At 54.2% G+C, this 56,840-nt stretch carries 53 protein-coding genes, 2 tRNA genes and 4 rRNA genes (2 of these 59 running past the window's edge); 33 read left to right on the forward strand and 26 right to left on the reverse strand.

Going from position 1 to position 56,840, the window contains the following annotated elements:
• The 4 genes in view from trkA to def are tightly spaced (at most 52 nt apart) and all read right to left on the reverse strand, a layout consistent with a single transcriptional unit that may run on beyond the window.
• Positions 1 to 233, reverse strand: the 5' portion of a protein-coding gene (gene trkA, locus LRS40_RS09090) for a Trk system potassium transporter TrkA (RefSeq protein WP_231313554.1). It extends 1,144 nt beyond the left edge of the window; only the first 233 of its 1,377 coding nucleotides appear in the window; it begins with the start codon at positions 231 to 233; its stop codon lies off the left edge, out of view.
• Positions 234 to 255: 22 nt separating this feature from the next.
• A complete protein-coding gene (rsmB, locus tag LRS40_RS09095) occupies positions 256 to 1,542 on the reverse strand; it encodes a 16S rRNA (cytosine(967)-C(5))-methyltransferase RsmB (protein WP_156264758.1) in 1,287 nt (428 codons plus the stop codon).
• Between the two features lie 52 nt (positions 1,543 to 1,594).
• Positions 1,595 to 2,542 carry a methionyl-tRNA formyltransferase gene (gene fmt, locus LRS40_RS09100; RefSeq protein ID WP_142487323.1) on the reverse strand — a complete coding sequence of 316 codons (948 nt, stop codon included), beginning with the start codon at positions 2,540 to 2,542 and terminating at the stop codon, positions 1,595 to 1,597.
• A gap of 25 nt (positions 2,543 to 2,567) precedes the next feature.
• Complete coding sequence (gene def / locus LRS40_RS09105; RefSeq protein WP_142487322.1) at positions 2,568 to 3,077, reverse strand: peptide deformylase; 510 nt, start codon at positions 3,075 to 3,077, stop codon at positions 2,568 to 2,570.
• A gap of 127 nt (positions 3,078 to 3,204) precedes the next feature.
• Between def and dprA the strand changes: the two genes are divergently transcribed.
• From dprA to LRS40_RS09135, 6 genes are read left to right on the forward strand one after another with little or no spacing between them, the layout of a single operon-like run.
• On the forward strand, positions 3,205 to 4,329 hold the full coding sequence (gene dprA / locus LRS40_RS09110; RefSeq protein WP_231313555.1) for a DNA-protecting protein DprA: 1,125 nt from the start codon (positions 3,205 to 3,207) through the stop codon (positions 4,327 to 4,329).
• Positions 4,301 to 4,774: a DUF494 family protein Smg gene (gene smg, locus LRS40_RS09115; RefSeq protein ID WP_142487320.1), complete on the forward strand. Its 474-nt coding sequence runs from the start codon at positions 4,301 to 4,303 to the stop codon at positions 4,772 to 4,774. Before dprA ends, smg begins: the two co-directional genes overlap by 29 nt.
• Positions 4,775 to 4,800: 26 nt before the next feature.
• Positions 4,801 to 5,355 (forward strand): type I DNA topoisomerase, encoded by a 555-nt coding sequence (locus LRS40_RS09120; protein WP_142487319.1) that lies wholly within the window; start codon positions 4,801 to 4,803, stop codon positions 5,353 to 5,355.
• Positions 5,348 to 5,920 (forward strand): L-threonylcarbamoyladenylate synthase type 1 TsaC, encoded by a 573-nt coding sequence (gene tsaC / locus LRS40_RS09125; protein ID WP_231313556.1) that lies wholly within the window; start codon positions 5,348 to 5,350, stop codon positions 5,918 to 5,920. The genes LRS40_RS09120 and tsaC overlap by 8 nt, the downstream gene beginning before the upstream one ends.
• A 4-nt stretch (positions 5,921 to 5,924) precedes the next feature.
• Positions 5,925 to 6,743 carry a shikimate dehydrogenase gene (gene aroE / locus LRS40_RS09130; protein WP_231313557.1) on the forward strand — a complete coding sequence of 273 codons (819 nt, stop codon included), beginning with the start codon at positions 5,925 to 5,927 and terminating at the stop codon, positions 6,741 to 6,743.
• Complete coding sequence (locus tag LRS40_RS09135; protein ID WP_142487316.1) at positions 6,740 to 6,988, forward strand: DUF1488 domain-containing protein; 249 nt, start codon at positions 6,740 to 6,742, stop codon at positions 6,986 to 6,988. Before aroE ends, LRS40_RS09135 begins: the two co-directional genes overlap by 4 nt.
• Here LRS40_RS09135 and LRS40_RS09140 read toward each other — a convergent pair.
• A complete protein-coding gene (locus LRS40_RS09140; protein ID WP_231313558.1) occupies positions 6,964 to 7,518 on the reverse strand; it encodes a gamma carbonic anhydrase family protein in 555 nt (184 codons plus the stop codon). The two genes, LRS40_RS09135 and LRS40_RS09140, sit on opposite strands and share 25 nt — an antisense overlap.
• A gap of 472 nt (positions 7,519 to 7,990) precedes the next feature.
• Here LRS40_RS09140 and LRS40_RS09145 point away from each other — a divergent pair.
• From LRS40_RS09145 to rrf (LRS40_RS09170), 6 genes are all read left to right on the forward strand, one after another.
• Positions 7,991 to 9,531, forward strand: a 16S ribosomal RNA gene (locus LRS40_RS09145).
• A gap of 87 nt (positions 9,532 to 9,618) precedes the next feature.
• A tRNA-Glu gene (locus LRS40_RS09150) sits at positions 9,619 to 9,693 on the forward strand.
• 219 nt (positions 9,694 to 9,912) lie between these two features.
• Positions 9,913 to 12,822, forward strand: a 23S ribosomal RNA gene (locus tag LRS40_RS09155).
• Positions 12,823 to 12,914: 92 nt separating this feature from the next.
• A 5S ribosomal RNA gene (gene rrf, locus LRS40_RS09160) occupies positions 12,915 to 13,030 on the forward strand.
• 14 nt (positions 13,031 to 13,044) lie between these two features.
• A tRNA-Thr gene (locus tag LRS40_RS09165) sits at positions 13,045 to 13,120 on the forward strand.
• Positions 13,121 to 13,158: 38 nt separating this feature from the next.
• Positions 13,159 to 13,274: ribosomal RNA gene (gene rrf, locus LRS40_RS09170) — 5S ribosomal RNA — on the forward strand.
• The 16S, 23S and 5S rRNA genes sit together here with 2 tRNA genes alongside, the layout of an rRNA operon.
• Positions 13,275 to 13,374: 100 nt before the next feature.
• On the opposite strand, the gene LRS40_RS09175 is transcribed toward rrf (LRS40_RS09170), so the two are convergent.
• The 7 genes from LRS40_RS09175 to LRS40_RS09205 form a co-directional block, all read right to left on the reverse strand.
• Complete coding sequence (locus LRS40_RS09175) at positions 13,375 to 14,133, reverse strand: amino acid ABC transporter ATP-binding protein (protein WP_231313559.1); 759 nt, start codon at positions 14,131 to 14,133, stop codon at positions 13,375 to 13,377.
• 7 nt (positions 14,134 to 14,140) lie between these two features.
• Positions 14,141 to 15,244, reverse strand: a complete 1,104-nt coding sequence (locus LRS40_RS09180; protein ID WP_231313560.1) for an amino acid ABC transporter permease — start codon at positions 15,242 to 15,244, stop codon at positions 14,141 to 14,143.
• A 9-nt stretch (positions 15,245 to 15,253) separates the two neighbouring features.
• Complete coding sequence (locus tag LRS40_RS09185; protein ID WP_231313561.1) at positions 15,254 to 16,435, reverse strand: amino acid ABC transporter permease; 1,182 nt, start codon at positions 16,433 to 16,435, stop codon at positions 15,254 to 15,256.
• A gap of 68 nt (positions 16,436 to 16,503) precedes the next feature.
• Positions 16,504 to 17,529 (reverse strand): amino acid ABC transporter substrate-binding protein, encoded by a 1,026-nt coding sequence (locus LRS40_RS09190; protein ID WP_142487311.1) that lies wholly within the window; start codon positions 17,527 to 17,529, stop codon positions 16,504 to 16,506.
• A 418-nt stretch (positions 17,530 to 17,947) separates the two neighbouring features.
• Positions 17,948 to 18,169 carry a lipoprotein gene (locus LRS40_RS09195; protein ID WP_142487310.1) on the reverse strand — a complete coding sequence of 74 codons (222 nt, stop codon included), beginning with the start codon at positions 18,167 to 18,169 and terminating at the stop codon, positions 17,948 to 17,950.
• A gap of 318 nt (positions 18,170 to 18,487) precedes the next feature.
• Positions 18,488 to 21,601 carry an efflux RND transporter permease subunit gene (locus LRS40_RS09200; protein ID WP_231313562.1) on the reverse strand — a complete coding sequence of 1,038 codons (3,114 nt, stop codon included), beginning with the start codon at positions 21,599 to 21,601 and terminating at the stop codon, positions 18,488 to 18,490.
• 10 nt (positions 21,602 to 21,611) lie between these two features.
• Positions 21,612 to 22,751: an efflux RND transporter periplasmic adaptor subunit gene (locus LRS40_RS09205; protein WP_231313563.1), complete on the reverse strand. Its 1,140-nt coding sequence runs from the start codon at positions 22,749 to 22,751 to the stop codon at positions 21,612 to 21,614.
• Between the two features lie 394 nt (positions 22,752 to 23,145).
• Here LRS40_RS09205 and envR point away from each other — a divergent pair, with 394 nt between their 5' ends.
• Entirely contained in the window at positions 23,146 to 23,793 is a 648-nt protein-coding gene (envR, locus tag LRS40_RS09210; protein WP_231313564.1) for an acrEF/envCD operon transcriptional regulator, read from the forward strand.
• A 14-nt stretch (positions 23,794 to 23,807) separates the two neighbouring features.
• Here the strand turns inward: envR and LRS40_RS09215 are convergent, their stop codons facing one another.
• Both LRS40_RS09215 and LRS40_RS09220 read right to left on the reverse strand, forming a co-directional pair.
• Complete coding sequence (locus LRS40_RS09215; RefSeq protein WP_231313565.1) at positions 23,808 to 25,889, reverse strand: bifunctional diguanylate cyclase/phosphodiesterase; 2,082 nt, start codon at positions 25,887 to 25,889, stop codon at positions 23,808 to 23,810.
• 127 nt (positions 25,890 to 26,016) lie between these two features.
• Positions 26,017 to 26,181, reverse strand: a complete 165-nt coding sequence (locus LRS40_RS09220; RefSeq protein ID WP_142487305.1) for a DUF2556 family protein — start codon at positions 26,179 to 26,181, stop codon at positions 26,017 to 26,019.
• Between the two features lie 402 nt (positions 26,182 to 26,583).
• On the opposite strand from LRS40_RS09220, the gene LRS40_RS09225 reads away from it, so the two are divergent.
• From LRS40_RS09225 to LRS40_RS09235, 3 genes are all read left to right on the forward strand, one after another.
• On the forward strand, positions 26,584 to 27,804 hold the full coding sequence (locus LRS40_RS09225; protein ID WP_231313566.1) for a site-specific integrase: 1,221 nt from the start codon (positions 26,584 to 26,586) through the stop codon (positions 27,802 to 27,804).
• Positions 27,801 to 28,829 carry a DUF6387 family protein gene (locus LRS40_RS09230; protein WP_231313567.1) on the forward strand — a complete coding sequence of 343 codons (1,029 nt, stop codon included), beginning with the start codon at positions 27,801 to 27,803 and terminating at the stop codon, positions 28,827 to 28,829. The genes LRS40_RS09225 and LRS40_RS09230 overlap by 4 nt, the downstream gene beginning before the upstream one ends.
• Before the next feature lie 99 nt (positions 28,830 to 28,928).
• On the forward strand, positions 28,929 to 29,129 hold the full coding sequence (locus tag LRS40_RS09235; protein ID WP_231313568.1) for an AlpA family transcriptional regulator: 201 nt from the start codon (positions 28,929 to 28,931) through the stop codon (positions 29,127 to 29,129).
• Positions 29,130 to 29,249: 120 nt separating this feature from the next.
• Here LRS40_RS09235 and LRS40_RS09240 read toward each other — a convergent pair whose 3' ends face one another.
• The gene (locus tag LRS40_RS09240; RefSeq protein WP_231313569.1) at positions 29,250 to 29,429 is read right to left on the reverse strand and encodes a hypothetical protein; all 180 of its coding nucleotides are present in this window, start codon (positions 29,427 to 29,429) and stop codon (positions 29,250 to 29,252) included.
• 127 nt (positions 29,430 to 29,556) lie between these two features.
• Here LRS40_RS09240 and LRS40_RS09245 point away from each other — a divergent pair, with 127 nt between their 5' ends.
• The 10 genes from LRS40_RS09245 (at position 29,557) to LRS40_RS09290 (ending at position 37,166) form a co-directional block, all read left to right on the forward strand.
• A complete protein-coding gene (locus LRS40_RS09245) occupies positions 29,557 to 29,808 on the forward strand; it encodes a host cell division inhibitor Icd-like protein (RefSeq protein WP_231313570.1) in 252 nt (83 codons plus the stop codon).
• Positions 29,801 to 30,019, forward strand: a complete 219-nt coding sequence (locus LRS40_RS09250) for a hypothetical protein (RefSeq protein ID WP_231313571.1) — start codon at positions 29,801 to 29,803, stop codon at positions 30,017 to 30,019. The genes LRS40_RS09245 and LRS40_RS09250 overlap by 8 nt, the downstream gene beginning before the upstream one ends.
• On the forward strand, positions 30,012 to 30,212 hold the full coding sequence (locus LRS40_RS09255; RefSeq protein WP_231313572.1) for a hypothetical protein: 201 nt from the start codon (positions 30,012 to 30,014) through the stop codon (positions 30,210 to 30,212). Before LRS40_RS09250 ends, LRS40_RS09255 begins: the two co-directional genes overlap by 8 nt.
• Positions 30,213 to 30,216: 4 nt before the next feature.
• Positions 30,217 to 30,516, forward strand: a complete 300-nt coding sequence (locus tag LRS40_RS09260; RefSeq protein ID WP_231313573.1) for a DUF4222 domain-containing protein — start codon at positions 30,217 to 30,219, stop codon at positions 30,514 to 30,516.
• On the forward strand, positions 30,513 to 32,624 hold the full coding sequence (locus tag LRS40_RS09265; RefSeq protein WP_231313574.1) for a DUF927 domain-containing protein: 2,112 nt from the start codon (positions 30,513 to 30,515) through the stop codon (positions 32,622 to 32,624). The genes LRS40_RS09260 and LRS40_RS09265 overlap by 4 nt, the downstream gene beginning before the upstream one ends.
• A 629-nt stretch (positions 32,625 to 33,253) precedes the next feature.
• On the forward strand, positions 33,254 to 33,466 hold the full coding sequence (locus tag LRS40_RS09270; RefSeq protein ID WP_231313575.1) for a hypothetical protein: 213 nt from the start codon (positions 33,254 to 33,256) through the stop codon (positions 33,464 to 33,466).
• Positions 33,463 to 35,391 carry a ClpP-like prohead protease/major capsid protein fusion protein gene (locus LRS40_RS09275; RefSeq protein ID WP_231313576.1) on the forward strand — a complete coding sequence of 643 codons (1,929 nt, stop codon included), beginning with the start codon at positions 33,463 to 33,465 and terminating at the stop codon, positions 35,389 to 35,391. Before LRS40_RS09270 ends, LRS40_RS09275 begins: the two co-directional genes overlap by 4 nt.
• Before the next feature lie 224 nt (positions 35,392 to 35,615).
• On the forward strand, positions 35,616 to 35,804 hold the full coding sequence (locus LRS40_RS09280) for a DUF1441 family protein (protein WP_231313577.1): 189 nt from the start codon (positions 35,616 to 35,618) through the stop codon (positions 35,802 to 35,804).
• The gene (locus LRS40_RS09285; RefSeq protein ID WP_231313578.1) at positions 35,791 to 36,405 is read left to right on the forward strand and encodes a tail assembly protein; all 615 of its coding nucleotides are present in this window, start codon (positions 35,791 to 35,793) and stop codon (positions 36,403 to 36,405) included. Before LRS40_RS09280 ends, LRS40_RS09285 begins: the two co-directional genes overlap by 14 nt.
• A gap of 74 nt (positions 36,406 to 36,479) precedes the next feature.
• Complete coding sequence (locus LRS40_RS09290) at positions 36,480 to 37,166, forward strand: hypothetical protein (RefSeq protein ID WP_231313579.1); 687 nt, start codon at positions 36,480 to 36,482, stop codon at positions 37,164 to 37,166.
• A gap of 173 nt (positions 37,167 to 37,339) precedes the next feature.
• On the opposite strand, the gene fis is transcribed toward LRS40_RS09290, so the two are convergent.
• From fis to LRS40_RS09345, 11 genes are all read right to left on the reverse strand, one after another.
• Entirely contained in the window at positions 37,340 to 37,636 is a 297-nt protein-coding gene (fis, locus tag LRS40_RS09295) for a DNA-binding transcriptional regulator Fis (protein ID WP_000462905.1), read from the reverse strand.
• Between the two features lie 23 nt (positions 37,637 to 37,659).
• Positions 37,660 to 38,625, reverse strand: a complete 966-nt coding sequence (gene dusB / locus LRS40_RS09300; protein WP_231313580.1) for a tRNA dihydrouridine synthase DusB — start codon at positions 38,623 to 38,625, stop codon at positions 37,660 to 37,662.
• A gap of 377 nt (positions 38,626 to 39,002) precedes the next feature.
• Positions 39,003 to 39,884, reverse strand: coding sequence for a 50S ribosomal protein L11 methyltransferase (gene prmA, locus LRS40_RS09305; protein ID WP_156264748.1), 882 nt, complete (start codon positions 39,882 to 39,884; stop codon positions 39,003 to 39,005).
• Between the two features lie 11 nt (positions 39,885 to 39,895).
• The gene (gene panF, locus LRS40_RS09310) at positions 39,896 to 41,347 is read right to left on the reverse strand and encodes a sodium/pantothenate symporter (RefSeq protein WP_231313581.1); all 1,452 of its coding nucleotides are present in this window, start codon (positions 41,345 to 41,347) and stop codon (positions 39,896 to 39,898) included.
• Positions 41,337 to 41,582, reverse strand: coding sequence for a YhdT family protein (locus tag LRS40_RS09315; protein ID WP_142487301.1), 246 nt, complete (start codon positions 41,580 to 41,582; stop codon positions 41,337 to 41,339). Before LRS40_RS09315 ends, panF begins: the two co-directional genes overlap by 11 nt.
• Before the next feature lie 108 nt (positions 41,583 to 41,690).
• A complete protein-coding gene (gene accC, locus LRS40_RS09320) occupies positions 41,691 to 43,040 on the reverse strand; it encodes an acetyl-CoA carboxylase biotin carboxylase subunit (RefSeq protein ID WP_142487300.1) in 1,350 nt (449 codons plus the stop codon).
• A 10-nt stretch (positions 43,041 to 43,050) separates the two neighbouring features.
• A complete protein-coding gene (gene accB, locus LRS40_RS09325; protein ID WP_142487299.1) occupies positions 43,051 to 43,521 on the reverse strand; it encodes an acetyl-CoA carboxylase biotin carboxyl carrier protein in 471 nt (156 codons plus the stop codon).
• Between the two features lie 22 nt (positions 43,522 to 43,543).
• Entirely contained in the window at positions 43,544 to 43,996 is a 453-nt protein-coding gene (gene aroQ / locus LRS40_RS09330) for a type II 3-dehydroquinate dehydratase (RefSeq protein ID WP_231313582.1), read from the reverse strand.
• A 233-nt stretch (positions 43,997 to 44,229) separates the two neighbouring features.
• Positions 44,230 to 44,829 carry a protein-methionine-sulfoxide reductase heme-binding subunit MsrQ gene (gene msrQ / locus LRS40_RS09335; RefSeq protein ID WP_156264745.1) on the reverse strand — a complete coding sequence of 200 codons (600 nt, stop codon included), beginning with the start codon at positions 44,827 to 44,829 and terminating at the stop codon, positions 44,230 to 44,232.
• Positions 44,830 to 45,831 (reverse strand): protein-methionine-sulfoxide reductase catalytic subunit MsrP, encoded by a 1,002-nt coding sequence (gene msrP / locus LRS40_RS09340; protein ID WP_231313583.1) that lies wholly within the window; start codon positions 45,829 to 45,831, stop codon positions 44,830 to 44,832.
• Between the two features lie 77 nt (positions 45,832 to 45,908).
• Complete coding sequence (locus LRS40_RS09345; RefSeq protein ID WP_231313584.1) at positions 45,909 to 46,883, reverse strand: MDR family oxidoreductase; 975 nt, start codon at positions 46,881 to 46,883, stop codon at positions 45,909 to 45,911.
• Positions 46,884 to 47,067: 184 nt separating this feature from the next.
• Between LRS40_RS09345 and csrD the strand changes: the two genes are divergently transcribed.
• The 7 genes from csrD to yhdP all read left to right on the forward strand — a co-directional run.
• Entirely contained in the window at positions 47,068 to 49,008 is a 1,941-nt protein-coding gene (gene csrD, locus LRS40_RS09350) for an RNase E specificity factor CsrD (protein ID WP_156264742.1), read from the forward strand.
• Positions 49,009 to 49,287: 279 nt separating this feature from the next.
• Entirely contained in the window at positions 49,288 to 50,331 is a 1,044-nt protein-coding gene (gene mreB, locus LRS40_RS09355) for a rod shape-determining protein MreB (protein ID WP_000913396.1), read from the forward strand.
• 62 nt (positions 50,332 to 50,393) lie between these two features.
• Positions 50,394 to 51,410, forward strand: a complete 1,017-nt coding sequence (mreC, locus tag LRS40_RS09360) for a rod shape-determining protein MreC (RefSeq protein WP_142487293.1) — start codon at positions 50,394 to 50,396, stop codon at positions 51,408 to 51,410.
• A complete protein-coding gene (gene mreD, locus LRS40_RS09365; protein ID WP_032614566.1) occupies positions 51,410 to 51,898 on the forward strand; it encodes a rod shape-determining protein MreD in 489 nt (162 codons plus the stop codon). The genes mreC and mreD overlap by 1 nt, the downstream gene beginning before the upstream one ends.
• A 9-nt stretch (positions 51,899 to 51,907) precedes the next feature.
• The gene (locus LRS40_RS09370; RefSeq protein WP_142487292.1) at positions 51,908 to 52,501 is read left to right on the forward strand and encodes a nucleoside triphosphate pyrophosphatase; all 594 of its coding nucleotides are present in this window, start codon (positions 51,908 to 51,910) and stop codon (positions 52,499 to 52,501) included.
• A complete protein-coding gene (gene rng, locus LRS40_RS09375) occupies positions 52,491 to 53,960 on the forward strand; it encodes a ribonuclease G (RefSeq protein WP_142487291.1) in 1,470 nt (489 codons plus the stop codon). The genes LRS40_RS09370 and rng overlap by 11 nt, the downstream gene beginning before the upstream one ends.
• 44 nt (positions 53,961 to 54,004) lie before the next feature.
• Positions 54,005 to 56,840, forward strand: the 5' portion of a protein-coding gene (gene yhdP, locus LRS40_RS09380) for an AsmA2 domain-containing protein YhdP (RefSeq protein ID WP_231313585.1). Its footprint extends 962 nt past the window's final position; 2,836 of the gene's 3,798 nt are visible here — the first part of the coding sequence; its start codon is at positions 54,005 to 54,007; its stop codon lies beyond the right edge, outside the window.

The following is a 56,840-nucleotide window of genomic DNA, read 5'->3' on the forward strand; positions in this document are numbered from 1 at the left end:
GTTTCATCTGAACTGGTAACAGCAACCAGCATGTCGGCATCATCAGCACCGGCTTCACGTAACACCCGCGGATGAGAGCCATGCCCCTGAACCACGCGCAGATCGAATTTATCCTGCAGGCCGCGCAGACGATCGCCATTGGTATCAACGATAGTGATGTCGTTATTCTCACCGACCAGGTTTTCTGCCAGCGTTCCGCCCACCTGCCCCGCGCCCAGAATGATTATCTTCATATCTTGTGACCCGTTATCAACATCACTCTTTGATTAGCTTAGCGTAAAAGAAGCCGTCGCCTTCTTCTGCCCCAGGCAGGTTTTGTTTGCCGGGCTGCTCTGGTGTACCGGTCAGATGCAGACGGGCATCAGGCGTACGCTTCAGGAACGCCGCGATCTGCTGACAGTTTTCCTCTGGCAGTACGGAACAGGTAGCATAAACCAGCGTGCCACCTGTTTTCAGATGTGGCCAGATGGCGTCCAGGATCTCTGACTGCAGCTGCGCCAGCTCATTGATATCCCGGTCACGGCGTAACCATTTAATATCCGGATGACGGCGGATCACTCCGGTAGCGGAACAAGGCGCATCCAGTAAAATACGGTCGAACTGCTCATCTGCGCACCACTGAGCAGGCGTCCGTCCGTCGCCCTGCTTAACCTCGGCCTTCATGCCCAGACGTTTGAGATTCTCATAAACACGGGAAAGACGCTGTTCGTCAACGTCGACGGCCATAACGCTTGCCTGCGGTGCGACTTCAAGGATATGCGTGGTCTTGCCGCCTGGTGCGGCGCACAGATCGAGAATACGCTCGCCATTTTGCGGTTCAAGCCAGGTCATACAACCCTGGGCGGAGGCATCCTGAACGGTAACCCAGCCTTGTTCAAATCCAGGAAGAGCATGCACCGGCGCCGGTGCGGCCAGACGAACCGCATCGCTATAATCCGGATGCGGGAATCCGCTCATCCCGGCTTCTTCCAGCAGTGCCAACCAGGCATCGCGAGAGTGGTGGTTGCGGTTGACGCGTAGCCACATTGGCGGCCGCTGGTTATTGGCCTCAATCAGCGTTTCCCACTGCTGCGGATAGGCTTTTTGCAGACGCTTTAATAACCAGTCAGGATGCAGGAAGCGTTTTTCCGAGCGGGCAAATTCAGCCAGCAACTCATCCTGTTGGCGCTGGAACTGACGTAACACGCCGTTAACCAGTCCTTTAAGCTGCGGGCGCTTTACCGCAACCGCACCTTCTACTGTCTCGGCCAGTGCAGCATGAGGCGGAATACGGGTATGCAGTAACTGATAGAAACCGACCATGATCAGATAGTGAAGCACGCGCTGTTTACCCGCCATCGGGCGTGCCATCAGTTTGCCGATCAGCCACTCCAGCTGGGGCAGCGTGCGCAGGACGCCAAAGCACAACTCCTGAAGCAGTGCCTTGTCTTTATCGGAAACTTTTTGCTGGAACGGTGGCAGGACATTGCTCAGTGATTGGCCCTGTTCGACCACTTGCTCAATCGCCTGTGCTGCAAGGCTGCGTAAATTTTGTTTTTTCATAAGTGCAAAAATAAAAATGCCCGGAAACACCGGGCCTTAAATGGAGATGATCTCAGGCGAGACTATTGCCAGGCGTAAACCATTCACGGCGTGAGTTCAGAAGGTCCTGCGCGCTCATGGCTTTTTTACCTGCAGGTTGTAAGGATTCCAGATTCAGGATCCCTTCAACAGTTGCGACCTGAATACCCTGCTTGCTGGCTTCAATAATCGTGCCGGGAGCGGCGCTTGCCTGTCCGGCAATTACGGAGGCCTGCCAGACTTTCACCGGCTGCCCGTCTATCTCCAGCCAACTCATTGGCCAGGGATTAAATGCGCGGATGCAACGTTCAAGCTGAGCAGCGGAAAGTGACCAGTCGAGGCGAGCCTCTTCTTTGCTGAGCTTTTCGGCATAGGTCACCAGGGCTTCGTCCTGGACTTCAGGCTGAGTACGGTTATCTGCCAGCTGTTGCAGCGTCTCAATTAGACCTTTTGGCCCAAGCTCCGCCAGTTTGTCATACAGCGTAGCGCTGGTGTCTTCGGCAGTAATCGGGCAAGACAGCTTATAAAGCATGTCGCCAGTATCCAGACCCACGTCCATCTGCATGATCGTCACACCTGTATCGGCATCCCCTGCCCACAACGAACGTTGTATTGGTGCCGCACCGCGCCAGCGCGGAAGCAGTGAGCCGTGGACATTAATGCAACCCAGGCGCGGCATATCCAGTACCGCTTTTGGCAGGATGAGGCCATATGCCACAACCACCATGACATCCGCATTTAAATCAGCGACCAGCTGCTGGTTTTCCTGCGGCCGTAACGAAGCAGGCTGAAACACCGGTAAGCCGTGTTCTTCTGCCAGCACCTTAACCGGGCTCGGCATCAATTTTTTACCGCGGCCTGCCGGGCGATCGGGCTGAGTAAAAACGCCAACAACCTGATGGCCAGACGACAACAGCGCGTCCAGATGACGCGCTGCGAAGTCAGGTGTTCCTGCGAAGATGATACGTAGTGATGTAGACACGTTATTCCTTGTATCCGGGGTCACGTTATGCGCGAGCGCGCATGCGATCCAGTTTCTCTACTTTCTGACGAATGCGTTGCTGTTTCAGTGGAGAGAGGTAATCGATAAACAGTTTACCAACCAGATGATCCATCTCGTGCTGAATGCAGATGGCCAGCAGATCGTCCGCTTCCAGTTCGAATGGCTTACCGTCGCGATCGAGCGCGCGGATTTTGACTTTCTCTGCACGAGGAACCAGCGCTCTCTGCTCAGGAATAGAGAGGCAGCCTTCTTCGATACCGGTTTCGCCGCTTTTTTCCAGTAATTCCGGGTTAATTAATACCAGGCGTCCTTCACGGTTTTCGGAGACATCAATCACGATGATGCGCTGATGAATATCAACCTGCGTAGCCGCAAGACCGATGCCTTCTTCGGCATACATTGTATCGAACATATCATCGACGATACGTTGAATTTCTGCATTCACTTCTTTAACCGGCTCGGCGACTTTGCGAAGGCGCTCGTCCGGGATATGTAACACTTGCAAAACTGCCATATTTTTCCAGAGTCGTGTTCAGGAGTTGATAAGAATATACCCTCTATTCTAGACAAAACCCCCTCTGATTGACAGCATCAGTGACCAATCGCAAAGATTGCTATAGCGGCTTGTGGCAGGGGAAAGGATGACATCCACAGAGATATGGTTACGCCTCATAAGCATTGGGGATTTGTACGGCGATAAGATGGTGGCAATAGCGCAGCAGCTGCAGCGCGAGACCCATATTGACGACGCTGTGCTGGCAGGAATGGGGCTGACCCAAAAGCAAAAGACGCGGTTTTTTTCATTTTCGCCGCGTGAAATTGAGCGCAGCATGCAGTGGTTGGCTGAGCCGGGTCATCATCTGATATGTGCAGATAGCGTCCTGTACCCAGCCCAGCTACGCGCAATTGCGGACTATCCGGGTGCACTTTTCGTCAGGGGGAACGTGCAGGCGCTGTCGAGCCTGCAGCTGGCTGTCGTTGGCAGTCGTTCCCACTCCTGGTACGGGGAGCGCTGGGGAACGATTCTTTGCGAACAGCTAGCCCAGGCGGGCCTTACGATTACCAGTGGTCTGGCATGCGGGATTGATGGAGTCGCGCATCGTGCCGCACTCACCGTTAAGGGGAAAAGCGTGGCGGTTTTGGGGAATGGCTTATCAGAGGTCTATCCACGCCGGCATACTTCGCTGGCCACGCGCCTTGCTGACAGCGGTGGCGCCGTAGTTTCGGAGTTTCCCCTTGCTACATCCCCCTGGCCCGGTAATTTCCCCCGGCGCAATCGCATCATTAGCGGCCTCAGTCAGGGGGTATTCGTCATAGAAGCCCAGATAAGAAGCGGTTCACTCGTTACCGCGAAATGCGCACTTGAACAGGGACGTGAAGTCTTTGCGATGCCGGGCGCGATAGGAAATCCCGGATGTGAAGGTCCTCACTGGCTAATAAAACAAGGCGCCACGCCAGTGACGGAGGCAGCCGATATTCTGGAAAGTTTGCGACATGGCCTTAACTGGTTGCCTGAGGATCCCGAAAACTGGCTTTATTCATCAGATCAGGACCAAGTAGCATTGCCATTTCCTGAGCTCCTGGCTAACGTAGGAGATGAGGTAACACCTGTTGACGTTGTCGCTGAACGTGCCGGCCAACCTGTGCCAGTAACGGTAGCACAGCTACTCGAACTGGAGTTAGCAGGATGGATCGCAGCTGTACCCGGCGGCTATGTCCGATTAAGGAGGGCAAGCCATGTTCGACGTACTCATGTATTTGTTTGAGACTTACATCCATAACGAAGCTGAAGCACGCGTGGATCAGGACAAACTTACACGCGATCTTACCGATGCAGGTTTCGAACGGGAAGATATTTACAACGCGTTAATATGGCTGGAAAAATTGGCTGATTATCAGGAAGGCCTTGCCGAACCGATGCAGTTGATTTCCGACCCGCTGTCTGTACGCATCTATACGGCTGAAGAGTGTGAAAGGCTGGATGCCAGTTGCCGGGGATTTATCTTATTCCTTGAGCAGATTCAGGTGCTGAACCTCGAAACGCGAGAAATGGTGATAGAGCGTGTCATGGCGCTGGATACGGCAGAATTTGAGCTGGAAGATCTGAAATGGGTCATCCTGATGGTTCTGTTCAACATTCCAGGCTGTGAAAATGCCTATCAGCAAATGGAAGAATTACTCTTTGAAGTGAATGAAGGTATGCTGCATTAATTCACGATGCAGCACCAAGAGTTGTTATGGCCAAATCAGCACTATTTACGGTGCATAAAAACGAGCCCTGCCCGCAGTGCGGGGCAGAGCTTGTTATCCGGTCCGGTAAGCACGGGCCGTTTCTCGGTTGTTCACATTATCCAGACTGTGATTATGTCCGTCCCCTGAAAAGCCAGGCGGATGGGCATATTGTTAAAGTTCTGGAGGGACAGGCATGCCCGCAATGTGGCGGCGATCTGGCGCTACGTCAGGGCCGTTTTGGCATGTTTATCGGCTGCAGCCGCTATCCTGAATGCGATCACACTGAACAAATTGATAAACCCGATGAAACAGCGTTAGCCTGTCCGCAATGCGACAGCGGCCATCTTGTTCAACGGCGTTCACGTTATGGTAAGACATTCTACTCCTGCAATCGGTACCCTGAATGTCAGTTCGTTACCAATTTCAAACCGGTGGCGGGGAGTTGTCCTGAGTGCCACTACCCGCTACTTATCGAGAAGAAAACGGCGCAAGGCACGAAGCTTTTTTGCGCCAGTAAACAATGTGGAAAGCCGGTTTCGGCGGATCAAAAAAGTGAATAATAACCTGCAATCAGGCTCCATTGCGCATGCGGTGGACGTACTGAATAACGAAGACGTCATCGCTTATCCAACAGAAGCTGTTTTTGGGGTGGGATGCGATCCCGACAGCGAAATTGCCGTAACGCGCCTGTTAACACTCAAGCAGAGACCGGTTGAAAAAGGGCTGATTCTCATCGCCGCCTGTTTCGAACAGCTTAAACCTTATATTGATGATTCCACGTTGACGTCAGCGCAGCGTGAGACCATTTTTGCGGCCTGGCCGGGTCCTGTGACCTTTGTATTCCCGGCTCTGCCAGCAACGCCGCATTGGCTGACGGGACGGTTTGATTCACTCGCCGTTCGCGTGACAGACCATCCATTGGTGATCGAACTCTGTAATCGTTTTGGTAAACCGCTGGTCTCTACCAGCGCCAATCTGACGGGCTTGCCTCCTTGCCGCACTACAGAAGAGGTGTTGGCGCAGTTTGGTGACGATTTCCCTGTGGTTATCGGTGAAACCGGTGGCCGCCTGAATCCGTCAGAAATCCGTGATGCTTTGACCGGCGAACGTTTTCGCCAGGGGTAATCAGATGGAAGCATACGCCGTATTTGGTAATCCAATCGCTCACAGCAAGTCACCGTTTATTCATCAGCAGTTTGCGCAGCAGCTGCGGATCGAGCACCCGTATGGTCGTGTGCTTGCGCCTGTTGATGCCTTTGTGACGACGCTGGATAGCTTCTTTGCTGGTGGCGGAAAAGGGGCCAATGTCACCGTGCCTTTTAAAGAGGAGGCATTCGAGCGCGCCGATGAGTTAACGGAGCGCGCGTCCCTGGCAGGCGCTGTGAATACCCTTAAGCGGCTTGAAGATGGTCGGATTCTGGGGGACAACACGGACGGTATTGGCTTACTGAGCGATCTGGAACGCCTGTCATTTATCAAACCTGGCGCACGTATTCTGCTGATCGGTGCGGGTGGTGCTTCGCGTGGGGTGATCCTCCCGCTGCTCTCGCTGGATTGCGCAGTGACCATTACCAATCGTACTTATTCCCGTGCGGTAGAGCTGGCCACCCTGTTTGCCCATACCGGCAGTATTCACGCAGTAGCCATGGACGACCTGAGCGGGCATGAATTTGATCTGATCATTAATGCAACCTCAAGCGGTATTGCTGGCGACGTTCCCGCCATTCCCTCTTCATTAGTTAACGCGCAGGTTCACTGCTATGACATGTTCTACCAAAAGGGCAAAACGCCTTTTCTGAACTGGTGTGAACAGCAAGGCGCAAAACATCTCGCTGATGGGCTGGGGATGCTGGTGGGGCAGGCCGCACATGCCATAATGCTGTGGCACGGTGTATTGCCTGCAGTAGATCCGGTTATTGAAAAGCTTAAACAGGAACTGTCAGTATGAATCAGGCGATCCAGTTTCCGGATCGGGAAACGTGGGACGATGAAAAGCTGGCCGTCTGTTTTCCCGCTCTGGTGCATGGCATGCAAATGATGTGTGCTATTGAAGGGGCAACGCTGGTGCGTCGTTTTGGCGACGGTCTTCCACTGGATCTTTTTCGCGAACATCGCTGGGATCTGGAAGAAGAAGCCAGCGATGTGATTCGCGCGGGCGAAGAAGACGATCAGGGATGGTTCTGGCTCTGCTGATCCAGATAGTCATTCTTCCATTTAACATAGTTATTGGCTGAATACTTCAGACCTTCCTTTTCCGCTTCCGTCAGGGGGCGGATCTGTTTTACCGGACTGCCTAAATAGAGAAAGCCACTTTCCAGCCGTTTGTTTTGCGGCACCAGACTCCCGGCACCAATCATCACCTCATCTTCTACTACTACCCCATCCAACAAAATCGATCCCATACCCACCAGAACGCGATTGCCAATCGTGCAGCCGTGCAACATCACTTTGTGGCCGACAGTTACTTCTTCGCCAACGATCAGTGGATTGCCTTCGGGGTTATAAGAGGATTTATGGGCGACATGCAGTACGCTGCCATCCTGAATATTGGTGCGTGCGCCAATAGAGACGTAGTTAACATCGCCGCGTATAGCGACCAGGGGCCAGATACTGACGTCATCGTCCATTCGGACATCGCCAATGACCACGCTACTGCTGTCGATCATGACGCGATCGCCTTGTTTAGGGAAAAGATCTTTATAGGGACGGAGTACTGCGGACATATCAACCTCTACTAATGAGCACTATATAGAAGACTGTGATCCTATTATTCGGCTTGATCAAGGGAGAATTGCGTCATTATTTGAGCAGATCGCGTGGGATTTCGGCGAAAAGAACGAAAAAAGAACAGTCGGCAGAAAAGATCGAAAAAATGCTTGTGCTAAAAACTGGGATCCCTATAATGCGCCTCCATCGACACGGCAGATGTGAATCACTTCACACAAACAGCCGGGTCGGTTGAAGAGAAAAGCGAAAATAAACGCTTGACTCTGAAAGAGGAAAGCGTAATATACGCCACCTCGCAACGGTGAGCGAAAGCCGCGTTGCACTGCTCTTTAACAATTTATCAGACAATCTGTGTGGGCACTCAAAGTGACATGGATTCTTAATGTCTTCGGACAATAAATGAATACCAAAGTCTCTGAGTGAACATACGTAATTCATTACGAAGTTTAATTCACGAGCATCAAACTTAAATTGAAGAGTTTGATCATGGCTCAGATTGAACGCTGGCGGCAGGCCTAACACATGCAAGTCGAGCGGTAGCACAGGGAGCTTGCTCCTGGGTGACGAGCGGCGGACGGGTGAGTAATGTCTGGGAAACTGCCTGATGGAGGGGGATAACTACTGGAAACGGTAGCTAATACCGCATAATGTCGCAAGACCAAAGAGGGGGACCTTCGGGCCTCTTGCCATCAGATGTGCCCAGATGGGATTAGCTAGTAGGTGGGGTAACGGCTCACCTAGGCGACGATCCCTAGCTGGTCTGAGAGGATGACCAGCCACACTGGAACTGAGACACGGTCCAGACTCCTACGGGAGGCAGCAGTGGGGAATATTGCACAATGGGCGCAAGCCTGATGCAGCCATGCCGCGTGTATGAAGAAGGCCTTCGGGTTGTAAAAAGTACTTTCAGCGAGGAGGAAGGTGTTGCGGTTAATAACCGCAGCAATTGACGTTACTCGCAGAAGAAGCACCGGCTAACTCCGTGCCAGCAGCCGCGGTAATACGGAGGGTGCAAGCGTTAATCGGAATTACTGGGCGTAAAGCGCACGCAGGCGGTCTGTCAAGTCGGATGTGAAATCCCCCGGGCTCAACCTGGGAACTGCATTCGAAACTGGCAGGCTAGAGTCTTGTAGAGGGGGTAGAATTCCGGGTGTAGCGGTGAAATGCGTAGAGATCTGGAGGAATACCGGTGGCGAAGGCGGCCCCTGGACAAAGACTGACGCTCAGGTGCGAAAGCGTGGGGAGCAAACAGGATTAGATACCCTGGTAGTCCACGCCGTAAACGATGTCGACTTGGAGGTTGTTCCCTTGAGGAGTGGCTTCCGGAGCTAACGCGTTAAGTCGACCGCCTGGGGAGTACGGCCGCAAGGTTAAAACTCAAATGAATTGACGGGGGCCCGCACAAGCGGTGGAGCATGTGGTTTAATTCGATGCAACGCGAAGAACCTTACCTACTCTTGACATCCAGAGAACTTAGCAGAGATGCTTTGGTGCCTTCGGGAACTCTGAGACAGGTGCTGCATGGCTGTCGTCAGCTCGTGTTGTGAAATGTTGGGTTAAGTCCCGCAACGAGCGCAACCCTTATCCTTTGTTGCCAGCGGTTAGGCCGGGAACTCAAAGGAGACTGCCAGTGATAAACTGGAGGAAGGTGGGGATGACGTCAAGTCATCATGGCCCTTACGAGTAGGGCTACACACGTGCTACAATGGCGCATACAAAGAGAAGCGACCTCGCGAGAGCAAGCGGACCTCATAAAGTGCGTCGTAGTCCGGATTGGAGTCTGCAACTCGACTCCATGAAGTCGGAATCGCTAGTAATCGTAGATCAGAATGCTACGGTGAATACGTTCCCGGGCCTTGTACACACCGCCCGTCACACCATGGGAGTGGGTTGCAAAAGAAGTAGGTAGCTTAACCTTCGGGAGGGCGCTTACCACTTTGTGATTCATGACTGGGGTGAAGTCGTAACAAGGTAACCGTAGGGGAACCTGCGGTTGGATCACCTCCTTACCTTAAAGAACCTGCCTTTGCAGTGTCCACACAGATTGTCTGATGAAAAGTAACGAGCAAGACGGCTGCGAAGTCGCGACACATCGTGTCCCCTTCGTCTAGCGGTTAGGACTCCGCCCTTTCACGGCGGCAACAGGGGTTCGAATCCCCTAGGGGACGCCACTTGCTGGGTGTGAGTGAAAGGCACAACCAATCAGTATCTCAAAACTGACTGTTAAGTCATGTTTGAGATATTTGCTCTTTAAAAATCTGGATCAAGCTGAAAATTGAAACGACACGCCGTGTCTGTTCTCCGTAATAAGAGCAGATGAGCGGTGTGTCAGAGTCTCTCAAATTTTCGCAAGTCGATGATGAATCGAAAGAAACATCTTCGGGTTGTGAGGTTAAGCGACCAAGCGTACACGGTGGATGCCTAGGCAGTCAGAGGCGATGAAGGACGTGCTAATCTGCGATAAGCGTCGGTAAGGTGATATGAACCGTTATAACCGACGATTTCCGAATGGGGAAACCCAGTGTGACTCGTCACACTATCGTTAAGTGAATACATAGCTTAACGAAGCGAACCAGGGAACTGAAACATCTAAGTACCCTGAGGAAAAGAAATCAACCGAGATTCCCCCAGTAGCGGCGAGCGAACGGGGAGCAGCCCGGAGTCTGAATCAGCATGTGTGTCAGTGGAAGCGTCTGGAAAGTCGCAGGGTACAGGGTGATACTCCCGTACACGAAGATACACTTGCTGTGAACTCGAAGAGTAGGGCGGGACACGTGGTATCCTGTCTGAATATGGGGGGACCATCCTCCAAGGCTAAATACTCCTGACTGACCGATAGTGAACCAGTACCGTGAGGGAAAGGCGAAAAGAACCCCGGCGAGGGGAGTGAAAAAAAGAACCTGAAACCGTGTACGTACAAGCAGTGGGAGCACCCTTGTGGTGTGACTGCGTACCTTTGTATAATGGGTCAGCGACTTATATTCTGTAGCAAGGTTAACCGTATAGGGGAGCCGAAGGGAAACCGAGTCTTAACTGGGCGTTAAGTTGCAGGGTATAGACCCGAAACCCGGTGATCTAGCCATGGGCAGGTTGAAGGTTGGGTAACACTAACTGGAGGACCGAACCGACTAATGTTGAAAAAAATTAGCGGATGACCTGTGGCTGGGGGTGAAAGGCCAATCAAACCGGGAGATAGCTGGTTCTCCCCGAAAGCTATTTAGGTAGCGCCTCGTGAATTCATCTCCGGGGGTAGAGCACTGTTTCGGCTAGGGGGCCATCCCGGCTTACCAACCCGATGCAAACTGCGAATACCGGAGAATGTTATCACGGGAGACACACGGCGGGTGCTAACGTCCGTCGTGAAGAGGGAAACAACCCAGACCGCCAGCTAAGGTCCCAAAGTCATGGTTAAGTGGGAAACGATGTGGGAAGGCACAGACAGCCAGGATGTTGGCTTAGAAGCAGCCATCATTTAAAGAAAGCGTAATAGCTCACTGGTCGAGTCGGCCTGCGCGGAAGATGTAACGGGGCTAAACCATGCACCGAAGCTGCGGCAGCGACACTATGTGTTGTTGGGTAGGGGAGCGTTCTGTAAGCCGTTGAAGGTGTGCTGTGAGGCATGCTGGAGGTATCAGAAGTGCGAATGCTGACATAAGTAACGATAAAGCGGGTGAAAAACCCGCTCGCCGGAAGACCAAGGGTTCCTGTCCAACGTTAATCGGGGCAGGGTGAGTCGACCCCTAAGGCGAGGCCGAAAGGCGTAGTCGATGGGAAACAGGTTAATATTCCTGTACTCGGTGTTACTGCGAAGGGGGGACGGAGAAGGCTATGTTGGCCGGGCGACGGTTGTCCCGGTTTAAGCATGTAGGCGGAGGTTCCAGGTAAATCCGGAGCCTTGTTAACGCTGAGGTGTGATGACGAGGCACTACGGTGCTGAAGCAACAAATGCCCTGCTTCCAGGAAAAGCCTCTAAGCATCAGGTAACATCAAATCGTACCCCAAACCGACACAGGTGGTCAGGTAGAGAATACCAAGGCGCTTGAGAGAACTCGGGTGAAGGAACTAGGCAAAATGGTGCCGTAACTTCGGGAGAAGGCACGCTGATGTGTAGGTGAAGCCCCTGCGGGTGGAGCTGAAATCAGTCGAAGATACCAGCTGGCTGCAACTGTTTATTAAAAACACACAGCACTGTGCAAACACGAAAGTGGACGTATACGGTGTGACGCCTGCCCGGTGCCGGAAGGTTAATTGATGGGGTTAGCGGCAACGCGAAGCTCTTGATCGAAGCCCCGGTAAACGGCGGCCGTAACTATAACGGTCCTAAGGTAGCGAAATTCCTTGTCGGGTAAGTTCCGACCTGCACGAATGGCGTAATGATGGCCAGGCTGTCTCCACCCGAGACTCAGTGAAATTGAAATCGCTGTGAAGATGCAGTGTACCCGCGGCAAGACGGAAAGACCCCGTGAACCTTTACTATAGCTTGACACTGAACACTGGTCCTTGATGTGTAGGATAGGTGGGAGGCTTTGAAGCGTGGACGCCAGTCTGCGTGGAGCCATCCTTGAAATACCACCCTTTAATGGCTGGTGTTCTAACGTAGACCCGTAATCCGGGTTGCGGACAGTGTCTGGTGGGTAGTTTGACTGGGGCGGTCTCCTCCTAAAGAGTAACGGAGGAGCACGAAGGTTAGCTAATCCTGGTCGGACATCAGGAGGTTAGTGCAATGGCATAAGCTAGCTTGACTGCGAGAGTGACGGCTCGAGCAGGTGCGAAAGCAGGTCATAGTGATCCGGTGGTTCTGTATGGAAGGGCCATCGCTCAACGGATAAAAGGTACTCCGGGGATAACAGGCTGATACCGCCCAAGAGTTCATATCGACGGCGGTGTTTGGCACCTCGATGTCGGCTCATCACATCCTGGGGCTGAAGTAGGTCCCAAGGGTACGGCTGTTCGCCGTTTAAAGTGGTACGCGAGCTGGGTTTAGAACGTCGTGAGACAGTTCGGTCCCCTATCTGCCGTGGGCGCTGGAGAATTGAGGGGGCTGCTCCTAGTACGAGAGGACCGGAGTGGACGCATCACTGGTGTTCGGGTTGTCATGCCAATGGCACTGCCCGGTAGCTAAATGCGGAAGAGATAAGTGCTGAAAGCATCTAAGCACGAAACTTGCCCCGAGATGAGTTCTCCCTGAGCCTTTAAGGCTCCTGAAGGAACGTTGAAGACGACGACGTTGATAGGTCGGGTGTGTAAGCGCAGCGATGCGTTGAGCTAACCGATACTAATGAACCGTGAGGCTTAACCTTACAACGCCGAAGCTGTTTCGGCGGATTTGAGAGATTTTCAGCTGATACAGATTAGTCACTGCGCCTGCGGGCGGGGTGAACAACAGAATTTGCCTGGCGGCTGTAGCGCGGTGGTCCCACCTGACCCCATGCCGAACTCAGAAGTGAAACGCCGTAGCGCCGATGGTAGTGTGGGGCCTCCCCATGCGAGAGTAGGGAACTGCCAGGCATCAAATTAAGTGTGCTGATATGGCTCAGTTGGTAGAGCGCACCCTTGGTAAGGGTGAGGTCCCCAGTTCGACTCTGGGTATCAGCACCAGTTTTTAGGTTAAAGTTCGGCGCTTAGAAAAGAATTTGTCTGGCGGCTGTAGCGCGGTGGTCCCACCTGACCCCATGCCGAACTCAGAAGTGAAACGCCGTAGCGCCGATGGTAGTGTGGGGTCTCCCCATGCGAGAGTAGGGAACTGCCAGACATCAAACAAGTGAAAAGGCCATCCGAAAGGATGGCCTTTTTGCGTTTGCGCGATATAAAAATGCCAGACCCGGGGCGCAAAGCGCCACCGGGCAGGGTATTTAGTGAATAACCTGGGACAAAAACGCGCGCGTACGTTCTGATTTCGGGTGGGAGAAGAACTCTTCCGGCGGTGCCTGCTCGACGATTTCCCCGCGATCCATAAAGATCACCCGATCCGCTACGGTTCTGGCGAAACCCATCTCATGCGTCACACAGAGCATTGTCATTCCCAATTCTGCCAACCCTATCATGGTATCCAGAACCTCTTTCACCATCTCCGGATCCAGAGCTGAAGTGGGCTCATCGAACAGCATAATTTTAGGTTTCATGCACAGAGAGCGGGCGATCGCCACGCGTTGCTGCTGCCCTCCGGAGATCTGCCCCGGGAATTTATGGGCATGTTCTGCAATGCGTACGCGTTCCAGATAGTGCATGGCCAGCGCCTCCGCTTCCTTTTTCGGCATTTTACGCACCCAGATGGGCGCCAGGGTGCAATTCTGCAGCACGGTCAGGTGCGGGAATAAATTGAAATGCTGGAAAACCATGCCGACTTCCTGGCGAACACGCTCCACGTTACGGATATCATCGTTCAGCTCGATACCATCAACAACGATCCGTCCCTGCTGATGCTCTTCCAGATGGTTAATACAGCGGATAGTCGTGGATTTACCCGAGCCTGAAGGCCCACAAAGAACAATACGCTCGCCTTGTTTCACTTTCAGGTTAATGTCTTTCAGAACGTGAAATTGCCCGTACCACTTATTCACATTATCCAGGGTAATCATCGCGTCAGCGGGGGTCATAGTTATCTGGCTCATAGGTTCCTCAGTGCGGTGTACGCCCGGTGTTAAAGCGCTTTTCCAGATGCTGGCTGTAGCGCGACATGCTAAAACAAAAAATCCAGTAGATAAGTGCTGCAAAAACATAGCCTTCTGTCGACATACCGAGCCACGCCGGGTCAACGGTAGCCTGCTGCACGCTACTGAAAAGATCGAATAATCCAATGATGATCACCAGACTGGTGTCTTTGAACAGCGCGATAATGGTGTTCACCAGCCCGGGGATGACCAGCTTTAGCGCCTGCGGCAGGATCACTAATCCCTGGGTTTTCCAGTACCCCAGCGCCAGCGATTCGGCGGCTTCGTACTGGCCCTTAGGCAGCGCCTGTAACCCACCGCGTACGACTTCAGCCACATAGGCAGACTGAAAAAGAATGACGCCAACCAGGGCGCGGAGCAGTTTGTCGATGGTAGTGCCCTCCGCCATAAACAGCGGCAGCATCACCGAAGACATAAACAGCACCGTGATCAGCGGAACGCCGCGCCAAAACTCAATAAAAATCACCGAGAGGACGCGAACGACCGGCATGGTTGAGCGGCGGCCCAGTGCCAGCAAAATGCCTAATGGCAATGCGCCGGCGATCCCGACCGAGGCGATGATCAGCGTCAGCGTCAGGCCACCCCACTGCCGGGTTTCCACCCGCTCAAATCCCAGCATCCCGCCATACAGCAGGAACCAGACGATAAGCGGATAGACCACCGCCCAGCAGGCGATGTACCGTCCCCGCTGCCGCATTCCTTTCCAGAACATCGGGATAATGGAGAGCAGCCCGACGAGCAGCGCAAGATTGATGCGCCAGCGCTGGTCGTGCGGGTAGAGCCCATACATAAACTGGCCGAAGCGCTGATGAATAAAGACCCAGCAGGCTCCCTCTTTCGTACAGTCGGCGCGGGTGGTGCCGACCCAGTTAGCCTGCAGAAACGCCCAGTTGAGCAGCGGCGGGATCAGCTCCCACATCAGCCAGAAGCAGAACAGGGTGAGCAGGCTGTTGCTCCAGCTGGAGAACAGATTTTTACGTGCCCAGAGAATAATGCGCCCGTTGCCGGTAGTGGCCGGACGCGCAGGGTGAGACAAGACGGCTTTTGTCATCATGGTTCCTTAGCGTTCAACCAGGGCGATGCGACGGTTATAGATATTCATCAGCAGGGAGATGGTCAGGCTGATAATCAGGTAGACCGACATGGTGATGGCGATAGTCTCGATGGCCTGGCCCGTCTGGTTAAGGACGGTGCCGGCAAACAGAGAAACCATATCGGGATAGCCAATCGCAGACGCGAGGGATGAGTTCTTCACAATGTTGAGATACTGGCTGGTCAGCGGCGGAATGATGACCCGCAGAGCCTGGGGGATAATGACCTGACGCAGCGTGATCGGATTCGGCAGGCCGAGTGAGCGGGCGGCTTCATGCTGACCATGAGGTACGGCCTGGATCCCGGCGCGAATAATCTCTGCGATAAAGGCCGAGGTGTAGATCGAGAGTGCCAGCGTCAGAGCGGCCAGCTCCGGAATCAATACCATGCCGCCGCGGAAGTTAAAGCCCTGTAAATGCGGCACATCCCAGTGCATCGCCGGGCCCACAATCACGTGCGCCAGACCCGACAGGATCACCAGCAAGGCCAGCGAGACAGGCCAGGTGCGCCGTAGCTGCCCGGTTTTCATCTGATGCATGCGGTTGTAGCGGAACAGCCCGACTGAGGCCACCGCCACACATCCCAGAGCCGCCATCAGCGCCAACATCCCTTCGGCAATCTGCGGTGCTGGTATATACAAACCGCGATTGCTTAAGAAAGCCAGATCGAACGCATCCACCGCCTGACGTGGCCCGGGCAGATTGCGCAATACGGCGAAATACCAGAAGAAGATCTGCAGCAGCGGCGGAATATTACGGAAGGTCTCGATATAAAATGTGGAGAGCTTACGCAGCAGCCAGTTATCAGACAGGCGAGCGAGCCCAAGGAAAAAGCCCAGCAGAGAAGCAAAAACAATGCATAACCCGGAGACCAGCAGGGTATTCATCAGGCCGACCAGGAATACGCGGCCGTAAGTATCCCCTTCATCGTAATCAATTAAATGCTGAACGATGCCAAATCCCGCACTGCGGTCAAGGAAGGCAAAGCCCGAAGTAATGCCGCGTGTGCTCAGGTTGATAACCGTGTTATGGAACAGGTAGATCGCGACGGCCAGGACAGCGAGAACGGCGAGGATCTGGAACAGCCAGGCGCGAACCGCAGGATTGGAAAAGGAGAGGGCTCCTTTCAGGGCTAAGCGGCGATGGAACATAAAAAACCTCGGGTAACCATGACTCTGGACTGGGCACCGCACCGGCAGTGCCCGTTACAGCAAGCTGCTTAGCGTACTGGCGGTGCGTACTGGATGCCGCCATTGTTCCAGAGGTTATTCTGACCGCGGCTGATCTTCAGCGCGCTTTCAGAGCCGACGTTGCGCTCGAAGATCTCAGCGTAGTTCCCCACCTTTTTAATGATGTTGTACGCCCATTTGTTATCCAGCTTCAGATCCTTGCCGTAATCCCCTTCTTTACCCAGCAGGTGGGCCATATCCGGTGTGGATGGATTGGCGGCTTTCTCATCGACGTTCTTCGAGTTGACGCCCATCTCTTCTGCGTTGAGCATGGCAAACAGCGTCCAGCGCACAACCGAGTTCCACTCCTCATCTCCGCGGCGTACCACCGGCCCCAGCGGTTCTTTGGAGATCACTTCCGGCAGAACGATCCACTCTGCCGGATTACTTAGCTTGATCCGCAGCGCGTACAGCTGGGACTGATCCGAAGCGAGGGTGTCGCAGCGGCCCGATTCCAGCGCTTTGGCGGATTCGTCAGAGCGGTCGAAAGTGACTGGCGTATATTTCATGTTGTTGGCTTTGAAGTAATCCGCGACGTTCAGCTCGGTATCAGTACCTGCCTGAATACAGACCGTCGCGCCATCCAGCTCTTTTGCACTCTTCAGGCCTGCTTTATTGTGGGTCAGGAAGCCAATGCCGTCATAATAGGTCACGCCGGTAAAGGACATGCCCATACCGGTATCACGGGACGAGGTCCAGGTAGTATTACGCGATAGCATATCCACTTCGCCGGATTGCAGGGCGGTAAAACGCTCTTTCGCCGTCAGCGGGGTATATTTCACTTTGGTGTCGTCGCCTAATACCGCGGCAGCAACGCCACGGCACACGTCGACATCGATACCGGAGAATTTACCGTTGGCATCTGCGTAAGAGAAACCCGGCAGACCGTCGCTGATCCCACATTGCACAAAACCTTTCTGCTTAACGGCATCCAGAGTCGCACCCGCCTGAGCCTGGCCGGTCATTGCAACAAGCACACCTGCAGCGGCGAGGCTGGCCATCATCATCTTTTTCATAATGCATCCTGTGTGGCGAAAAATTATCGTTATAGTGAAGCGCTTATAAACGCTTTAACCTGTCTGTGGCTGTGGCCGACGTTAATAAAGCAAACGCGATGCCAGGTTTTGCATTTGACGTAATAAACGATTACGCAACGCGTAAAGCAGAGTGTAGACAGTGATAATTAAATCGAGCGCCCTGAAATGGTGCGAAATTACAACCTGCGCCACAAATCAGAGCAAAAGTCTGATTTAGAAAAGAGGAATTTAAGGGGCGTTTTATGGCGTGAATATTAGAAGTCAGCAAGCTGTGAATAACATCACGTCGCTGGATTGAAAAGAAAATAAAACAGCAAAAAGATGTGAGTAAATGCAGGTTTATTTATTAACCTAAATCGGAAAAAGCAAAAGCGCGAACGAATTCGCGCTTTCCGGATTACTTAGACACGGCAATGATGCCCAGCGTCAGGCCTGCAACAGCTGCTGCGCCACCGGCTATCGCCCCTGCAGTTTCCCAGTTGTCCTGTGTGGTCCCTTTCATACAGGTATTGGTATGAACCAGTCGGCCTTGATCGTCGTATGTCGGTACGCACGGAGAGTCGTGCGCGCAGCCCGCAAGTAACGCGGTAAGGAGTGCAACCGAAATGAATCTTTTCATGGTGTTACCTCAAAATGAAATCTAACTTTGCGATATAGTCAGTAAGGTCTTCTGCAAAGCTGATGGCTATATTACCACCGCTTAAAAACAGCCATGAAGAGTGAATAATCTCAAATTATTTGGATTGTAAAAAAGATGGAGGAATCCTTCTTACGCATGCCAATTATGGAGAGATAAGGGAGGCGGATTGATTAAATGTGCAAGTTAAAAATCGCAAGCAAACAATTCATTGGCGTGCTAATTAATAAGAGGAATATATAGGTAAAACGAATTTTTTGTTTATTATCATAAATAAAGGCGCCGAAGCGCCTTTATCGATTACTGTTCCTGATGACGCGTAAAGCGTCTGCGAACCACCACAAAGAAGACCGGCACAAAGAAGATAGCCAGCAGGGTGGCCGACAGCATGCCGCCCATCACCCCGGTACCGACGGCGTTTTGCGCGCCGCTGCCAGCTCCGTGGCTGATGACCAGCGGCATCACGCCGAGAATAAACGCCAGCGAGGTCATCAGGATCGGACGCAGGCGCATGCGGGATGCCTCCAGCGTGGCTTCAACAATGCCTTTCCCCTCTTTCTCCATCAGGTCCTTGGCAAACTCGACGATCAGAATGGCGTTCTTTGCCGACAGGCCGATAGTGGTGAGCAGACCCACCTGGAAATAGACATCGTTATTCAGCCCACGCAGGGAGGCGGCCAGCAGGGCACCTACCACCCCTAAGGGCACCACCAGCATCACCGAGAACGGAATCGACCAGCTCTCATAGAGTGTAGCAAGGCAGAGGAACACTACCACCAGCGAGATGGCGTACAGGGCGGGTGCCTGGTTGCCTGACAGCCGCTCCTGGTATGACATCCCCGTCCAGTCGTAACCAATACCTGTAGGAAGCTTCGCCGCCAGTTGCTCCATTAACACCATCGCTTCACCGGTACTTTTCCCTGGCGCGGCCTCACCGAGGATCTCCATGGACGGGGTACCGTTATAGCGTTCGAGGCGCGGCGAACCGTAGATCCAGTGCGACTGGCTGAATGCCGAAAGCGGCACCATTTCACCGCTGGCGCTGCGAACATACAGGCGATTGATATCCTCGGGTAGCATCCTGAATTGCGCATCCGCCTGGACATAAACTTTCTTCACCCGGCCACGATCGATGTAGTCGTTAACGTAGGTCCCCCCCAGGGCGGTAGAGATGGTCTGGTTGATGTCCGACACGCTAACCCCCAGCGCCTGGGCCTTTTCCTGATCGATATCCAGCTTAAACTGCGGCGTATCTTCCAGACCATTAGGCCGCACGCGAACCAGCAGATCGGAGTGGGCTTTGATCATGCCCAGCAGCTGGTTTCGGGCCTGCGTCAGCTGGTTATGACCCAGGTTGGCCTGGTCAATCAGCTCAAAGTCGAAACCTGTCGCGGTACCAAGTTCAATAATGGCGGGCAGGTTAAACGGGAAAACCAGCCCATCTTTGATCTTGCTGAAGGCCCGCGTGGCACGGCTGACGATGGCCCCAACGCTGTTAGCGGCACCCGGGCGCTCCTCCCAGGGTTTAAGGCTGATAAACGCCACGCCGGCATTTTGCCCCTGGCCGCTGAAGCTGAAGCCGTTAACGGTAAAGACCGACTCGACGTTGGCTTTTTCGGTGGTGAGATAATAGTGCTCAACCTGATCCAATACCTGCTGAGTGCGGGTTTGGGTGGCGCCCGCCGGGAGCTGCACCATGGTCATAAAGACGCCCTGATCCTCTTCTGGCAGGAACGAAGTCGGCAGGCGCAGGAACAGTACCGCCATGCCGCCGACAATCAGGACATAGACCACCAGGTAGCGGCCGGTCTTACGCAGAATATGGCTGACGCTGTTGCTGTAGTGCGCCACGCTCCTGTCGAACAGGGCATTAAACCAGCCGAAGAAGCCGCCTTTGTGCTCATGATGCTCGCCCGGCGCTTTAAGCAGGGTGGCGCACAGCGCTGGGGTGAGGATCAGCGCCACCAGTACGGAAAGCGCCATCGCGGAGACAATCGTCAGGGAGAACTGACGATAAATCGCCCCGGTAGAACCACCGAAAAAGGCCATCGGGATGAACACCGCCGACAGCACCATGGCGATGCCGACCAGCGCCCCCTGGATCTGCGACATCGATTTTTGCGTTGCCTCTTTTGGCGGCAGCTTCTCCTCCACCATCACGCGCTCGACGTTCTCCACCACCACGATGGCGTCATCCACCAGCAAACCTATCGCTAACACCATGCCAAACATGGTCAGGGTGTTGATGGAGAAGCCAAACGCCGCCAGTATCGCGAAAGTGCCCAGCAGCACCACCGGCACGGCGATGGTCGGGATCAGTGTAGCCCGCAGGTTTTGCAGGAACAGGTACATCACTAGGAAGACGAGAATGATGGCTTCAAACAGCGTCTTCACCACTTCATGAATGGAGATCTTCACAAAAGGCGTGGTGTCGTAGGGGTAGACCACCTTCAGCCCCTGCGGGAAGAAGGTCTGCAGCTGCGCCAGTTTGCTTTTGATCGCCGCAGCGGTATCCAGCGCGTTGGCACCGGTGGCGAGCTTGATCCCCAGCCCGGTCGCCGCCTGGCCGTTAATTTTGGTCACCATGTTGTAGTTTTCACCGCCGGGCGCAATCCGGGCCACATCTTTCAGATGCACCATCGATCCGTCCTGATTGACCTTCAGGGTGATGTTGCCAAACTCTTCGGCGGTTTTCAGGCGCGTCTGGGCGATGATCGAGGCGTTGAGCTGTTGGCCCGGCACCGACGGCGTACCGCCCAACTGACCGGCGGCAATCTGGTTATTCTGGGTTTTGAGCTGATTGATCACGTCCAGCGGCGTCAGCTGATAGGCGTTCAGCTTATTCGCATCCAGCCAGATACGCATCGCATACTGCGCGCCAAACAGCTGCACATCCCCCACGCCGGAGGTGCGGCTGATGGCATCCTTGACGTTAGAGGCCACATAGTCAGAGATATCGTCCTGGCTCAGGTCCTTATTGTCCGAGACGAAGCCCGCTACCAGCAGGAAGCTGCTGCTCGATTTCTCCACGCCGATCCCCTGCTGCTGTACTTCCTGCGGCAGCAGCGGCATCGCCAGCTGCAGCTTGTTCTGCACCTGAACCTGGGCGATATCCGGGTCGGTACCCGACTGGAAGGTCAGGGTGATGGTCACGCTGCCCGCCGAATCGCTGGTGGAGGACATGTACATCAGATTATCGATGCCGTTCATGTTCTGCTCGATCACCTGGGTCACCGTATCCTGCACCGTCTGCGCGTCTGCGCCGGGGTAGGTCGCCGAGATCGCCACGGCAGGCGGGGCAATGGTGGGATACTGGGCGATCGGCAGCTTCAGGATCGCCAGCCCGCCCGCAATCATCAGGATGATGGCAAGAACCCACGCAAAAACCGGGCGCTGAATAAAGAAGTTGGCCATGCTCTGTTCCTTATCCCGCTTTCTGCGCGGCGGTATCTGGCGTTGCGATAACCGCGACGCCAGGACGCACTTTTTGCAGCCCGCTGACGATCACCCGATCGCCCTCCTGCAGGCCGTCAGCGATCAGCCATTGATCGCCAATTGCCTGAGGGGCGACAACGCTTCGCGCTTCGGCCTGATTTTTCGCATTCACCACCATCACGCTGGCCTCACCGCGTGGGGTGCGAGTGACCCCCTGCTGCGGCACCAGGATGGCGTGGGGCTGGATGCCCTCATCAATGCGCGCCCGGACAAACATGCCGGGCAACAGGATATGCTGCGGGTTGGGGAAGATCGCCCGCAGGGTAATGGAGCCGGTGCTCTCGTCCACGGTGACATCGGAGAACTGCAGCGAGCCTTTCAGCGGGTACGGCTGCCCATTCTCCATCAGCAGCTGTACGCTGCTGGCGCCATCGCCCGTCTGCAGGCTGGACTGCTTAAGACGCATAAAATCGTTGCTGGATTGGGTCACATCGACATAAATCGGATCCAGCTGCTGCACCGTAGCCAGCGCCGAGGCCTGGCCGTTCGCGACCAGCGCTCCTTCGGTGACGCTGGATTTGCCGATACGCCCGCTGATAGGGGATGTCACTTTGGTATAAGCCAGATTAATGCGCGCGGTCTCGACGGCCGCCTTGGCCGCAATCACCGAAGCATCGGCCTGCCGGGCAGTGGCAACGGACTGATCGTACTCCTGCTTACTGACGTACTGGGTGCCCATGAGCGGTAAATAGCGTTTCACGGTCAGGTGGGCGATGTTGGCAGCGGCCTGAGCTTTGGCCAGCTCGCCTGACGCACTGTCAAAGGCAGCCTGATAGGTGGCCGGATCGATCTGATACAGCGATTCCCCTGCTTTTACGTCGCTGCCCTCGGTAAAGTTGCGCTTCAGGACAATGCCGCTCACCTGGGGGCGAACCTCTGCGACGCGATACGCATCGGTACGGCCTGGCAGTTCGGTGGTAACAACCAGCGGTGCGCTTTTCACAACATGGACCACAACCTGCGGTGAAGGCGGCTGCTGGGCTTGTTCACTGTGGTCATCACAACCCACGAGTAATGCGGCACCGATGATAAAACCGGATAAGGGTAAATACCTGAAATGAGGCGTCATGGCTATTCCTTCAAAATCATCAACCCGCATTAACCGACAGCGGTTAAGCGTTAAGAGGAGGTAAACAGAAAACGGCGGGCGCCATAATAAAGAATGGCCGGGCGGCTTTTTGATTTATAAGTGCGGAGAAAGAATTGAAGAGAAAAAAAACGGGGCTGAATGTGATTAAACAACGGGATAGCATTTCAGATTATGGATTCACATCCCTTTTGCTTTAGATGTACATATGTGTTTAATGAATGAAATCATATTCAAATATCATTGAGATTTATAAATTAAGCGCGTTGACGTTTTTTGTTCAAAATTATTTTCCGCAGTGATGGATAATTCACGTTCTGACGATTATCACCGTTGTTTGATAAATGTAATTAATCCGTTAATAGAGTGACTCCCTATGGCGCGCAAAACGAAGGCCGAGGCGCAGAAGACACGCCAGTTGTTGATTGAGGCAGCGATCGAGCAGTTTGCCGTACGGGGTGTGGCAAACACCACGCTGACCGATATTGCTGATGCCGCCAGCCTGACCCGGGGGGCCGTTTACTGGCATTTCAGCAGCAAAACGGAGATATTTAATGCCATCTGGCAGGAGCAATGCCCGCTGCGCGAGATAATCCGCGGTTTGTTATCTCAGGGAAAAGAGGACGATCCGTTATTTATTTTACGTGAACTGTTTGTTACCGCTTTGCAATATATTGCCCGGGATCGTCGCCAGCGCACGCTATTGCAGATCCTGTATCACAAATGCGAATTTGAATCGGGCATGATTTCAGAATATGAAATTCGGGAGCGGATCGGCTTCAACTATGAAAACGTTCGCCAAATCCTGAAAAAATGCATTGCGGCAGGGCGTATTTCAGCGCAGATCAATATCGATATGACGTTAATTGTTTTTCACGGCTTTTTTTGCGGGCTGATTAAGAACTGGTTAATGAGCCCGGAAAGGCTGGATCTGTATCAACAGGCCCCGGAGCTGGTGGATAACATCCTCTCGACGTTACCGGCGGCCCCGGCGGCGCGCCGGTTTTTTGAGGCCGCCTCGTAGCGGAACCGGCCCGGTCAGATTTGCTGCGCCAGCATGGCTTGCGGATCGTGGCTCAGGGCCTTAATGGTCTGCGCCGAAACGGGTTTTCCCAGCAGATAACCTTGCAAGGTGTTACACCCCAGCTCGGTCAGAAACGTTTGTTGCTCCTGGGTTTCCACCCCTTCGGCAACCACCTTCAGGTTGAGGGTCTTTGCCAGCGCCACAATGGCGGAAACGATAGTGGCATCGTCACCTTCGCCGTTGAGATCTTTGACAAACGCCCGATCGATTTTCAGCTCACAGGCCGGCAGCTTTTTCAGGTACAGCAGGCTGGAATAGCCCGTACCAAAATCATCGATGGACGCTTTCACCCCCGCCTGCGTCAGTTCGGTCAGCACCCGCACGCTCTCATCCGGGTTATTCATGGCCGTCGTTTCGGTCACTTCCAGGATCAGGGTATGGGGCGGAATTCGGTGTCGCGCCAGGCTGCTCATCACCGTATCTACCAGCTGGGGCTGTTCAAACTGTAGCGTGGAGAGGTTCACCGCCATCGACCATTCTGTATGCCCTTCAAGATGCCAGACGCGGAGCTGGCGGCAGGCCTCATCGATCACCCAGTTACCGATAGGGATAATCAGCCCGCTCTTTTCTGCCAGCGGCAGGAACTGGTCAGGGGATAACAACCCCTGCGAAGGATGCTGCCAGCGCAGCAAGGCCTCAAAGCCAACGATGGGGCCAACCGGGGCCTGGAACTTCGGCTGATAAACCAGATGCAGTTCCTGGCGATCCTGCGCCAGCCAGAGATCGTTCATCAGCTGCAGCTGTTTCTGCGCCAGGGTGTTCATCGACGGCTGGAAGAAATGGTAGCCGTTACGCCCCATATGCTTGGTGTGGTACATCGCCGCATCGGCGTTAAACATCAGCTCCCGCTGGTTTTTACCATCGTGCGGATAGATAGCAATCCCCACGCTGAGGGTCACCATCAGGTCGTACAGCTCAAGGCTGAAGGGCTGGTCGATCGCATGCACCAGCGAGCTTGCCAGCGATGCGGCATCATTCGGGGTATCGATCTCGGCCAGCAGCACAAACTCGTCGCCGCCAATACGGGCAAGGGTGTACTGACCTTTCAGCGGCAGTTCCAGACGTTCGGTAACGGCAACCAGCAGCTTATCACCGGTGTCATGCCCGTAGGCATCGTTGACGGCTTTGAAGCCGTCCAAATCCATAAACAGCAGCGCGAAGAGCTTCCCTTCGCGATCGGCTTTGTTAATCGCCTGTTCAAGACGGTCCTCCAGCAGGACGCGGTTTGGCAGGCGCGTGAGCGTGTCGTGCAGCGCCAGCTGCGCCAGTTCGCGGTTCGCTTCCGCCAGCGACGAGGCCAGAAGGGCGGTGCGGGCCTGTAGCCTGGCATCAAACATCGAGACCAGCAGCGTAATGCCCAGAATGGAGAGCGCAACGACGCTCACCAGCACCGCCAGCCAGCTGCCGTTTACGCCCTGATGATGCATATGGGTCTGAACCGGGAACTGGGCGGCCTTCATCCCCGTGTAGTGCATGCCGGCAATGGCAACGCCCATCAGCACGGCGGCGCCCGCACGCATCAGCGCGACCTGGGCGGCATCGCGACGCAGACGAAACGTGAGCCACAGGGCGGCCAGCGAGGCGAGCAGGGCAATCACTACCGACAGCGCAACCCAGCGCATATCCCAGACGATAGCGGGCTCAACCTGCAATGCCGCCATTCCGGTGTAGTGCATCGCGACGATGCCGGTGCCAAGAATCACTGCGCCGGTGGACAAACGACGCCTGCGCAAGTGATCCCGGCTCACCAGCCAGAGGGCGAACAGTGAGGCACCGATAGCAATGAACATCGAGAGGGCCGTTTGCGGCAGGTTATAGTTCAGCCGCATGGAGACATCCATCGCCAGCATGCCGATAAAATGCATGGCCCAGATGCCGATACCCATGGCAATACCGCCGCCCGTCAGCCAGATACGTGCCGCGACGCCCGTACTGCCAACAACCCGGCCTGCCATATTCAGGGCGGTGTAGGAGGCAAGAATGGCGACAACAAAAGAGATAACCACAAGAAGTTGGTCGTATTGGCTAACCAGCATGATCTCATCAACTCAGACGCAGGGAGGTATTACGTGATACCGGGTGTGACGGGCTGAGACATTATCATCCAACAGGGATGCCTCAAAGGCTTTTAAGCCCGCACATTTTTCGAGGGAAACCAGGGGATTAATCCAGATCCGAGCAATTGATGAGCTTGAGTGGGTTCACCGAATCCATGTTGCGGCATTTGTCCGTTTCCGTAGACATCAACTCAATCCACTGCATTATCAGTGCATCAAAAAGGAAAACGCTAATCGCGAAGACGACTAACCACCCATACTTACGGATCATTCGGAGTTTCCGACAACAAAGGAAAAAGAGTGCAGGAAATATACACGAAAAATAGCGGCTGAGAAGTGGGCAGACGGATGTTTACGTTTCGGCTGTTAGCAGCGTGATGAGGGGAGCAAAACGGGGAGAGGCAGGGCATAAAAAAAGGCGCTTCCCCATGCCGGTTCGCGCCTTTTTATACAAGCATTTAGCTAATCGAAATTAGTTCATGCCGTATTTTCAAAACCTACGTTTATTGCCGTTCGGCTATGATTGGCATTGTTCGGCTATCCACATGATATAAAACAATAAATAAGTGTTTGTCGTTTGCCTTTGTTCATTGCTGTTCATAGAGTAACATTGCAATGTGCAGTCAGTGGTGCAGTCAGTTTGGCGCGCCGAATGATATGAACTGAGGTTTTCATGGCTGGTGGAACGAACAAATTAAGCGACGCTTCGCTGCGTAAAATGCTGGGTCGGGAAAGCCCCGGAGACAGCTTTTATGCTGACGGCGATGGACTCAGCGTGAAGGTGTCCCGGGTGGGGATCCTGACCTGGTATTTCACCTTCCGGATCGGCGGTCGGGAATCCACATCGCAACGCATCAAACTGGGGAACTACCCCGACCTTTCTCTCAAAGCTGCGCGCGAGAAACGCGAACAGTGCCGGTCATGGTTGGCTGAAGGTAAAAACCCAAAACACCAGTTGAGCGTGACTACCCAGGAAACGCTAAAGCCGGTAACGGTTAAAGAAGCCCTGGATTACTGGATCAGGGAGTACGCCACCCATAAGCGCGCGAATGCCCACAAACACATCGAGCAGCTGAATAAGCATATCTTTCCTTACATAGGTGATTACCCGCTATCGATGTGCGAAACCAGGCACTGGCTGGAGTGTTTCGCCCGGGTGAGGAATGAAGCGCCGGTGGCCGCCGGCTACCTGCTGCAGATGTGTAAGCAGGCTCTGAAGTTCTGCCGCGTGCACCGCTATGCAGTAAGTAACGTTCTGGACGATCTGACCATCGACGATGTTGGCCGCAAACAGAACAAGCGCGACAGGGAGCACACCCGTCAGGAGCTGACGGATATCTGGCGGGAAAGTACCGGGATGAAATTTAAGCCGTACTATGCCGCATTGCTGCATTTGCTGGTGGCATTCGGTTGCCGTACTCAGGAACTGAGATTATCTAAACCCGGTGAGTGGGATTTACAGGACTGGATCTGGACGGTACCGAAAGAGCACAGCAAGGGCGGAGAAAAGATACTACGGCCAATTCCCGTAGCTGTGCGCCCATTCGTCAAAAGTCTGGTCGCACGAAATAAGGATACGGGCCTGTTACTGGGAGAGCTGAAGAAACCTGAAGCTGTTAGCCAGTGGGGGCGAACTATTCACAAGCGCATGGGGCATGAGAAGTGGACGCTTCATGATCTGCGCCGGACATTTTCTACGACGCTTAACAACATGGGGATCGCTCCGCATGTTGTGGAGCAGCTGCTGGGCCACACGCTCGGTGGAGTAATGGCCGTTTACAACCGTAGCCAGTATTTGCCGGAAAAGTTAGACGCGCTGAATAAATGGATGGAGCGATTAGAACTCCTCAGCGAGAACCATGAAAATGTTATTTTGATGACGGTGGCAAAATGAATATTGACTTTAAAAAAGTAGTGGAAACGTTAGTAAAATCATTATTGCAAACAGATATAGATTTTGAAGAGTTAAAACAAAAGCATGGAATAACCATTCCGAAAGTTAATGAGATTTCAGATTTTGATTTAAAGAACATCAGAGTTAATAGCAAAAAAAATCTCCCTGATGGATTCAAATTAGAAAAATATGACGCCTTGGAGACGTTAACTGATGAAGAGCTTCTCTATCAATTAGAGAAGAGACTAACGCTGAAGCGCGAAGTAGATGAATCCATAGGTTATTGTAAAGGCACTCATCCGGAATTATTAAGTGATACAGATGGGATAATCAGCCTCATGTTTCTCTTAATGAAGAATAGACGAAAGGTTAATGATCTACTTGAGAAGCCGTTAGAGATAGTGCGGTTTGACCAATCAAATGATGAAAGTCGTTCATCTTTCTATGGTTCATCCGCACAGGGTATTGAGCCGATAAGAAGAATTTCAGTTGATAATATTAGACGCACAGACTCTTTGCATGGTGAATGGGTGGGAACAAAGGTTATTGAGTCATCAGAAGTACAACTGGAGTGGCTTGAAAGAGATGAAGAGGGATATGACAATTATTTATGGGAAAGTGTCTCACATATATCTGAGTTGAAAAAAGAAGGTGAAATGTGGATTGCTGTGGATCTATATCAAAACGATGAGGTTTTGATTACTAATTTCGCTAAATTACTAGATAAGTGGCGGAGTGAGCTTGGCGTTGAACTGAAAAAACCTTCGATAGGTTCATGGGATATCACCAAGAGAAAAATTATAGAATATAAAATAATACCAATGATTGACTTAGAATTATGGGCGTCGATGAGTGCAAAAAAGATAAATCATGGTGTTTTGGCTGTTGCCCTGTTCCCCCTTGGCGACGGAAATATGGATAGTTTCAAAATCGCACAAACCGTCAAACCGTTTATCGGGAAAGTACTGAACAAAAACTCTTTAGAAAAAATTAGATGGGAAATCTCTAAAGAAACGAATACATGAGCGATTTACTGATAATTTAAAAAGTTACTTTAGATAGTTTTAAGAAAAACCGTCCTATCTAGAATGCCCTTGAACCGAAATGAACGAGGGCAATTATCAATGAACTTAAATCACCAACCTACTGAACGTACTATCCGTGAGCCTGAGTGTCGTCAGATCACAGGCCTCTGCCGAACTACCCGTTACATGATGGAGAAAGACGGTACATTTCCTACCCGTCGGAAATTGGGTGGCCGCGCTGTTGGCTGGCTTTTGTCGGAAATCACTGCTTGGCAGCAGAACTGCACAAAAGCAGCGTGAGGTAGGTATGGCACATAAAACAAAGGCGGCCTTGCAGGGCCGCCAGTGGGATCATTCGAAACAAAATCAGCATACCAGGGCTTCGGCTGGTGGTCAAAGCCAGAACAAAGCAACTCTAATTCAGCTCTTGGGTTCAATACCACGTTGCTGCAGCTCTTTACGGATGATGCGTTTTATCCAAGCAGATACAGAAGCATCGCCGTCTTGGGCCAATGCCTGCTTTATTCCTTCTTCCAGACCAGGTTCTACACGCAATGCGATCTGCTTATTACCTTTGCTTTTAATCTCGATGGTTGACATTTGGTTGACACCTGATTACCTTGTAGTGGTAGTCAAGTGTATGACAGGTGCATACCAAAAAGCAACGCCCCGGAGTGCGGGAACACTACCGAGGCGTCTAACCAAACCGTTATACGAGGTAACAGTTATGGCTGATCAACAGCATACCCAAACTCACCCCAAATTTACATGGTTGTTCCTGGCAACCCCCGTGCGTCATGCGGACGCTTGTCCGGTAGTTGTCCGTTTTAATGCGGACACGGAAGAAAAGGCCCGCGGCGCGTTCCCCGGCTGGAATCTCGTTTTCGCTGCGAAGATCCGTTCTGAGTGCTCACTCTATCAATATGCCAACGGTACATATGGATTAAACATTTCTGGGCTGGAGGTGCGTCATGGCTAACTCAACACTGAAAGTTGATGATCTCCCGGCCTACATGGATGCACATAGCGTTCTCCTTCAGGCCTCCAGTCTGCAAATGGCACTCGAGATATCGGCGTTCGATATGGAGCGAGGCGATCTTGTTGCGGCAATGTGCGGTATTCGCGGCCTGACTCTTAAGGCGTGTGAGGCGCTGGAGAAAATGAAGAATCTGGAGGTGCGTCATGCTTAATCAGGCACCGGTTCTGAATGTCGGTCTCCACGTCGCCCCTGGGTTCTCGGGTCGTGTCCTGCTTTATATCGAAAACGGCGTAGTTAAGTGCGATACACCGCTTATGGCCGATGAAATTATCGGTACGCCGACTTTGTTCAATCAACTGCTTGAACGCGCCGGATATCGCGTAGCACCAGTCCAGAAGGGTTAATATCATGAAAAAGAAAAATAGCGGCTTAACTGCTGCGGGCCAGACTCTGCCTGCGATCCTGCCCGGCGATATTTACACGGACAATCGCGGCGAGCACGTCACGGTGCAAAAGGTTACTGACAGCCGGATTACGTTCATTCGAGATGGCTACACGGGGGAGTGCGTTTCTTCTGTACTGCGCTTTGAAAAGGAGTTCAAGCCCGCGGTTAAACAGACATTCAGTGAGTGGTGCCGGGCTACCGATACGGCCGGAAAAATTAAAAACCTGCGCGCGATTATCGCAGCTAAGAGAGCGGAAAAATGAAGAACGCGCCAAATCTGAAATGTCTGCCAAAAGACAAATTCACTGAAGCGATTATCTTTGCCGGTGCTGACGCGTGGATCCACGCCAACAACTGGCATCGGGGCAACCCGGCAGGGGACGACGTTCCCCCGATCACTCTTGGGCCGAAGCAGCTGGTGGACCTGAATAATGTCAAATTCATCGATGCAGGGCGCCGCTTCGTCCGCGTTTACCGCGCCGGAACACTAAGCGAAACTCAGGCGACAGCAATAGCCACCCGACTGGCGCTGGCAGATGTACGGGAAGCCCGCTTTTATTCAGAGTCGCTTGAACTGCTGGAGGACTGGTCACCACGTCTGGCTGGGCTCAAGGAGGAGGCAGAACGCGGGGAAAGTGTGGTCGTGAAGTTACCCGTTGCTGACTGGAGTTTTGAGAATCCGGCAGATGAACTGAAACCGCGTGTGGAAAGCCGGCATGACGGGATCTACTGGATAACACCGAAGGTGGATAAAGATAGCGGAGAAATCATCAACCATGAAACGTGGCTGTGTTCAGCGCTCGAGGTTGTTGGATCCGGCAGTGACGGCGCGGAGCGTTATCTCGTTTTACGCTGGGTATCAAGCAACGGGACGGTGACCCGGGCTATCCCGTGCGCAGACGTGGGAGAGCGCGAAGGGTGGCGGGTACTGAAATCAGGCGGGGTTCAGGTGACAACCAAAAGCACGTTTCGCGCAATTCTGGCCGACTGGCTGCAGCAGAGCGGGGCCGGGCAGGAGTGGCGGATCAGTCACACATCGGGCTGGCACTATGGGGCGTACATCATGCCGGATGGTGAAGTTATCGGGGAACCAGAAACCCCGATTCTGTTCAACGGTCGCAGCGCCGCCGCGGGAGGTTACGCGGTTGCAGGAACGGCTGAGAGCTGGCGCAATTGCGTGGCGCGTCTGGTGACCGGTAACCCGTCGATGATGCTGGGTGTGGCTGCGTCGATGGCGGCGCCGCTAATCGGGCTGGTGGGCGCTGAGGGGTTCGGGGTTCACCTGTTTGAACAGTCCAGCGCCGGGAAGACGACAACGGCGAATATTGCCAGCAGTATCTGGGGCGAACCGGATGCATTGCGCCTCACCTGGTACGGTACTGCGCTGGGCATTGCCAATGAAGCGGAAGCCCATAACGACTGTCTGTTACCACTGGATGAGGTCGGCCAGGGCAGCAGCGCCAAGGATGTGGCCACGTCCGCGTATACCCTGTTTAACGGCGCGGGTAAGCTGCAGGGAGCAAAAGAGGGTGGCAACCGGGAGCTTAAGCGCTGGCGCACAGTGGCGATCAGTACCGGGGAAATGGACATTGAAACCTTTCTTTCCGCTGGTGGGCTGAAAGTGAAGGCGGGCCAGCTGGTGCGCCTGCTGAATGTTCCGATGGAGAAGGCGACATCGTTCTGTGGTCTGGAGAACGGTAAAGCACACGCCGATGCGCTTAAAAGTGCATGGATCGAAAACCACGGCGCTACCGGACGGGAATGGGTGCGCTGGCTTGCAGGCCACCAGCAGGAGGCCAAAGATGCCGTGCGGGAGGCACAGGCACGCTGGCGTGGACTTATCCCGGCCGATTATGGTGAGCAGGTACACCGGGTGGCGGAGCGTTTCGCCATTCTTGAGGCGGCTTTATTGCTGTCCGGGCATCTGACCGGGTGGGGTGAGCTGGCGAGCCGTGACGCCATTCAGCACAGCTTCAATGCCTGGGTGAAAGAGTTTGGCACCGGTAATAAGGAGCATCAGCAAATCGTCGAGCAGTGCGAAGCATTCCTGAATGCGTATGGCCTGAGCCGCTTTGCCCCTCTGCCTTACGATCCGGCCAGTCTGCCAGTGAGTAACCTTGCCGGATATCGCAAGCGCAAGAGCAGCCATGATGATGCGCCGCTGGTGTTCTATACCTTCCCGGCAACCTTTGAGAAGGAGATCGCCCAGGGTTTTAATGCCAGGCAGTTCGCCAGGGTGCTGGCTGCTGCAGGTGTGCTTTCCGGTTCAGCTGACGGTCAACGCTTCCAGCAGAAGTCTCCCCGCATTGACGGGCGGCAAATTAACGTTTATGTCCTTCAGTTTGCGCCAGAGGGAACGGACGGAGAGTAAAGACGACTTACATATGTGAGGTGTTTTTTACGTGGTTCACGTGGTTCAGTAGGTAAGTATAAATATCATGTCTTTGTTTAATATGGATTTTATAGGGAAAAACTGAACCACGAGTGAACCACGAAAAGGGCAATTTGAACCACGAAACAGGTTATTTGAACCACGAGATAAAAATCAGATTGGGGTGAACCACGTAAAAAATGGCTTACGTGGTTCAAATCGGTAGTTACGTGGTTCAGGATTTTGAAGAAAACCCTTACAAAACAATAATCTTTACAAATTGAACCACGTGAACCACGTGAACCACGTATGTTCTGTATATATACGCGATAAAAAAGCGCCGATTTTCAGGACCAATAAAGCAATCACACCTGACGCACTTAACAGTGCCAACTGCAAGGGCCCGCCACATCAGGTTCTGCGTTGTAACCCCCTCTCTGTACTTGCTGTATACAAAATGGGTCAAAATCCTCTATGACGCCCGTCCTGTCTGGCTTTGCTCTGTAGCCATCAATAGCAGGCAATGTTATCTAAATCTCATAAATCTATTTTTCTGATAAAAATACGTTTACTTACCACTTTTGGTGATCAATCATCATATCCTGTTTACTTATCCAGTAGAGGACACCATGAGTAACATTAACGATTTAAACCTGGGTGAACTAAAAGGCGGATCAGTTCACTTGGATGCGCAGACTGTTTTACGCCTCAAACAATACCGTATCGATCACCTGAATACTCATCCCGGTAAACCAGTGCCCGACGTATCAAAGCTGGTGCGTCATGCCGTAAACGCCTGGCTTGATGAGAACGGGTTTGCTGCCGTGGCAGGTGAAGAATGAAGAACTGGTACAGCATCAAAGCATCAGCAGCTGGTGGCGCGGCTGACATCCACATTTACGACGAGATCGGCTACTGGGGCATTACTGCGAAGAAATTCGTGAGTGACCTGAAAGCCATTTCAGATGCCTCCAGTATCAACCTGCACATCAACTCCCCGGGTGGTGACGTATTTGACGGCATCGCCATCTACAACGCCCTTAAAGGCCTGGGCATTCCGATCACCGCTTATGTTGACGGCCTGGCCGCTTCAATGGCTTCCGTCATTGCGATGGTCGGCAATCCGGTAATCATGCCGGCGAATGCGATGATGATGATCCACAAGCCGTGGGGCGCATCGAGTGGCGACGCTAATGCAATGCGTGATTACGCAGACCTCCTGGACAAAGTAGAGAGCGTGCTGATCCCGGCATACGTCGAGAAAACCGGGAAAACTCCAGAGGCCGTGGCCGCAATGCTGGAAGACGAAACCTGGCTTACCGGCGCTGAGTGCGTAGAGCATGGTTTTGCAGACCAGGTTACTGAATCGGTGCGTGCCATGGCCTGCATCGAATCCAAACGAATTGAGGAATTTGAACATATGCCTGAATCACTGAAAGGAATGATCACCAGTCCGAAAGCGTCCATGACCGGCGCCGCACCAGAACAGGACCGTATTAACGGCATTAAGGATCTGTTCGCAACGTTCGGTGGTAAGCACGACGCGCTGAAGATGCAGTGTCTCGAGGATGCTGGTTGTACCACGGAAAAGGCTAAAGACCTGCTACTGGCACAGATGGGGCGTGATTTCACGCCGTCCAATAAGGCTCACATCCATGCAGGGAACGGCAATATTACTGGCGATGGCATTCGTCAGGGCCTGTATGCGCGTCTGGGCCATGAGCGTGCAGAGCGGGGCAACCCATACGCAATGATGAGCCTGTTTGAAATGGCGCAGGCCTCGCTGGTGGATCGTGGTATTGGCATCAGCAGTTTTGGCAACCGGTCGCAGATTGTGAACCTGGCGTTTACGCACAGCAGCAGTGACTTTTCACATATCCTCGCTGGTGGCGCTGAAAAGTCAGTGCTGGCAGGCTGGCAGAACAGCGGCGAGACCTTCCAGCAATGGACCAAAGCGGGCTCGCTCAGCAACTTTCATGAAGCGAAGCGCGTTGGCCTGAATGGATTCTCTAAGCTGCGTCAGGTACGTGAAGGCGCTGAATATAAATACATCACCACAAGTGATAAAGGCGTACCTATCGCGCTGGCCACTTATGGTGAGATCTTCTCCATCACCCGCCAGGCAATCATCAACGATGACCTCACTCAGCTGAGCACCATCCCGACCGCTATGGGGCGCGCTGCATCCCGTACGGTTGGCGAGCTGGTCTATCTGGTGTTGACCACCAACCAGGCATTCACTGACGGTAAGGCACTGTTCCACGCTGATCACAAGAACATGATCGCACTGGACATGAGCACTGAAGGCCTTGATGCCGCGCGCAAAGCTATGCGCTTGCAGGAGGATGCCAATGGCGATCCGGTGAACGTCACGCCATCATTCCTCATTGTGCCAGCAGCACTCGAGGGGGCAGCTAACAGAGCTTTGCTGTCCATGTCCTCTTTACTCCAGATTGGTACGCAGGACGTCAATGGGCAGACAGTGCCTATGTATAACCAGAACGCGGGGATTGCGAACGTGGTGAAAGACATGGCGCAGGTCATCGTTGAGCCACGGCTTGATAAGCACAACGCCAAAGAGTGGTATGTAACCGCTGCCCAGGGCATGGACACGGTTGAGGTTGCATATCTCGACGGGATGGATTCACCGTACCTTGAACAGCAGGAGGGCTTCACGGTCGACGGCATCGCATGGAAGGTCCGTATCGATGCTGGCGTCGCGCCGCTGGACTATCGCGGTCTGGTCAAATCGACTGGCAAGCCGTAAGGCGCAGAGGCGGCGAAAGCCGCCCATCGCCGCCCGGATCGGTTGGGTCCTCCCGGTGGGGCGACCTGCCACGAGGCGGCGGGCACGCGGAAAACGGCTAGTTTTTGGATTCTATGGTCATCATCATCATCTGCTAACTCTCTGATTTTATTATGATGAGTTTTAACAAAAAATGAAAAGATGATGAATTGTATGTTTTCTGTTCATCATCATAAGGGGGAGCGATGCGGCAGATAAAGCTGACAATCAGTGAGCTCGCTGCAGTCACCGGCATTCATCGCCAGACCATATCCAGGCGCCTGAAAGATATTGAATCTTTACCGGGCAGCAGCTGTAAGAAAAAAATCTACGATTTGAAAACGGCTTTAATGGCGATCTATTGCAGTGAGGGGAAACATCATGCAAAGCAGTGAAGTAATGACAACCATCAAGCTGAGCGGCCCGCTGATCGGCCTGTTTGGCAGGGAGCATCAACGTTTAATAAGCTCAACGCGTGAGGTGTTCAACGCTCTGTCTGCTACGTTGCCAGGTTTTCAGCAGTATATGACCACAAGCAAATCCCGCGGGCTGACGTTTGCTATCTTCGTTGATAAGAAAAATATTGCTGAGGATGACCTCGATTTTCCGAATGGTGGCAAGGTCGTTCGGATTGTACCCGTCATTATCGGTAGCAAACGAGCTGGTGTACTCCAAACCATTCTCGGCGCGGCGCTTGTTGTTGTCGGGGCTATTGGAGCTTTTACTCCTTTTGGACAGGCTTTAGGGGGTGGTGTGTGGGGATCTGTAACAATGAAAATCGGTGCAGCGATGATGGTCGGCGGGGTAGCACAAATGTTGTCGCCTCAACCTACAGGCCTGTCCAGCAAACAGGATGCCGATAACCGAGCCTCTTATGCGTTTGGGGGAGTAACGAACACCGCTACCCAAGGCTACCCGGTACCGCTGCTTTACGGTAAGCGCCGTATAGGTGGTGCGATTATTTCTGCCGGAATTTACGTCGAAGACCAACAGTAATATCTGCATTAAGGGGATTGAATTTGGCACAATTAACCACACATAAAGGCTGGATAACCTCATAGGAATGGAAAATGGCTGGTCAATTAGACGAAGCAGCAAAGCAAATCCTCGGAACCCTGCTGGCAGATTTTACTGATAGGGGGTTAACAGCTCAGGATTTGAAAAGTCGTTATGAAGGGCCGCAAATCTTGTCTGTGGCAACCGCTGTTTGCAATATTGATGATATAACCCAAGTAGATTTTGATGTTGCCTTTTCTGACCTTGAGAAGCAAAAACTCATTAATACCGGGCCGATGAAGCCATATGAAAACCCTCCTGGAAACAACATCTTCATTGTAGGAATGTTCAGTGCCAGAGAGTTCGTATTCTTAACAGAAGAGGGCTACAAAGCTGCCAGAAAGGCTCCGAACCGACCCCAGCGGGTCAATCGCGTAGTAAATCATGTGCATATTTCAGGTGGGCATTTTGGTCATCTTCAACTTGCGAATGGTGAGCATGTTAACCAGAACATGACTATTGCTGAGAATAGCGATTCAGAAATCGTATCCAAGCTCATTTCCATCCTGGAGGAGCAAGGACAGATAGTTAACAAATCTCAATGTGCTGATCTCGCTGCAGCTGTTGCGGCGGCAAAAGACGGTGATGGGAAAGAGGCTAAATCTCTGATGGCTAAAGTATGCGGCCCTGTTTGGGAATCCGTACAACCGGTGATGTGGCCGATAGTCGGAGAATTACTCAGAAAAAGTCTTGGGCTTTGATTCCATACTTTCTCAAAGGGCTGCTTATGTGGCCTTTTTTTATGGCCTTACATACGTCCTATGTTCAGCTTCGTTCATGGCATTGTGCAGTCAGTGGTGCAGTCATTTTAATAAAAAAGGCGCGTCCCCATGCCGGATAGCGCCTTTTTAAACAAGCATTTAGCTAATCGAAATTAGTTCATGCCGTACTTTTTCAGTTTCTTACGCAGCGTACCACGGTTGATGCCCATCATCAGGGCAGCACGGGTCTGGTTACCGCGGGTGTATTGCATCACCATGTCCAACAGGGGCTGTTCAACTTCAGCCAGTACCAGCTCATACAGGTCGTTAACGTCCTGACCATTCAGTTGAGCAAAATAGTTCTTCAGTGCCTGTTTAACCGAGTCACGCAGGGGCTTTTGAGTTACTTGATCCTGAGAGTTAACGGTGGAAACGGTCAGTACGTCAGAATTTACGCGTTGTTCGAACATAGTTCTGTCAGCTCTTTATTTCATTACGCAAGATTTTCGAAGTATGCCTCCAACGCCTCCAGCTGATCGCTGGCATCCTCTATGGCGTTGAATGTGCGCCGAAACTGGTCATTTGGAGCGTGCTCCTGGAGATACCAGGAGACGTGTTTACGCGCAATTCGGTACCCTTTTGTCTGACCATAAAAGTCATGCAATTCCCGAACGTGCGAACAAAGCAAGCGCTTAACCTCTGCCAGCGGCAGCGGGGCAAGCAGCTCCCCAGTGTCCAGATAATGCTGGATTTCCCGAAAGATCCAGGGTCTTCCCTGAGCCGCACGTCCTATCATCAGAGCATCAGCTCCCGTATAGTCGAGCACAGCTCTGGCTTTAAGCGGGTCAGTAATGTCGCCATTCGCGATAATCGGAATGGAAACTTTCTGCTTAACTGCCCGAATGCTGTCGTATTCAGCTTCGCCGTTGAACAAACAGGCGCGGGTGCGTCCATGTATGGTCAGGGCCTGAATGCCACAATCTTCGGCCAGTTGGGCAATCTCTACACAGTTACGGTGATCCGGCGACCAACCCGTGCGAATCTTCAACGTAACAGGAACGTCCACTGCGCTGACAACCGCCGTCAGGATGGACTTCACCTGGTCGGGGTATTGCAGAAGGGCTGAACCTGCAAGCTTGCGATTCACCTTTTTGGCCGGGCACCCCATATTGATATCAATAATCTGGGCACCACTTTCCACGTTAATACGCGCGGCGTCTGCCATCTCTTCAGGCACGCTCCCGGCAATTTGCACGGTGCGGATACCTGGTTCGTCAATGTGCACCATCCGAAGACGGGATTTATCGCTTTCCCAAACCTGCGGGTTAGACGACATCATCTCAGAAACGGTTAATCCTGCTCCCATCTCATAGCACAGCGTCCTGAAGGGCCGGTCGGTAATACCTGCCATAGGTGCTGCGATCAGGCGATTTCTGAGCTGGTGGTTTCCGATACGCATGAGTTAAGAAATGACCATACTGTGACTGCAAGGCGGCGTATCTTACGCATTTTTTGCACGAGATGAAAGGCCAAACTTTGAACAATCACCTGTTGCAGATCATTGAATCAGGCACAAAGCATAAGCCATAAAATTATATTCCATAAAAATCATTCACTTAAATGCGTGTGGCGATTTTATGGTCGCTTACAATTTCCCAAAACTTCTCGTTTTTTCTTAAAGAATGAAACCTTAAGCGGAATAATCTGCTGTTTTAAGCAGCAGATTTCCGCGGTTCTTTGCGATCTGCGTCGCATTTTAGAACATGATCGTGATAGCTGGATTGCCTGTTTCTTAACCAAAAGGGGAGTTTAAAAAACAGGCAAACGAATAACCGCTTACTTTTTACGACCGGTAATGCGGCACCACTCTTCTTTTTCAACCACCGGGTCGAGTGCGAAGAGATCGGTGTAGGCTTCGCATACGCTTTCAGCCTGGCTGGCAAGAATACCGGACAGGCCCAGCAGACCGCCCTCAACGGGCAGGACGCTGATTAACGGTGCCAGCTCGCGTAGCGGGCCAGCCAGGATGTTGGCGACCACCACGTCGGCTTTCATCACCGCTGGCTGGTCATTCGGCAGATAGAGCTCAAGACGGTCGGAGACGCCGTTGCGCTGCGCGTTATCGCGGCTGGCCTGAATCGCCTGCGGATCGATGTCGATCCCGATCGCTTTTGCGGCACCCAGCTTCAGGGCAGCGATAGCGAGGATCCCGGATCCGCAGCCAAAGTCGATCACCGTTTTACCGTCCAGATCCAGACCATCCAGCCATTGCAGGCACAGGGAGGTGGTCGGGTGGGTGCCGGTACCGAACGCCAGGCCCGGATCGAGCATCACGTTTACCGCATTTTCGTCCGGCACGTCGCGCCAGCTCGGGCAGATCCACAGACGCTTGCCGAACTGCATCGGGTGGAAGTTATCCATCCACTCGCGTTCCCAGTCCTTGTCTTCCAGCTGTTCAATCTTGTGCGCAAAACCGGCGCCCAGCAGCGGGTGATTTTCCAGAATCGCGACCACTTCGGCCATATCAGTTTCGGCATCAAACAGGCCGATGACGTCGGTATCGCCCCACAGGCGGGTTTCACCCGGCAGCGGTTCAAACACCGGAGTGTCATGCGTGTCCTGGAAGGTGACAGAGACCGCACCGGTCTCTACCAGCGCATCACTCATCTCTTCGGCGTTAGCACCGGTTGTATTCAGTTTTAGTTGGATCCACGGCATGGCAAAACTCTTTATTTATCAGTAGAAATCACGGCTGCCTGCGGCAGGGATTGGCCGAAACGGTTCCCTACCACGAACGCCAGCAAACTTAGCAGTAGCGAGGGCACAATCGGATGGAAGCCCAGGTACTGAATTTTAAAGGAGGCGAGCACGGCATAGAGCACGCCACCGACGATCATTGCGCTCAGGGCACCGGCCGCGTTGGCGCGCTCCCAGTAGAGGCCCAGCACCAGCGGCCAGAGGAACACCGCTTCCAGACCCCCAAATGCCAGCAGGTTCAGCCAGATAATCATCTCAGGCGGCTTCCACGCGGCCAGCAGCAGCAACGCCCCCAGCACCAGGGTGATCACCGCAGACATCCGCTTCAGGCGACGCTCATTAGTCATCTGCTCCGGGCGCATGTTCAGGTAGAGATCTTTAATGATCGTAGCGGAACTTTGCAGCAGCTGGGCGTTAATTGTCGACATGATCGCCGCCATGGGAGCAGCAAGGAAGATCCCGGCAGCAAACGGAGGCAGTACTTTTACCATTAATGTTGGGATCACCAGGTCCGGCACGGTTAAGTCCGGGATCACCGCCCGGCCCAGTGCCCCGGCCAGGTGCATACCGAGCATCAGGATCGCCACCACGATGGTGCCGATGATAATCCCCCGGTGTACTGCCTTGCTGTCTTTATAAGAGATGCAGCGCACGGCCGTATGCGGTAGACCAATCACCCCGAAGCAGACCAGCACCCAGAAGGAGGTCATAAAGGTAGGGGAGAGAATGTCATCCGCGCCCTGCGGCGATACCAGCTTCGGATCGATGGTCTGCAGCGTTTCCACCGCATGGGTTAAACCCCCCGCTGCATGCACCACGCCTACCAGCAGCACAATGGTGCCAATCAGCATCACCATGCCCTGCATGGTGTCGTTGAGCACGCTGGCGCGGAAACCGCCAAACGCGGTGTAGAGCGCGATACTGATACCAAAAATCAGCAGCCCCGTTTCGTAAGGGATCCCGGCGGCAGTTTCTAGCAGGCGCGCGCCGCCGATAAACTGCACGGTCATGGCGCCGATAAAGGCCACCAGCAGGCTCAGGCTGGCCAGCCAGACCAGCAGGCGGCTCTGATAGCGGGCAAACAGCATGTCGTTGAGGGTCACCGCATTATAGCGGCGCGCCAGAATCGCGAATTTTTTCCCCAGAATACCCAGCGAGAGCCAGACGGCAGGCAGCTGGATCATCGCCAGCAGCACCCAGCCCAGCCCGTACTTATAGGCTGCACCCGGGCCGCCAATAAAGGAGCTGGCGCTGATATAGGTGGCGGTAAGGGTCATCGCCAGCACAATACCGCCCATCGAGCGGCTACCGAGGAAATACTCGTTCAGGAAGGTGCCCGCCGTTCTTTTACGCATGGCGTAAACGGACAGACCAAAAACAACAAACAGATACGCGACGAGCGGCAGGAATACTTCAAGCTGCATTATCGTCATCCTCCAGCGGAATATCGCGATAGATGAACTTCACCATCGCCCAACAGAGCAGAATAAACACCAGCGGGATCAGCAGACAGGCCATCTCAAACCAGTGCGGAAGGCCGGTAACACCGATAGCAGAATCAGGTAAGTAAGCAGCTACTAACCACGCGGCGAGATAGAGAAGGGTTAACCACAGCGCCCAACGCGCTTCTTTGTGGGCCTGAACAAAACGTTTGTCCATTTTTTGTCCCTTGTGGATGAAGAAAGCGGGGATTGTACATGATGGGGCGTTCCAGGCCCCAAAAATAAAAAAGGCCGGATTATCCGGCCTTTTAGTAAAGATGCTGTATTACTTCTCGTTCAGACCGAGTTTCTTCTCCAGATAGTGGATGTTGGTGCCACCATGCTGGAAGTTCTCGTCGCTCATAATACGCATCTGCAGATCAACGTTGGTTTTGATACCGTCGATGATCAGCTCCTGCAGGGCGTTCTTCATGCGGGCAATCGCCACGTCACGGGATTCGCCGTAGCAGATCAGCTTGCCGATCATTGAGTCATAATACGGCGGTACGGTGTAACCGGCGTAAATATGGGACTCCCAGCGCACACCAAAGCCACCCGGCGCGTGGAAACGCGTGATTTTACCCGGGCTCGGCAGGAAGGTGTTCGGATCTTCGGCGTTGATACGGCATTCCACCGCATGGCCTTTAACCTGAACTTCTTCCTGCTTGATGGAGAGCGGTTGACCCGCCGCGATACGCAGCTGCTCTTTGATCAGGTCAACGCCGGTGATCATTTCGGTAACCGGGTGTTCAACCTGAATACGGGTGTTCATCTCGATGAAGTAGAACTCGCCGTTTTCGAACAGGAACTCGAAGGTACCTGCCCCGCGATAGCCGATATCCACGCAGGCTTTGGAGCAACGCTCGCCGATGTAGCGACGCAGTTCCGGGGTAATGCCCGGCGCTGGTGCTTCTTCGACCACTTTCTGGTGACGACGCTGCATGGAGCAGTCACGTTCCGCCAGATAGATCGCGTTACCCTGACCGTCTGCCAGCACCTGAATTTCGATGTGGCGTGGGTTTTCCAGGTATTTTTCCATGTACACCATGTCATTGCTGAAAGCTGCTTTCGCTTCCGCTTTGGTCATGGAGATGGACTGAGCCAGTTCAGCATCGCTGCGCACAACGCGCATACCGCGACCGCCGCCGCCGCCAGACGCCTTGATGATAACCGGGTAGCCAATGCGTTTCGCATGAGCACGGTTAGCATCCATGTCGTCGGTCAGAGGACCGTCGGAGCCCGGTACGGTTGGAACACCGGCTTTTTTCATCGCGGTGATCGCAGACACTTTGTCGCCCATCAGGCGGATGGTGTCGGCTTTCGGGCCGATGAAGATAAAGCCAGAACGTTCTACCTGTTCAGCAAAGTTGGCGTTCTCAGAGAGGAAGCCATAACCCGGGTGAATCGCTACCGCGCCAGTGATCTCAGCGGCGCTGATGATAGCCGGGATGTTCAGATAGCTTTTTACGGACGGAGCCGGGCCGATACAGACCGTCTCATCCGCCAGTAATACGTGTTTCAGATCGCGGTCCGCGCTTGAGTGCACAGCGACGGTCTTGATGCCCAGCTCTTTACAGGCACGAAGAATACGCAGTGCGATCTCGCCGCGGTTGGCGATAACAATTTTATCCAGCATGTTCGCCTCGTTACTCGATGACGACCAGCGGCTCGTCAAATTCAACCGGCTGACCACTTTCGACCAGAATCGCTTTCACAGTACCTGACTTGTCAGCTTCGATCTGGTTCATCATTTTCATGGCTTCAACGATGCACAGGGTATCGCCCGCGTTAACTTTCTGGCCCACTTCGATGAACGCTTTAGCGTCCGGGCTCGGGGTGCGGTAGAAAGTACCAACCATTGGGGAACGTACGATGTGACCACTGATTTCCGCTGCTGCTGGCGCTTCCATTGCTGGAGTAGCCGCCGGAGCGACAGCGTTAGACAGAGCTGGCTGCTGCATCATTGGTGCAGCATAAGCTTGTTGCATAACCGGGAAGCCTGCGTTTGGCGCGGCACGGCTGATGCGTACAGACTCTTCGCCTTCAGAAATTTCCAGTTCGGAGATGCCTGATTCTTCAACCAGCTCGATCAGTTTTTTAATCTTACGAATATCCATGAGTGGGTTCCGTACTCTTTGTTTAGTGTGATTGTGACAGGCGTTTTACCGCTGTCTGTAAAGCGAATGAATAACCGTCAGCCCCCAGTCCACAGATGACGCCAGAGGCGATATCCGACAGGTAGGAGTTGTGGCGGAACGGCTCCCGCGCATGCACGTTGCTGAGGTGGATCTCAATAAATGGGATGCTCACTGCCAGCAGCGCGTCGCGAATAGCAACACTGGTGTGCGTAAACGCGGCCGGATTAATCAGGATATAGTCCGTTGTGTCTTTAGCCTGATGAATGCGGTCGATGAGTGCGTACTCCGCGTTTGACTGAAAATGGTCAAGTTCCACATTGAGCGTCGCCGCTTCGCTACCCAGACGGTTAACAATATCGGTTAACGTCAGCGTGCCATACTTCTCGGGTTCACGGGTGCCGAGCATATTCAGGTTCGGTCCGTTTAAAACTAAGATGTGAAACTTGTCAGCCATTGTGCCGCTATCTCCTGCGATTCTCCGGTAAAAAACAAAATATACCTTCGATGCGCGATTGTCACCCTTTCCGGGTCTGAAAAACCCGTCGGGGAAACCAAAGTCGCACATTATAACGATTTCGTAGCATTTGGCAGCTAAATACTGGTCTTATCAGGGAAGATTATCAACAGCATTCGGATAAACACCCGGGAAGGATAAACGAGCTGCGGGAATCAGCACATTTTCGCCCGTTATCGCCACCACTGGCGAAACTTCTTATAACGCCATGCCAGAAGCACGCCTGCCAGCACAGCGTAGATGATCGGCTGCGGCGAGAGGATTTTCACTGACCAAAGGTAGTGGATGGGGGCAAGGATCGCGACAAGATAGACAAAATTATGCAGAAGTTGCCAGCGCCTTCCCAGTTTTCGCTGGGCGTACTGGGTAGAGGTGAGGGTCAATGCCAGTAAAATTATCCAGCTGATAATCCCCAGGGTTAAGTAAGGACGAGTCACCAGTTCGCGTCCCAGCAGAGCCAGATTGTTAATCCCGAGCTCCAGAAACGCATAGCTGGTGAGGTGCAGCGTCGCCCAGGCGAAACACCATAGCCCAAGCAGGCGGCGGGTGCGGATCAGTAAGGGCTGTTTCGCGTAGCGCGCCAGAGGGGAAACCAGCAGGGTCGCCAGTAAAAATTTCAGCGCGGTGCGGCCGGTAAAATGTTGAATATCTTTTGCCGGATCGGCACTCAGGCCGCCGTGATTGATGGCCCAGAATAGCCATATAAAAGGAAGCAGCCCCGCAAGATGCAGGGCGACCTTCAGCCAGGTAATCTGTTTTGCCGTCAGACGCACTTAGAAAAACTCCCGTAAGTCGAGACCGCGGTAGAGCGATGCTACCTGGTCGGCATAGCCGTTAAACAGCAGGGTGGGCTGACGTTTGACATCCAGCGCGCCGCCCGAGCCAATAAACCGCTCGGTGGCCTGCGACCAGCGCGGGTGATCCACGTGCGGGTTCACGTTAGCGTAGAAGCCGTACTCATTCGGGGCCGCAAGGTTCCAGGTGGTGGGTGGGCGCTCGCGGGTCAGCTTGATACTGACGATCGATTTGATGCCCTTAAAGCCATATTTCCACGGCACGGTCAGGCGGATGGGGGCGCCGTTTTGCGGCGGCAGGGCTTTACCGTAGACGCCAACGGTAAGCAGCGTCAGCGGGTGCATCGCCTCATCAATACGTAATCCCTCCACGTACGGATAATCGAGTCCGCCGCCAATGAACCGGTCTTTCTGACCGGGCATGATCTCCGGTGCGTAAAGGGTCTGAAAGGCGACGTACTTCGTGTTGCTGGTGGGCTCTACCATCGCCAGCAGTTTATGCAGCGGAAAACCAATCCACGGCACCACCATCGACCAGGCCTCGACGCAGCGCATGCGGTAGATACGCTCTTCCAGCGGGAAGCGGGTGGTCAAATCGTTATAATCAAGGGTCAGGGGTTTTGCCACTTCCCCGTCGATTTTCAGCGTCCAGGGATCGGTCTTCAGGCTGCCGGCGTTGGCCGCCGGATCGGCTTTATCCAGGCCGAACTCATAGAAGTTGTTATAGCCTGTCACTTTCTCTTCAGGGGTTTTGGCGAGGTTGCTTTGCCACTGGGCGGGCTGGGTAAAGGTCAGGGGCTTCCCGGAGGGCGCTTTCGGACGATCGTTGCCCTTAAACCAGTCCAGCAGGTCGGCCTGGGCGAGAGGCGAGAGCGTCAGCGCACCGGCACCGATCCCCAGCATCTTCAGGATCTGGCGGCGCTTGAGCATAAAAACGGATTCCGCAGTGATATCGGCTTCCGTCAGGGGTTTCACTTTCATGGCATCCTCCGTCATGCGTTTTTCTAAGCATGACGGAGGAGCAGGGTTAAAGCGAATATGTCACGAAAATTTGAAGATTAACCCAGCTTCACCAGCGTACGGCCCTGGATCTGGTTACTGATGATCTTCGCGGCATACTCCGGGGCCTGCTCAAGGCTAATCTGGGTGGCGCTTTGCGTATAGAAGGAGGCTGGCAGATCGCGAACCAGTCGCTCCCATGCCTGGGCGCGACGCTCTGGCGGGGTCATCACCGAATCGACGCCCTGCAGGCGGACGTTGCGCAGAATAAACGGCATCACCGTGGTCGGCAGGGCAAATCCGCCCGCCAGGCCGCACGCCGCCACGCAACCGCCGTAGTTCATCTGCGCCAGCACTTTCGCCAGCACTTTATCCCCGACGGTATCGACGGCACCGGCCCAGATCTGTTTCTCCAGCGGGCGGGTCTCAGCGAACTCGTCGCGGCCCAGAATGCGGCTGGCACCCAGGGAACGCAGATAGTCATGGGTGCTTTCACGGCCGGAAACCGCCGCCACCTGATAGCCCAGCTTGTGCAGCAGGGCAACCGCGGTACTGCCGACGCCGCCGCTGGCTCCTGTTACCACTACCTCACCGGACTGCGGGGTGACCCCGGCCTCTTCCAGCGCCATCACGCACAGCATGGCGGTAAACCCGGCGGTGCCGATGATCATCGCCTTACGGCCATCGAGCCCGTTCGGCATTGGCACCAGCCAGTCGCCGTTGACGCGTGCCTGCGCGGCCAGTCCGCCCCAGTGATTTTCGCCCACGCCCCAGCCGGTCAGCAGCACCTGCTGGCCGACATGGAAACGCGGGTCTTCGCTGGCGTGCACACGGCCCGCAAAGTCGATACCTGGAACCATTGGGAAATTACGAATAATCTTGCCGGTGCCCGTAATGGCGAGCGCGTCTTTGTAATTCAGACTGGACCAGTCGATATCAACGGTCACGGCCCCTTCCGGCAGGCGGCTCTCTTCGATAGATTGCACTGATGCAAGAGTTTTGCCTTCCTGCTGTTCTAAGATCAAAGCCTGCATACGAATTCCTTACTCAGCATGATGATTGGAAAAAATTTTTTGAAGACTATACTCGCTCATTGACATGCAATGCCGATTTAACGCAATAAATTGCCAGATACACCGGATTTGGTAGTATGCCGATGCCGTATTGCGAGTTAGTGCTCACTTGCTATCCTCATCAACTCACGGAGTAATCTCAAGGATGCGATTATCGACGAAGTTCTCCGCTTTTATCGCCTTGCTAACCGGGTTGACCATCTTTGTCACCCTGATCGGCTGCTCGCTCAGTTTTTATAATGCGATCCAGGGAAAGCTGGTGAACCGCGTCCAGTCCGTGGCGTCGGTGGTTGATTCCCGCCTTGTCAGCACGCCCTTTCCAGAACTTTCCCGTCAGCTGGACGAGCTGATGGCTCCGGTTGATATCACGCGTGTGGAGATTAAGCAGGGCGGAAAAACCATTTTCAGCCACAGCGGGCAAAAGGGTTATCGGCCGGCCGGTGCGCCCCCCCAGATTTTCGAGCTAACCGTCCCCTCCCTGAAAAACCCCGGTATGACCATAAGCCTGGCCTATCTGGACCCGATGAACAGTTATTTTCGTTCATTGATGACCACTGCGCCGCTGACGGTGGCGGTGATCTTCGTGGTGGTGCTGATCTTCCTGGCGGTGCGCTGGCTGCGTCGCCAGCTCTCGGGGCAGGAGCTGCTGGAGTCGCGTTCGGTGCGGATCCTTAACGGAGAACGTGGGGCCCAGGTGCGCGGGTCCGTCTATGAATGGCCGTCACGCACCAGCAGTGCGCTGGATGTTCTGCTGTCCGAAATTCAGTTTGCCAGCGACCAGCGCAGCCGGATGGATACGCTGATCCGCTCCTATGCCGCCCAGGACAACAAAACCGGCCTCAACAATCGTCTTTTCTTTGATAATCAGCTGGCTACCCTGCTGGAAGATCCTGAGAAAGTGGGCTCGCACGGGGTGGTGATGCTTGTCCGCCTGCCGGACTTCGACCTGCTGAAAGACAACTGGGGGCGGGCGGTGGCGGAAGAGCATCTGTTTATGCTCATCAATATGCTTTCCACCTTTATGATGCGCTATCCCGGCGCGCTGCTGGCGCGCTATCACCGCAGTGATTACGCCGTGTTGCTGCCGCATCGCACCCTGAAAGAGTCAGAGAGCATTGCCAGCCTGCTGTTAAAGTCGGTGGATGCGCTGCCGCCCAGCAAAATGCTGGATCGTGATGACATGGTGCATATCGGCATTTGTGCCTGGCGCGGCGGTCAGACCACCGAGCAGGTGATGGAGCACGCCGAAGCCGCTACCCGCAATGCCGTATTGCAGGGTGCCAACGGCTGGGCGGTTTATGATGACTCCCTGCCGGAGAAAGGGCGCGGCAACGTGCGCTGGCGGACCTTGATTGAACAGATGCTCACCCGCGGCGGGCCGCGGATTTACCAAAAGCCGGCGGTACTGGCCAACGGCCAGGTCCATCACCGGGAGCTGCTCTGCCGCATCTTTGACGGCAACGAAGAGGTGGTGTCGGCGGAGTATCTGCCGATGGTATTGCAGTTTGGTCTGTCCGAAGAGTATGACCGCCAGCAAATTTCGCGATTGATGCCATTCTTATCCTTCTGGCCGGAAGAACATCTGGCGCTGCAGGTGACGGTAGAGTCGTTGATCCGCCCGCGATTCCAGCGCTGGCTGCGCGATGTGCTGATGCAATGTGAAAAATCGCAGCGTAGACGGATTATTTTTGAACTTGCAGAGGCGGATGTTTGTCAACACATCAGTCGGTTACAGCCGGTCGTTCGGCTGATCAATGCGTTGGGGGCTCGTGTGGCGGTGACGCAGGCGGGTCTGACACTGGTCAGCACCAGCTGGATTAAGGCGCTGGAGGTAGAGCTGCTGAAGCTGCATCCGGGGCTGGTAAGGAATATCGAAAAACGTACGGAAAACCAGCTGCTGGTACAGAGCCTGGTTGAAGCCTGTAAGGGAACGCAAACGCATGTATTTGCCACAGGTGTACGGTCACGAACGGAATGGCATACGTTGACAGAGCGCGGAGTTACAGGGGGTCAAGGAGATTTTTTTGCGGCCTCTCAGCCTCTTGACAGCAATGTGAAAAAATATTCGCAAAGATACTCTGTTTAACCTGCCGTTTAGTGAGTTTTCACGTAGAATATCGCGCCTGTAGCGTGATGTATGACGAGCAAAATGACAGTGAGCGACCTTTAACGGGTTACAAATGAACGTGAGGAACGCTGTTTTTTCTCAGCCCTGAGGGAGTCAGGCGACGATTTGTAACAAAGGAAACGTGCTGCACAAATTTTCACCGTAGCAGGCGATTTTTGCGCCTTGTCGCTGCTGCGTGTGGTTGGTAAAGTAAGCGGATTTTGTTTTCCGCCCCAGCTTTCAGGATTATCCCTTAGTATGTTGAAAAAATTTCGTGGCATGTTTTCCAATGACCTGTCCATTGACCTGGGTACCGCGAATACCCTCATTTATGTAAAAGGACAAGGCATCGTACTGAATGAGCCTTCAGTTGTGGCCATTCGTCAGGATCGTGCTGGTTCACCGAAAAGCGTAGCGGCCGTCGGCCATGACGCTAAGCAGATGCTTGGTCGTACGCCGGGTAATATCGCTGCCATTCGTCCGATGAAAGACGGCGTTATCGCTGACTTCTTCGTGACCGAGAAAATGCTTCAGCACTTTATCAAACAGGTGCACAGCAACAGCTTTATGCGTCCAAGCCCGCGTGTTCTGGTGTGTGTGCCGGTTGGCGCTACCCAGGTAGAACGTCGTGCTATTCGTGAATCCGCTCAGGGCGCTGGTGCGCGTGAAGTCTTCCTGATTGAAGAGCCAATGGCTGCCGCTATCGGTGCTGGCCTGCCGGTTTCCGAAGCGACCGGCTCCATGGTGGTGGATATCGGTGGCGGTACCACTGAAGTGGCCGTTATCTCCCTGAATGGTGTGGTTTACTCCTCTTCCGTACGTATCGGTGGTGACCGCTTCGATGAAGCCATCATCAACTACGTTCGCCGTAACTACGGCTCTCTGATCGGTGAAGCCACCGCAGAGCGTATTAAGCACGAAATCGGTTCTGCTTACCCGGGTGACGAAGTGCGCGAGATCGAAGTGCGCGGTCGTAACCTGGCCGAAGGCGTTCCACGTGGCTTTACCCTGAACTCCAACGAAATCCTCGAAGCGCTGCAAGAGCCGTTGACCGGCATCGTCAGCGCCGTCATGGTTGCCCTCGAGCAGTGCCCGCCGGAACTGGCTTCCGATATCTCTGAGCGCGGTATGGTTCTGACCGGTGGTGGTGCGCTGCTGCGTAACCTCGACCGCCTGTTGATGGAAGAGACAGGAATTCCTGTCGTAGTTGCAGAAGATCCACTGACTTGCGTAGCCCGTGGCGGCGGCAAGGCGCTGGAAATGATCGACATGCACGGCGGCGACTTGTTCAGCGAAGAGTAGTCAGGTGTGAAAGGGTAGCGGATGGCTACCCTTTCTCTCTGACGCGAGAGTACGCATAGCCTATGAAGCCAATTTTTAGCCGTGGCCCGTCGCTACAGTTTCGCCTGATCCTTGGGGTGTTGGTAGCGCTTGGTGTCATTATTGCCGATAGCCGCCTCGGTACGTTCAGCCAGATCAGAACGTACATGGATACCGCCGTCAGTCCTTTCTACTTTGTATCAAATGGTCCCCGTGAATTACTCGACAGCGTCTCGCAAACCCTGTCCTCACGCGATCAACTCGAACTTGAAAACCGCGCGTTACGTCAGGAACTGCTGCTGAAAAACAGCGAGATACTGATGCTGGGCCAGTACAAGCAGGAGAATGCTCGTCTGCGTGAGCTACTGGGTTCCCCGCTGCGTCAGGATGAGCAGAAGATGGTGACCCAGGTGATCTCCACCGTTAACGATCCGTACAGCGATCAGGTGGTGATCGACAAGGGCAGCGTCAATGGTGTGTACGAAGGCCAGCCGGTGATCAGCGATAAAGGCGTCGTCGGCCAGGTGGTTGCGGTCGCGAAGCTGACCAGCCGCGTGCTGCTGATTTGTGATGCCACCCATGCGCTGCCGATCCAGGTACTGCGTAACGATATCCGCGTGATTGCGGCCGGTAACGGCTGTACGGACGATCTGCAGCTGGAACATCTGCCGGCGAATACCGATATTCGCGTGGGCGATGTGCTGGTGACATCGGGTCTGGGCGGTCGCTTCCCGGAAGGTTATCCGGTTGGGGTGGTCTCCTCCGTGAAGCTGGATACCCAGCGCGCCTATACCGTGATTCAGGCTCGTCCAACGGCGGGTCTACAGCGCCTGCGCTATCTGCTGCTGCTGTGGGGTGCCGATCGTAACGGCACTAACCCGATGACCCCGGAAGATGTGCATCGCGTGGCGAATGAACGTCTGATGCAGATGATGCCGCAGGTTCTGCCTGCGCCAAACTCGATGGGGCCGCCTGCGCCAGTTCCTGCGCCAGCAACCGGGCTGACCCAGCCGCCGCCTGATGCGCCACCGCCACCGCAACTCTCCCCGGGAGGGCAATAGTGGCAAGCTACCGTAGCCAGGGACGCTGGGTTATCTGGCTCTCGTTTTTGATCGCGCTGTTGCTGCAAGTGATGCCCTGGCCGGACGACATTCTCGTTTTCCGGCCAAACTGGGTGCTGCTTATTCTGCTCTACTGGATCCTCGCCCTGCCGCACCGCGTAAATGTGGGCACAGGTTTTGTGATGGGTGCCATACTGGATCTGATTAGTGGCTCAACGCTTGGCGTTCGCGCTCTGTCCATGAGTATCATCGCATACTTGGTCGCTCTGAAATTCCAGCTCTTTCGTAATCTGGCGCTCTGGCAACAGGCGCTGGTGGTGATGTTGTTATCCATGGCCGCGGATATCATTGTTTTCTGGGCAGAGTTTTTAGTGATCAACGTCTCTTTCCGTCCGGAAGTGTTCTGGAGTAGTGTAGTAAACGGTGTGCTCTGGCCATGGTTGTTCCTGCTGATGCGTAAGGTTCGCCAGCAATTTGCCGTGCAATAAAAGGTTTCTATGACGTCTTTGTATCTCGCTTCCGGCTCTCCGCGCCGTCAGGAACTCCTGACGCAGTTAGGGGTATCTTTTGAACGCATCGTCACCGGCATTGAAGAGCAACGTGCCGAGGGTGAAAGCGCACAACAGTATGTTTCCCGTCTGGCACGGGAGAAAGCGCAGGCAGGCGTGGCGCAGGCGCCGCGTGATTTACCGGTGCTGGGCGCAGATACCATCGTGATCCTTAACGGTGAAGTCCTCGAGAAACCGCACGACGATGAACATGCGTTTACGATGCTGCGCAAATTGTCCGGCCATACGCATCAGGTGATGACCGCCGTCGCGCTGGCAGACCGCCAGCACGTGCTCGACTGTCTGGTGGTCACCGATGTCACGTTCAGAGTACTCACAGAAGAGGATATCGCCGGTTATATCGCCAGCGGTGAACCAATGGATAAAGCAGGTGCATACGGTATTCAAGGGTTGGGTGGCTGTTTTGTCAGGAAGATCAATGGCAGCTATCACGCCGTAGTCGGCTTACCGCTGGTGGAAACGTATGAGTTGCTAAGCAATTTTAACTCACTGCGTGAGGGAAGGGATAATTATGACGGCTGAATTGTTGGTAAACGTAACGCCCTCGGAAACCCGTGTGGCCTATATCGATGGCGGAATTCTTCAGGAAATTCATATCGAGCGTGAAGCGCGGCGCGGAATAGTAGGCAATATCTACAAAGGTCGTGTCAGTCGTGTCCTGCCGGGTATGCAGGCGGCATTTGTAGATATTGGCCTGGATAAAGCGGCATTTCTGCATGCCTCCGATATCATGCCGCACACCGAATGCGTGGCGGGTGAAGAGCAAAAACAGTTTACCGTCCGTGATATCTCCGAGCTGGTGCGTCAGGGCCAGGATCTGATGGTGCAGGTAGTAAAAGATCCGCTGGGCACCAAAGGCGCGCGTCTGACCACCGACATCACCTTACCTTCCCGTTATCTGGTCTTTATGCCTGGCGCCTCTCACGTTGGCGTTTCCCAGCGTATAGAGAGCGAAAGCGAGCGCGACCGGCTGAAAAAAGTGGTTGGCGCCTACTGTGATGAGCAGGGCGGGTTTATCATTCGCACCGCCGCAGAGGGGATCAGCGAAGAAGACCTCGCCTCTGATGCCGCCTACCTGAAACGCGTCTGGACCAAGGTGATGGAGCGTAAAAAACGCAACCAGACGCGCTATCAGCTGTACGGTGAGCTGGCGCTGGCCCAGCGCGTGCTGCGCGACTTCGCCGATGCCCAGCTGGATCGCATCCGCGTCGATTCCCGTCTGACCTATGATGCGCTGCTCGAATTTACCGCCGAGTACATTCCGGAAATGCCGGGTCTGCTGGAGCATTACACCGGACGCCAGCCGATCTTCGATCTCTACGATGTCGAGAACGAAATCCAGCGCGCGCTGGAACGTAAAGTCGAACTCAAGTCCGGTGGCTATCTGATTATCGACCAGACCGAAGCGATGACCACCGTGGATATCAATACCGGGGCGTTTGTCGGTCACCGCAATCTGGACGACACCATTTTCAATACCAATATTGAAGCGACGCAGGCCATTGCGCGTCAGCTTCGTCTGCGCAATCTGGGTGGTATTATCATCATCGACTTTATCGATATGAGTAACGAAGACCACCGCCGCCGCGTGCTGCACTCCCTGGAGCAGGCGCTGAGTAAAGATCGCGTGAAAACCAGCATCAACGGCTTCTCCCAGCTTGGGCTGGTTGAGATGACCCGCAAGCGCACCCGTGAGAGCGTGGAGCATGTGCTGTGCAACGAGTGCCCGACCTGTCATGGCCGCGGCACGGTGAAGACGGTGGAAACGGTCTGCTATGAGATCATGCGGGAGATTGTTCGTGTGCATCACGCCTACGACTCCGACCGCTTCCTGGTCTATGCTTCTCCTTCGGTGGCGGAAGCCCTGAAAGGGGAAGAGTCCCACGCGCTGGCAGAAGTGGAAATCTTCGTCGGCAAACAGGTAAAAGTGCAGATAGAGCCGCTCTATAACCCGGAGCAGTTTGACGTGGTGATGATGTAATCCGCAGGTACTGCGAGACAAGAACGGCTGACAAGGAGAGACGCGTGAGGCGACTGCCGGGGATTTTACTGCTTACAGGGGCAACGCTGATCGTGATTGTCGCGCTGCTCGTAAGCGGGCTGCGCCTCATATTGCCGCATCTGGACGCCTGGCGCCCGCAGGTGCTGGAGAAGATTGAATCCGCGACCGGCATGCCCGTCGCGGCCAGCCAGCTCAACGCGAGCTGGCAGAATTTCGGCCCGACTCTTGAAGTGCGCGACATCAACGCGCAGCTGAAAGACGGCGGCCATCTGAAAATCAAACGCGTGACCCTGGCGCTGGACGTGTGGCAAAGCCTGCTGCACCTGCGCTGGCAGTTTCGCGATCTTACCTTTTATCAGCTGCAGTTTCTGACCAACACCCCGCTGCGCAGTGACGACCAGGGCGAAGGCTTCGAGGCCAACCGCGTCAGCGATCTGTTCCTGCGCCAGTTCGATCATTTCGATCTGCGCGACAGTGAAATCAGCTTTATTACTCTCTCAGGACAGCGTGCCGAACTGGCGATCCCTCAGCTTACCTGGCTCAACGGCAAAGAGCGGCACCGTGCGGAAGGCCAGGTCAGCCTCTCCAGCCTGAACGGACAGCATGGCGTGATGCAGGTGCGGATGGATCTGCGTGATGACAAGGGGCTGCTGAATAACGGCAAAGTATGGATGCAGGCCGATGACGTGGACGTCAAACCCTGGCTGGGTGAGTGGGTGCAGCAGAATATGCAGCTGGAAACCGCGCGCTTCAGCATTGAAGGATGGATGACCCTCACCGATGGCCAGTTCGCCAGCGGCGATATCTGGCTGAAGCAGGGGGGCGCCAGCTGGCCGGGGAAGGCGCGCCAGCATCAGCTTTCGGTTGATAATCTGACCGCGCACGTCACCCGCGAGAAAGAGGGCTGGCAGTTCGCCATTCCGGATACCCGCATTACCATGGACGACAAGGCGTGGCCGCGCGGGGCGCTGGCCCTGGCCTGGATCCCCGGGCAGGACGTGGGCGGTGCTAATAACACACGCAGCGACGAGCTGCGCATTCGCGCCAGCAATCTGGAGCTGTCAGGCCTTGAGGGGCTGAGAACCATTGCAGCGAAGCTCTCCCCGTCGCTGGGCGACGTCTGGCAGGCCACCCAGCCGGTGGGAGCGATCAACGCTCTGGCGCTGGATATTCCACTGCAGGAGACGGAAAAAACGCGCTTCAACATCGCCTGGACCGATCTCGCCTGGAAGCAGTGGGAGCTGCTGCCGGGCGCCGAGCATTTCAGCGGCACATTGCAGGGCAGCGTGGAAAATGGCCGCCTGGTGGCCCATATGCGCGATGCGAAAATGCCTTACGAAACCGTCTTCCGCGCCCCGCTGGAGGTGGAGAAAGGCACCGCTACCCTCCACTGGTTGAAGAACGAGAAGGGTTTCCAGCTCGACGGACGTGACATCGACGTGAAAGCCAAAGCGGTGCATGCCCGGGGTGATTTCCGCTATCTGCAGCCGGCTGGCGATGAGCCCTGGCTGGGGATCCTGGCGGGCATCAGCACCGACGATGGATCACAGGCTTGGCGCTATTTTCCTGAAAACCTGATGGGCAAAGCGCTGGTGGACTACCTGAGCGGCGCCATTCAGGGCGGGCAGGCGGATAACGCCACCCTAGTGTATGGCGGTAACCCGCACCTGTTCCCCTACAAGCACAACGAAGGCCAGTTCCAGGTTCTGGTGCCGTTACGCAACGCCACCTACGCCTTCCAGCCTGAGTGGCCGGCGCTGAAAAACCTCGATATTGAGCTTAACTTCATCAACGACGGGTTGTGGATGAAGACCGACGGCGTGGCGCTGGGCGGGGTAAAAGCCAGTAACCTGACCGCAGTGATCCCGGACTATTCGAAAGAAGAGCTGCTGATTGACGCTAATATCAACGGGCCCGGAAAAGCCGTTGGGCCGTACTTTGACGAGACGCCGCTGGATGATTCCCTGGGCGCCACCCTTCAGCAGCTCCAGCTGGATGGCGATGTGAATGCTCGCTTACATCTGGATATCCCGTTCGACGGCACCATGACCACCGCCAAAGGCGACGTCAGGCTGAAGAATAACAGCCTGTTCATCAAGCCGCTGAATAGCACGATCAACAATCTGAGCGGCCAGTTCAGCTTCGTGAATGGCGATCTCAAAAGTGGGCCGCTGACCGCAAGCTGGTTTAATCAGCCGGTGAATATCGACTTCTCCACCACCGAAGGCGCGAAAGCCTATCAGGTGGCCGTGAATCTCGATGCTATCTGGCAGCCTTCGCGGATGGATGTGCTGCCAAAAGTCATCAGCCAGTCGCTGGAAGGCCGCCTGCCGTGGAACGGCAAAGTCGCGATTGAGCTGCCTTATCGTGGCGATGCCCAGTATAAAGTGGATATCAGCGGCGATCTGAAGAACGTCAGCAGCGACCTGCCGTCGCCGCTGGAGAAGAGCGCGGGTGAGCCGCTGCCGGTGAAACTGAACGTCGACGGGGATCTCAACAGCTTTACCCTGACGGGCAATGCCGGTGGTAAGAATCACTTTAACAGCCGCTGGTTGCTGAACCGCAAGCTGACGCTGGATCGCGCCATCTGGACCAGCGACAGCCGCACGCTGCCGCCGCTGCCGGAACAGGCGGGCGTCGAACTCAACCTGCCGCCGATGGATGGCGCCGAGTGGTTAGCCCTGTTCCAGAGCGGCGTCGGGCAAAACGTGGATGAGTCGGCACAGTTCCCGCAACATATCACGGTACGCACTCCGGCCCTGACGCTGGGTGGACAGCAGTGGAATAACCTGAGTATCGTCTCGCAGCCGATCCTGAACGGCTCAAAAGTCGAGGCGCAGGGGCGGGAGATCAACGCCA

It is taken from the genome of Leclercia sp. G3L (assembly GCF_021117075.1).
In the GTDB taxonomy this organism is placed as follows: domain Bacteria; phylum Pseudomonadota; class Gammaproteobacteria; order Enterobacterales; family Enterobacteriaceae; genus Enterobacter; species Enterobacter adecarboxylatus_C.

What these genes read in the sequence shown, in the direction of transcription:
- rsmB (WP_156264758.1), bottom strand. Translation starts at nt 1,542, where the DNA reads ATGAAAAAACAAAATTTACGCAGCCTTGCAGCACAGGCGATTGAGCAA.
- def (WP_142487322.1), bottom strand. Translation starts at nt 3,077, where the DNA reads ATGGCAGTTTTGCAAGTGTTACATATCCCGGACGAGCGCCTTCGCAAA.
- dprA (WP_231313555.1), top strand. Translation starts at nt 3,205, where the DNA reads ATGACATCCACAGAGATATGGTTACGCCTCATAAGCATTGGGGATTTG.
- smg (WP_142487320.1), top strand. Translation starts at nt 4,301, where the DNA reads ATGTTCGACGTACTCATGTATTTGTTTGAGACTTACATCCATAACGAA.
- LRS40_RS09120 (WP_142487319.1), top strand. Translation starts at nt 4,801, where the DNA reads ATGGCCAAATCAGCACTATTTACGGTGCATAAAAACGAGCCCTGCCCG.
- aroE (WP_231313557.1), top strand. Translation starts at nt 5,925, where the DNA reads ATGGAAGCATACGCCGTATTTGGTAATCCAATCGCTCACAGCAAGTCA.
- LRS40_RS09135 (WP_142487316.1), top strand. Translation starts at nt 6,740, where the DNA reads ATGAATCAGGCGATCCAGTTTCCGGATCGGGAAACGTGGGACGATGAA.
- LRS40_RS09140 (WP_231313558.1), bottom strand. Translation starts at nt 7,518, where the DNA reads ATGTCCGCAGTACTCCGTCCCTATAAAGATCTTTTCCCTAAACAAGGC.
- LRS40_RS09175 (WP_231313559.1), bottom strand. Translation starts at nt 14,133, where the DNA reads ATGAGCCAGATAACTATGACCCCCGCTGACGCGATGATTACCCTGGAT.
- LRS40_RS09180 (WP_231313560.1), bottom strand. Translation starts at nt 15,244, where the DNA reads ATGACAAAAGCCGTCTTGTCTCACCCTGCGCGTCCGGCCACTACCGGC.
- LRS40_RS09185 (WP_231313561.1), bottom strand. Translation starts at nt 16,435, where the DNA reads ATGTTCCATCGCCGCTTAGCCCTGAAAGGAGCCCTCTCCTTTTCCAAT.
- LRS40_RS09190 (WP_142487311.1), bottom strand. Translation starts at nt 17,529, where the DNA reads ATGAAAAAGATGATGATGGCCAGCCTCGCCGCTGCAGGTGTGCTTGTT.
- LRS40_RS09195 (WP_142487310.1), bottom strand. Translation starts at nt 18,169, where the DNA reads ATGAAAAGATTCATTTCGGTTGCACTCCTTACCGCGTTACTTGCGGGC.
- LRS40_RS09200 (WP_231313562.1), bottom strand. Translation starts at nt 21,601, where the DNA reads ATGGCCAACTTCTTTATTCAGCGCCCGGTTTTTGCGTGGGTTCTTGCC.
- LRS40_RS09205 (WP_231313563.1), bottom strand. Translation starts at nt 22,751, where the DNA reads ATGACGCCTCATTTCAGGTATTTACCCTTATCCGGTTTTATCATCGGT.
- envR (WP_231313564.1), top strand. Translation starts at nt 23,146, where the DNA reads ATGGCGCGCAAAACGAAGGCCGAGGCGCAGAAGACACGCCAGTTGTTG.
- LRS40_RS09215 (WP_231313565.1), bottom strand. Translation starts at nt 25,889, where the DNA reads ATGCTGGTTAGCCAATACGACCAACTTCTTGTGGTTATCTCTTTTGTT.
- LRS40_RS09220 (WP_142487305.1), bottom strand. Translation starts at nt 26,181, where the DNA reads ATGATCCGTAAGTATGGGTGGTTAGTCGTCTTCGCGATTAGCGTTTTC.
- LRS40_RS09225 (WP_231313566.1), top strand. Translation starts at nt 26,584, where the DNA reads ATGGCTGGTGGAACGAACAAATTAAGCGACGCTTCGCTGCGTAAAATG.
- LRS40_RS09230 (WP_231313567.1), top strand. Translation starts at nt 27,801, where the DNA reads ATGAATATTGACTTTAAAAAAGTAGTGGAAACGTTAGTAAAATCATTA.
- LRS40_RS09235 (WP_231313568.1), top strand. Translation starts at nt 28,929, where the DNA reads ATGAACTTAAATCACCAACCTACTGAACGTACTATCCGTGAGCCTGAG.
- LRS40_RS09240 (WP_231313569.1), bottom strand. Translation starts at nt 29,429, where the DNA reads ATGTCAACCATCGAGATTAAAAGCAAAGGTAATAAGCAGATCGCATTG.
- LRS40_RS09245 (WP_231313570.1), top strand. Translation starts at nt 29,557, where the DNA reads ATGGCTGATCAACAGCATACCCAAACTCACCCCAAATTTACATGGTTG.
- LRS40_RS09250 (WP_231313571.1), top strand. Translation starts at nt 29,801, where the DNA reads ATGGCTAACTCAACACTGAAAGTTGATGATCTCCCGGCCTACATGGAT.
- LRS40_RS09255 (WP_231313572.1), top strand. Translation starts at nt 30,012, where the DNA reads ATGCTTAATCAGGCACCGGTTCTGAATGTCGGTCTCCACGTCGCCCCT.
- LRS40_RS09260 (WP_231313573.1), top strand. Translation starts at nt 30,217, where the DNA reads ATGAAAAAGAAAAATAGCGGCTTAACTGCTGCGGGCCAGACTCTGCCT.
- LRS40_RS09265 (WP_231313574.1), top strand. Translation starts at nt 30,513, where the DNA reads ATGAAGAACGCGCCAAATCTGAAATGTCTGCCAAAAGACAAATTCACT.
- LRS40_RS09270 (WP_231313575.1), top strand. Translation starts at nt 33,254, where the DNA reads ATGAGTAACATTAACGATTTAAACCTGGGTGAACTAAAAGGCGGATCA.
- LRS40_RS09275 (WP_231313576.1), top strand. Translation starts at nt 33,463, where the DNA reads ATGAAGAACTGGTACAGCATCAAAGCATCAGCAGCTGGTGGCGCGGCT.
- LRS40_RS09280 (WP_231313577.1), top strand. Translation starts at nt 35,616, where the DNA reads ATGCGGCAGATAAAGCTGACAATCAGTGAGCTCGCTGCAGTCACCGGC.
- LRS40_RS09285 (WP_231313578.1), top strand. Translation starts at nt 35,791, where the DNA reads ATGCAAAGCAGTGAAGTAATGACAACCATCAAGCTGAGCGGCCCGCTG.
- LRS40_RS09290 (WP_231313579.1), top strand. Translation starts at nt 36,480, where the DNA reads ATGGCTGGTCAATTAGACGAAGCAGCAAAGCAAATCCTCGGAACCCTG.
- fis (WP_000462905.1), bottom strand. Translation starts at nt 37,636, where the DNA reads ATGTTCGAACAACGCGTAAATTCTGACGTACTGACCGTTTCCACCGTT.
- dusB (WP_231313580.1), bottom strand. Translation starts at nt 38,625, where the DNA reads ATGCGTATCGGAAACCACCAGCTCAGAAATCGCCTGATCGCAGCACCT.
- prmA (WP_156264748.1), bottom strand. Translation starts at nt 39,884, where the DNA reads ATGCCGTGGATCCAACTAAAACTGAATACAACCGGTGCTAACGCCGAA.
- panF (WP_231313581.1), bottom strand. Translation starts at nt 41,347, where the DNA reads ATGCAGCTTGAAGTATTCCTGCCGCTCGTCGCGTATCTGTTTGTTGTT.
- LRS40_RS09315 (WP_142487301.1), bottom strand. Translation starts at nt 41,582, where the DNA reads ATGGACAAACGTTTTGTTCAGGCCCACAAAGAAGCGCGTTGGGCGCTG.
- accC (WP_142487300.1), bottom strand. Translation starts at nt 43,040, where the DNA reads ATGCTGGATAAAATTGTTATCGCCAACCGCGGCGAGATCGCACTGCGT.
- accB (WP_142487299.1), bottom strand. Translation starts at nt 43,521, where the DNA reads ATGGATATTCGTAAGATTAAAAAACTGATCGAGCTGGTTGAAGAATCA.
- aroQ (WP_231313582.1), bottom strand. Translation starts at nt 43,996, where the DNA reads ATGGCTGACAAGTTTCACATCTTAGTTTTAAACGGACCGAACCTGAAT.
- msrP (WP_231313583.1), bottom strand. Translation starts at nt 45,831, where the DNA reads ATGAAAGTGAAACCCCTGACGGAAGCCGATATCACTGCGGAATCCGTT.
- LRS40_RS09345 (WP_231313584.1), bottom strand. Translation starts at nt 46,883, where the DNA reads ATGCAGGCTTTGATCTTAGAACAGCAGGAAGGCAAAACTCTTGCATCA.
- csrD (WP_156264742.1), top strand. Translation starts at nt 47,068, where the DNA reads ATGCGATTATCGACGAAGTTCTCCGCTTTTATCGCCTTGCTAACCGGG.
- mreB (WP_000913396.1), top strand. Translation starts at nt 49,288, where the DNA reads ATGTTGAAAAAATTTCGTGGCATGTTTTCCAATGACCTGTCCATTGAC.
- mreC (WP_142487293.1), top strand. Translation starts at nt 50,394, where the DNA reads ATGAAGCCAATTTTTAGCCGTGGCCCGTCGCTACAGTTTCGCCTGATC.
- LRS40_RS09370 (WP_142487292.1), top strand. Translation starts at nt 51,908, where the DNA reads ATGACGTCTTTGTATCTCGCTTCCGGCTCTCCGCGCCGTCAGGAACTC.
- rng (WP_142487291.1), top strand. Translation starts at nt 52,491, where the DNA reads ATGACGGCTGAATTGTTGGTAAACGTAACGCCCTCGGAAACCCGTGTG.